Source organism: Pseudomonas sp. 8O, assembly GCF_902506495.1.
Lineage (GTDB): Bacteria > Pseudomonadota > Gammaproteobacteria > Pseudomonadales > Pseudomonadaceae > Aquipseudomonas > Aquipseudomonas chaetocerotis.
The window spans coordinates 557,390-610,351 of the sequence record NZ_LR733267.1 but is presented as its reverse complement, the minus strand read 5'-3'; the positions used below and the strand labels follow the sequence as shown (position 1 = coordinate 610,351).

The window sequence follows — 52,962 nt, the reverse complement described above, 5'->3', positions numbered from 1 at the left end:
GCGGGTTGATGGAGGTTGCGTGAACCCGCACCAGTACTTGTCCTGCCTGCGGTGCGGGTTTGGCCACTTCGCTCAGTTCGAACGCGTTCGGGCCGCCAAAGGATTTGAGTACTTGCGCTTTCATTGTAAATCCTCGTATCTATGAGGCTTGAGAGTGCTCAAGCCGAGCATGTTTCTTTCAGCATGCGATTCACAAAGAGGTCGCAGGCAGCGCTCTTGCTTGTTCCTCTGGCCGCCGGGTAGAAAAGAGTATTGCCAGCGGCAGTCATTTGCCTTGGACCAAACGATGGTTCTGGAATCAGGGTGTTGTGATAAGTTCAGATGCGCAGACGTGCGGCAAGGCTGAGCGTACTGGCGAGACTTCAGGAACACACTTACGGAGTTCTTCAGGCCTTGCACGTCGGCAGATGTCGTGTCGCCTGCGGAGCATCAGTGACTATGGTGTTCACGGGCATATTCCTTATTCAGGCTGGTTACTTACTCGATAGCTTGAAGTGATTCCGGCAGGACCTGGCCACCATCGATAATCAGGCTTTGCCCCGTGATGTAGCCGGCTTCGCGGCTGGCAAAGAACATGACAGCGCTGGCAACGTCTTCGGGAGTGCCCAGGCGCTTGGCCGGAATCGAAGCGGCTACGCCGGCCTGGTACTCGGCATCCACATCCAGGAAGCCTTCGGTGATGATGTTGCCGGGGAGTACCGCATTGACGGTGATGCCGTCCTTGGCCAATTCGATCGCCGCAGTGCGCATGAAACCCAACTGCGCTGCCTTGCTCGCGCCGTAATGAACCCAACCGGGTGAACCGGTGACGGGGCCCGTAATCGATGAGGTGAGGATCACTCGACCGTATTCGGCCCGTCGCAGGAGGGGAAGGGCGGCTTGCACGCACAGGAATGTGCCCTTGGCATTGGTTGCCAGCACCCGATCCCAATCGGCTTCGCCCAGGTTTTCCAGGGTCGAGATGGGGAAGATGCCAGCATTGCAGCACAGCACGTCGAGCCCGCCGTGCATCTCATCCAGAGTACGCATCAATGCCTTGACGGAAGCGGAGTCAGCCACATCGGCGGCCACCCCTTGTACGTGCAGCCCATCAGCGCGCATACCGGCTGCGACGGCTTCGACCTTTTCAGCGCTGCGGGCGGTGATCAACACGCGCGCGCCCTGAAGCGCAAACTGCCTGGCAATGCCAAGGCCTATGCCACTGCTGGCACCGGTGACCAGGACACTCTTGCCACTTAATGACGAGAACATCTGCACAGCTCCTGTCCAATTGGGTTGACTGGCATCGTCAGTCAAACCGTGGATATCCGCTTGACCGCTTGGCACATTTTTGTGCTCAGCGATCAAAACCCAGGAAAAAACAGGGTCTATGCTTTGCAGTTCAGTCATCGACTGGCCTTCAAGTATCAGCGTTGGCCGCTCCACTTGGCCTTCTTGAACTTGTCACTCATTCGAGGAAAACCGATAGAAAGAGACCGGCGGTCGCTGAAAATTCAGGTTGTATCGAATGTTGATAAGCTGGATGGCATTCACCTTCAGGATGAGTGTCAAAAAGCAGCATGAAGCTTGCATGGATGTTTTGCTTGTCAAAACCGACTTTAACGGTCCCATCAGCACTTGTCTGAGAGGTTGCCATGCAACTTGCCACTACGCGACGACTCGCCGATCAGCTTCAATCCATTGGAGTCCTCAGTTCGGCTGCAACGGGCTTGGCTGAATTCATCCAGCAGAAAGGTGGCGATGCAGACCGAATCTTCGGTCATGCGGGGTTCGACCCGGAACACTTGCAGCATCCAACTTTGAGCCTTGATCTCAAGCAGTATTGCGCCGTTTTCGAAGAGGCCGCTCGCCAGACCCAGGATGACAATTTTGGTTTGCGCTACGGTAATCAGTTCAAGCCCGACAGCCTGGGTATGCTCGGCTATGTTGGCATCTGTTCGGAAACCCTGGGAGACGCACTGCGTAACGTGGTGAAGGTGTTTCCTGTCCATCAGCAAGGCAGTCTGCTGCGGCTTGAGGTGGAGGGCGAATGGTGCCGGCTCGATTACCAGGTCCAGTACGGTGCGATCTTTCGCAAGCGTCAGGACGCTGAATTGTCCATGGGCATGTTCACCAACCTGATGCGTCACGCCCTCGGCCAGAAATGGGCCCCTGAGCGGGTTCATTTCGAGCATCCTCAGCCGGAGGCCTGGCACGAGCACTGTAAGGCCTTCGATGCTCCCGTCTTCTTTGGCCAGCCTTGCAATTCGCTGATGTTCAGGAAGAGTGCGCTGGAGAAAGCCATGCCCGACCGGGATGGTCGCCTGCTGGCCATCGTCATGGAAAGCATGGAACTGTTGGCGCGCCAATGGGGCGAACAGCAGGGGGGGCATGGCATCATCAACGATGTGCAGGCGCAGATCCGAATTCAGCTGGCCGAGGGTGAACCTAGCCTCGAGCAAGTGGCGGACCTGCTGAACATTACAAGTTGGAGCTTGCAGCGACGGCTTGGCGAGAAAGGGTTGACCTTTTCCGCTCTGGTCGAAAAGGTGCGCCAGGAACTGGCCCAGTATTACCTGACCCGGACGAGCTTACCCATCTCCGAGCTCGCACTTCTGCTTGGTTATTCAGAGACCAGTGCTTTTTCGCGCGCTTTCCGGCGTTGGCACGGGGCGAGTCCGAAACAGTGGCGCAAGTCTGACGCGTAATTCGGTCGGCATCTCAGGACCCGATGCCGCCGCCAAAGCGCTATTTCTTGAACGTGTCCGAATTTCGTTCATGGCGCATCATCGTAGTGCGACCTGGGCGAACCCATCGTTCAAATATCGCCGGCATAGATCAACGCTTTGTTTTGCCCAGTTCGCACCCAGGTTGCGTACTTGCTGGGTGTCAGCATGGGTTCCGGTCCAGGCCAGAAGCTGGATGCGCCGCTGGATGATGAAGGTCGGGATCATGGCAATGTCGTACGTCGTCAAACGATTAACCGCCGCATAACCGGCCAGCCAATGTTCGATCCAGTCATTCAATCGATCATGATGCTCGTAGAAGCTCAGGGCTGAAGCCAGGTCATGCATGTACCAGCCAAAACCGCAGTCATCGAAGTCGATAACGTGCGTGTGTTCATGATCGACCAGCAGATTGGCCAAGCGCAGATCGGCATGAATCAAACCGTAACGCTTGGCGTCCTGACCGTAGCTCGCCAGCTCGCTCTCCACGCGCTGTAACACCTCCTCGATCAAACCAAACGCGCTGCTGTCCAGATTGACCGCATCTCGCCAGTTGCCCCAGTGCCCCTCGGGGCCGACCATGCTTTGGTGATTCCAGACAATCCGGCGAAAGTCGGCAGGACGCTGCCATTGCTGGCTGTGCTGATGCAACTTTGCGGTAATGGCGCCCAGCCGCATGAAGGCACTGACGTCGACATCTGCAGTGGGCTCGGCCCCGTTGACCCAGTTGAACAGCACCAGATTGAGTTCCTTGCCAACACCTGTCTCAGCACTCTGCACATAGTGCCCATCCAGGCCAATGATGGGCCGCGGAACTCGAATGCCTGATGCCTGCAGAGCGCTTAGCCAGTCCAGTTCGCTCTCGATATCGGACCGCTGGTGATAGCCATGCTTGTGCACGCGCAGGGCATAACGATGCCCGCTCGGTGTGTCGATACGATACGTAGCGTTCTCTGAGTGACACAGCAGTGTTACTTGCCCTTGCACATGGGGTGGGTAGCAAAGCGCGAGCGTGCGAATCGCCACATCTTGCAGGGTCTGAAGGCCGATCTCTTCTTCTTTTGCAGTGCTCATGTGCCAGCTCCAGCGTGTTCTGAGGAAAGTCAGCATCAGGATGGAGAGACTGTCGCGGGTGTGCTTGACCCTGGGAGGGGTGAATCTGACTGCAGAGGACAATTACTAGATCCAAGGCGAGAAGTTGACCGCAGCGCAGATAACGAATCTGCCAAGGTCAAGTCACGAGAAGAAACCAGCGGCACTATTTTCATCACGCATCTGATACCTGGATGCCGCTTCCGGTACTTCTTTGCACGTCTAGTGAGGCCGTTCACCATGTTGAAAACCAACGCTTTTTCGCAGGAAAGCAGTAACTCACTCTCGCCGCGTACCCGCGAGATGATCGAGCGTCGGCGGCGTTTGCTAGGCCCTGGCTATCAATTGTTCTATCAGAACCCGCTGCACCTGGTGCGTGGTGAAGGTGTCTGGGTCCACGATGTCGATGGGCAGCGCTACCTGGACGTCTACAACAACGTACCCTCGGTCGGACATTGCCATCCGCATGTTGTCGAGGCGCTGTGTCGTCAGGCGCGCCTACTCAATACGCACACTCGTTACCTGGACGACAACATCCTGGATTTCGCGGAGAAACTGCTGGGCACCATGCCCGCCGAGTTGAGCCAGGCAACGTTCACCTGCACGGGCAGCGAGGCCAACGACCTGGCCGTGCGTATCGCCCGTGGATATACCGGCGGCACGGGTGTGATCGTGACCCGCTACGCCTATCACGGGCTTACCGCCAGCATTGCCGAGTTGTCCTCTTCGCAGTTTTCGCAGATCGCGGCGAGCCCTTGTGTGCGCACGGTTGCGGCGCCGATACATAGCCCGGAAAACCCCGATGAAGTCGGCCGACGTTTCGCTGCCGATGTGCGTGCTGCGCTGGCTGATATGCGCAGTCACGGTATCAAGCCGGCGGCACTGCTGCTGGACTCGTTCTTCACCAGCGATGGTGCCTTCTTCGAACCGTCCGGTTTCTTGCGCGAAGCCGTCGAGGCCGTTCGAGAGGCCGGCGGCCTGTACATCGCCGATGAAGTCCAGCCGGGCTATGGGCGTTCGGGACGTCATATGTGGGGCTTCCAGTGCCATGGTCTGGTACCGGATATCGTCACCCTGGGCAAGCCGATGGGTAATGGCCACCCAGCCGCCGGCATCACGGTCAAGCCGCAGATATTGGAGCGTTTCGCCAACGAGTCCGGTTATTTCAACACCTTTGCAGGCAATCCGGTTTCGTCCGCTGTCGGCTTGGCGGTACTGGAGGTGATCGAGCGGGAAAACCTCATTGCCAATGCCCACGAGTCCGGCACGTTCATGCTCGATGGTCTCAAGCACCTGGCTGCTCGCCACCCGGTCATCGGTGATGTGCGCGGCATGGGGCTGTACCTGGGCGTCGACTTCACCACCCCGGAAGGTGCGCCCGATGTAGCGACTGCTGCACAAGTGGTCAATGGCCTGCGAGAGGAGCACGTGCTGATCGGCGCTGCTGGCCCACATGCCAATACTCTCAAGATTCGCCCACCGCTGGTATTCCAGCGTGAGCATGCAGAGATCTTCCTGAACAGCCTGGAGCGCGTGCTCGAGCGACTTTGACCGGCGCGGTGGTACTGCGCCCGACAATCACAACAACAATGTCACGGAGAACACCATGATCTACGCGAAACCCGGAACACCCGATGCGGTGATCAAGCTCAAGCCGCAATATGGCAACTATATCGGTGGAGCGTTCGTGGCCCCGGTCAAAGGTCTGTATTTCAGCAATACCAGCCCGGTCGATGGCTCGTTGATTGGTGAATTCCCACGCTCGGGCAGTGACGATATCGGGTTGGCCCTGGACGCCGCCCATGCCGCCGCCGATGCCTGGGGCAAGACCTCGGTCCAGGAGCGTTCGCACATCCTGCTGAAAATCGCCGACCGCATCGAGGCCAACCTCGAACTGCTGGCCGTGGCTGAGACCTGGGATAACGGCAAGGCCGTACGCGAAACCTTGAATGCCGACGTGCCCCTGGCCGCCGACCACTTTCGCTACTACGCCGGGTGCATCCGCGCCCAGGAAGGCAGCGTCGCCGAAATCGATGAACACACCGCGGCCTATCACTTTCACGAGCCCCTTGGCGTGGTCGGGCAGATCATTCCGTGGAACTTTCCGTTGTTGATGGCCGCCTGGAAACTCGCTCCCGCCCTGGCCGCAGGTAACTGCGTGATCTTGAAGCCTGCCGAGCAGACGCCGTTGTCGATTACCGTGCTGATGGAGCTGATCGGCGACCTGCTGCCGCCGGGCGTGCTCAATGTGGTGCAAGGCTATGGCCGCGAAGCCGGTGAGGCCCTGGCCACCAGCAAGCGTATCGCCAAGATCGCCTTCACCGGTTCGACCCCGGTGGGTTCACACATTCTCAAGTGCGCCGCCGAGAACATCATCCCCTCGACTGTGGAGCTAGGCGGCAAGAGCCCGAACATCTTCTTCGAAGACATCATGAACGCCGAGCCTGCCTTTATCGAAAAGGCCGCCGAAGGCTTGGTGCTGGCGTTCTTCAACCAGGGCGAGGTGTGCACCAGCCCGTCGCGCGCACTGGTGCAGGAGTCGATCTACCCGCAGTTCATGGAAGTTGTGCTGAAAAAGGTGCAGCAGATCAAGCGCGGCGACCCGCTGGACACCGAGACCATGGTCGGCGCCCAGGCCTCTCAGCAGCAGTTCGAGAAGATCCTCTCGTACATGGACATTGCCCAGGAGGAGGGCGCTGAGCTGCTGAGCGGTGGCAAGGTGGAGAAGCTCGAAGGCTCCTTGGCCACCGGTTACTACATCCAGCCGACCCTGCTCAAGGGCCACAACAAGATGCGCGTGTTCCAGGAGGAGATCTTCGGCCCGGTAGTGAGCGTCACCACCTTCAAGGATGAGGCCGAGGCTCTGGCCATCGCCAATGACACCGAGTTCGGCCTGGGCGCCGGGGTGTGGACCCGAGATATCAACCGTGCCTACCGAATGGGTCGCGGCATCAAGGCTGGCCGCGTATGGACCAACTGCTACCACCTGTACCCGGCACATGCCGCATTTGGCGGCTACAAGAAGTCCGGGGTAGGGCGCGAGACCCACAAGATGATGCTCGATCACTACCAGCAGACCAAGAACTTGCTGATCAGCTACGACATCAACCCGTTGGGGTTCTTCTGAGTACTGCCATAGCCACTCCCCAATTTGCCTCACGCCGCCTTGCAGGTGCATGGCGGCCGTCATGAAGAGGACCCAACTTATGTCCATTCAACAAGAACAAACAATCAGCCTCGCGCACGGTGTCGAAACTGAAAATGTCGATGCGCAATATTTCCAGAGTCGACAGTTGAAACAGGGTGCAGCGGGATGGGTGCTGCTTATCGGCCTGGGTGTTGCCTACGTGATATCGGGTGATTTTGCCGGCTGGAACTTCGGCCTGGCCCAAGGTGGGTGGGGCGGCATGTTCCTCGCCACCTTGCTGATGGCTGCCATGTACCTGTGCATGTGCTTCTCCATGGCCGAGTTGTCTTCGATGATTCCCACCGCAGGTGGCGGTTACGGCTTCGTCCGCACGGCTTTCGGGCCCTGGGGCGGCTTTTTCGCCGGCGCTGCGATCCTTATGGAGTACGCCATAGCGCCGGCCGCTATCGCGGTTTTCATAGGCGCCTACTGTGAGTCACTGTTCGGCGTTGGTGGCTGGCCGATCTACCTGGCGTTCTACACGGTGTTCATCGGTATCCATGTGCTCGGTGCGGGAGAGGCCCTGAAGGTGATGTTCGTCATTACGGCAGTGGCGGCTATCGCACTTGGCCTGTTCATCGTGGCTATGGTTCCGCACGTCGAGGTCGCCAACCTGTTCGATATCCCGGCGAGCGAAGCCAAGGGCGCCAGCAGCTTCCTGCCATTTGGCTATGTCGGCATCTGGGCTGCGATTCCTTACGCGATGTGGCTATTCCTGGCCGTGGAAGGTGTCGCTTTAGCCGCAGAGGAAACCAAGAACCCTACACGCGACCTGCCACGTGGCTTGATCGGCTCGATGCTGGTGCTGCTGATCTTCGCTGCGTTGATTCTGTTTGTTGGCCCGGGAGCGGCCGGTGCCCAGGCGCTGATGGATTCCGGTAATCCGCTGGTGGCGGCCCTGGAGGCAGTGTATGGGGGGTCGACCTGGATGAGCCAGTTCGTCAACCTGGTTGGCCTGGCCGGACTGATCGCCAGTTTCTTCTCGGTGATTTATGCCTACTCGCGGCAGATCTTTGCCCTGTCACGAGCGGGCTACCTGCCACGCAAGCTGTCGGTCACCAATCGCAACAAGGCGCCGGTTCACGCGCTGGTGGTACCGGGTGTCATCGGCTTCGGTCTATCGCTGACGGGGCAGGGTGACCTGCTGATCCTGGTCGTGGTCTTCGGCGCGACGTTGTCCTACGTGCTGATGATGGCGGCGCATATCTCCCTGCGTATCCGTCGCCCGGACATGCAGCGTCCGTATCGCACGCCAGGCGGCATCGTCACGTCGTCATTCGCCTTGATCCTGGCGGCGATCGCCCTGGTCGCCGGCTTTCTGGTCGATCCGAAAGTGATGATGGGTACTGCGGCAATCTACGGGCTCTTCATTGCCTACTTTGCGCTGTACAGCCGTCACCACCTGGTGTCTGGCACGCCAGAGGAAGAGTTCGCGGCTATCCAGAAAGCCGAAGAAACGCCTCATTAGCCGCAAGGCGAGGCCTTTCAACACCTGAATCAGAGCTAACAATCAGCCACTGAAGGCTACCTGCGCGGCGACCTGGCGGGTGGCCTTTCTACAGGAAAACCTCATGTCGATTTTCGAAACTGGCCTGACGCCCTTGGCGGTTAACCACGTAGCGCTCTCACCGCTGAGCTTCATCGAGCGCACCGCGGCTGTTTACGGACAATATCCTGCGGTCATCCACGGCGCTGTCCGACGTAACTGGCAAGACACCTACGAGCGTTGCCGGCGTCTTGCCAGTGCGCTCAGCCGCCGGGGTATCGGTAAGGGCGATACGGTTGCGGTGATGCTGCCCAACATCCCGGCGATGCTCGAAGTGCACTTCGGCGTGCCGATGATTGGCGCGGTGCTCAACACGCTGAATGTACGCCTCGATGCGCCAGCGATTGCCTTCATGCTTGAACACGGCGAGGCGAAGGTGTTGATCACTGACCGCGAGTTCCACACCGTGATCCGTGAGGCCCTGAGTTTGCTGGCGCATCCGCCATTGGTGGTCGATGTCGACGACCCCGAATACGGCGAAGGCCAGGCGGTCAGCGACCTGGACTACGAAGCGTTGCTGGCGGAGGGCGACCCGCAATTCGCCTGGCTGTGGCCGGAGGACGAATGGCAGGCCATCTCACTCAACTACACCTCCGGCACCACCGGCAACCCCAAAGGCGTGGTCTATCACCACCGTGGCGCCTACCTCAACGCGTTGGGCAACCAGATGACCTGGGCGATGGGTAACCATCCGGTGTACCTGTGGACGTTGCCGATGTTCCACTGCAATGGCTGGTGCTATCCCTGGACCGTCACCGCGCTGGCGGGTACCCACGTTTTCCTGCGCCGGGTCGAGCCGCAGAAGGTGCTTAGCCTGATTCGCGAGCACCGTGTCAGCCACCTGTGCGGCGCGCCAATCGTACTCAATGCGCTGGTCAATTTGCCGGATACAGACAAGGCGCTCATCGAGCATCCGGTCGATGCCATGGTGGCCGGAGCAGCACCGCCGGCGAAGGTCATTGGCGCGGTTGAGGAGATGGGCATCAAGGTCACCCATGTGTACGGGCTTACCGAAGTCTATGGGCCGGTGACGGTGTGCGCGTGGCATGGTGAATGGGATGAGAAACCGCTCGACGAGCGTGCCAGGATCAAATCACGTCAAGGGGTGCGTTATCCGACACTGGAGGGGCTGATGGTGGCTGATCCGCAAACCTTGCAACCTGTGCCGAACGACGGGATTACCCTTGGCGAAATCTTCATGCGCGGCAACACAGTGATGAAGGGCTATCTGAAAAATCCTGATGCGACCCGCGAAGCTTTTGCTGGAGGTTGGTTTCACACCGGCGACTTGGCTGTACGACACCCGGACGGCTACATCGAAATCAAGGACCGACTGAAGGACATCATCATTTCCGGCGGCGAAAATATATCCACCATCGAGATCGAGGGCGTCCTCTATCGCCATCCGGCAGTGCTGGAAGCTGCCGTAGTAGCCCGACCGGACGAGAAATGGGGGGAAGTACCTTGTGCGTTCATCACCCTTAAAGAGGGGTATAGGGCCACTCGAGAGGAGGACATCGTTGGATTTTGTCGCGAGCAGCTGGCCAGTTACAAATTGCCTAAAACCGTGGTGTTCCGTGAGCTACCGAAGACCTCGACGGGCAAAATACAGAAGTACTTGCTGCGCGACTGGGCCAGGGCGCTCTGACAAAAAACGCGGCCATGGGCGCTTGTCGTACGTACGCTGGGGGGCTTGGTACAACCCTGCGTACAGCGAGCCCTGTTGAAAGCTGTGGGTATGGGCGTGATCAAGACGAGCGAGGCATTCGCCTCATGAGTCTGAGTGGCTGCTAATCACTCAGGCGCCCCCGGAAGCGTTTCGCTCACATGCTCCGGTATTGTTTTTGGTCACCTGTCAGCGTTTCGGGCCCGGATGTTTGTGTTCTTGCTGTTCACGAGCTACTTCGTTGCGCAGGGATTACGAAGGCCACTCGGCGTTGTCCTGCGCCTTTCGCCGCAAATATTGGCAAAAGCCCACATCGTCCTGGCCGCGGCAAGATACCAACCGATATACACAGGATGAACGAGCACGCCCACAGGTCCGCTTCATCCAACCATCAACCCATTCGGTGGTAATGGAAGTGCCGTCTTGTAACGTACCTGCTTCAGCGCAAAGCTCGAGCGAATGTTCGCGACGCCGGGAATTTTGGTCAGATGATTAAGGATGAAGCGTTCCAATGACTGAATGTCAGGCACTAGCACGCGTAGCAAGTAATCGGCGTCCCCTGTCATCAAATAGCATTCCATCACCTCCGGCCGCTCGGCAATCGCGCTTTCAAAACGCGCCAGCGCATCGACCACCTGTTTCTCCAAGCTGACATGGATGAACACGTTGACATGCAGTCCCAGCAGCTCCGGGGCCAGTAGCGTGACCTGCTGACGAATCAGTCCCAGTTCCTCCATAGCCTTGACCCGATTGAAGCAGGGGGTAGACGAAAGGTTGACCGCCCGCGCCAGTTCGGCATTGGTTATGCGCGCATTCTCCTGCAGACGATTGAGAATCCCGATGTCAGTCCGATCCAGCTTTCGCATGAAATTTATTCTCCTTAATCAAATTTTTAAAGAATATTTGACTGGATTTTTGGTTTATTGCAAGTCAATTAGGAAAGTTCCTCCGCCTTGGGCGCATTAGGCTGTTCTGCATCCACTAATTGCTTCAGGAGGCCGCCGTGACGACCTGCCCGCAACACCTGAGTACCAAGGCGCGAAACGCTCCAGTACCCGCTCACACTTTGCTGACGCCTCGAGTCAAGGGTATGGTGCTGCTGCTCTTGGCGATCCTGGTATGGGGCATCAACTGGCCGGTCATGAAGGCGGGACTGGGTCACGTCACACCCGTTTGGTTCTCTGCCAGCCGCTTCGCGCTTGGCGCCTTGTGCCTGTTCCTTCTGCAGTTGGCGACCGGCACTCTGTACCGACCCCGTCGGCGCGATTTGCCACTCTTGCTTAGTGTCGGTCTGTTACAAATGCTTGCCTTCACGCTGCTCGGCGCGTTAGCCATGACGGACCTCCCAGCGGGGCGCTCGGCTGTGCTCGCCTACACGACTCCGCTGTGGGTGACACCATTGGCTGTGCTTGTCTTTCGTGAGCGTCTTGCTCCTCGTCAGCTCCTTGGTGCTGGCCTTGGCATGTTCGGTGTAGGTGTCTTGTTCAATCCACTGGCGCTTGACTGGAACAATGCGAGCCTGGTGCGTGCCAACTTGATGTTGCTGATTGCATCAGCCTGCTGGGCGCTGTGTATCCTGCACCTGCGTTACGCCAAAGTACGCGCTACGGCTTATGAGCTTGCCCCTTGGCAGATGCTCGTTGCCACGATTCCTCTGCTAGTGCTCGCACGAATCGTCGAAGGACCATTCACAGGCGATGGCTCAATGACGTTTTGGCAGATCGTTTTGTTCGTCGGCCCGCTGGCTACTGCTTTCTGCTTCTGCGCAGTCAACGCCGCGAGCATGTGGCTACCGGCTACCAGCATGTCACTGGCCATGTTGGGCGTGCCGCTGGTGGGTTTGATTAGCTCAGTACTCTGGTTTGGAGAGACCTTGAGCACCAGTCTCATTGCAGGGGTGCTTGCGATCTCTGCAGGTATTCTCCTTGCCGTTTTGAAAACACGAGCCAGCGGAACATCGTGAACACACTGCAAATCGAGCGGCAAGATCACACTTTGCCCTTACTGATACAAAAGAATTCCTGAATGTCAGTGCTAGAGTGCTGTTAAGGCATCAATGATTCCGCGTTTTATACCAATGGCCACTGCATGCGTGCGGTTTCTAGCGCCTAGTTTGCGCATGATTAATTTTATGTGTCCTTTAACCGTCTCTTCGGTGATGTGTAGCCGTGAAGATATTTCGCGGTTTGAATAGCCAAGGGCAGTGGCTTGTAATATGGCTATCTCTCGATTCGTTAAACATTCTTGATCGATGTACTCGATCAGTTGGCCGGCTATCTCTGCAGGCATGTAGCGTTTGCCTGCCGCTAAATGACGGATTGCCTCTACTAATTCTTTTCGAAGCCCGTTTTTTAATATGTAGCCCTGCGCGCCAGATTTAATTGCAATTAAGGTCCTGGCGTCGCCGCTGTACGTGGTGAGAACTGCGATGCGTGCTTCTGGATATTCGCTGCGTATGGCTTGAATGCTCTCGATACCATTCATTCGCGGCATCTGTAGATCCATCAGGACGACATCGGGACGTAGTCGGCGGTAACACTCTATAGCTTCCACTCCATCTTTGGCTTCGGCCGCCAGTTGGATGTCACTATGATTTGATATTAATGCAGCGATGCCCTCTCGTAATAGTGGATGGTCGTCTACGGCTAGAACGCGAACGGGGTGTAAAGATGTCATCAGTGTTATCTATTCGTGGTAACGAGTGAGTCTTGAATTTCTCTTGCGAGGGTAAGCCAGTTTTGCTGGGAGCGTAAATTTGACTTCGCTTCCTTCGTTTGGAGTGCTGCGAATGATAAGTGTGCCACCAATTTTTGATGCGCGTTCGTACATGCCAATCAGTCCCCATCGATCGTTGGGGAAGGCAGCTTGCATTTTCTCGATGAGAATGCCTCGTCCATCGTCAATTACACTCAGTCTGAATGCTCGCTCAACATACTCTAACTCTACCTGGATTGAGTGCGCGTGGGCGTGTTGAAAGGCGTTTCTGATAGCCTCGCGCGCTATTTGATATATTTCGTCATACGCAACTGGATGCAGATTGCGTGGGGAGCCGTTGACTAGAACATTGTAGGAAATCCCGTTGTGGCTCAAGACGTGTTCTAAATCTTTCAGTGCCTGGGGTAAATCCTCGCAAGAGTAGAGTGGAGTGCGTAAGTTACTGACTCTGTCGCGACCTTCGCTAATGACTTGGTCGATACGGTCCATTGCAGAGTCCAGCTTTGCCTTGGCTGTTAGCTCTGCGGGTAGGCTGTCCACTGCGGCCTGCACATGCAGCATCAAACCTTGTACACCTTGGAGCAACGTGTCGTGAAGGTCACGGGCAATACGCTCACGCTCAAGGTGACGTTCTTCCAGGCGTGCGCGTAACCGATCTGCGGTCAGTTGTAAATTCATGCGATAGATCAGGCGGAGCGCGATAATCACAAGGCACCCTACGAATAGGATGAATAATGGATGGTGGTAAAATTTTGCAGCAATAGTAAAGCCTAACTCAGACACCCACTCCCTGGTCGAGCTATTTGGATTATGGATGCGGACTTTGAATAGGTACTCACCTTCAGAGAGATTATTATAGGTTACTTTGCGTGCTCCCTCTGCCGCATGCCACTGATGATCATGACCTTCTAGGGTATAAGAGATCCGGGAGTCTTCGGAGGCTAATAGATTCAATGCACTGAATTGAATAGTAAGGGCTTGAATGTTTTCTGGAAGCTTTAGCTTTTGCTCTGGAGGTATCTTCCTGCCGTCCACATCAAGTGATTCGATATATACCTTTGGTGGTGTAGGCGTCTTCAATGTGAACGTGGAGCGCAGTCGGTCGAGTCCTGTCTGCGTGCCAACCCATATGCTGCCCGCGTCGTCTTCAAGTAACGGTCCTGAAAATTCGGAACTAAGCCCGTCAAGCGAAGAAATTTTTTCCAGATGGTTAAAACCTTCAGGGCTGAATTCGTTGGGTTTTGTCACATGAAATAAACCGCCGCCAGCAGTACTTAACCATAGGCAGCCATGCTGGTCGAACAATATAGTGGTCGCTTCTTCGCTGATGGCTACATGAGTAGTCTGCAGTTCTGGCTGGCCGGTCTTGATCTTCAGCAGGCTCTTGCTTCCACGCTCAATCAGCCATAGTGCGCCGTCACTTGCCTGCGCCATCTGGCGTATATATTGGCTGCGGACGCCTGTATCCTCCATCCTGCTTTCGCCAGGGGTGAGGACGTAGAGACGCTGCTCATCGGCGACCCAAAGGCGGTCAACGCTGTCGACGAATACACTGTAGGCGCTTTTGCCCAGGAAGCCTTCCGCACTACCCTGTTGCTGCCAACGTTTCCCATCAAATCGCATCAGACCGTGATTGGCAGCGGCCCACACGCTGCCGTCAGGCGTTTGGGCCAAGGCGTTGATAGGGCCTCGACCAAGGTCGATGCTGCTTGGTTCTTCGTCCATGGATGTTATCAGATGAATAACCCCGTTCCGAAGTCCTACCCAGAGACCGAAGTCGCTCGCCAGCATGCTAGAGATTACGCTCAGTTCATGACTGTCTGGCATACGGTAGTTCTTAAAGTCCAAGCCATCGAAGCGATAGAGTCCGTCTTGAGTTGCTAACCACAGGTACCCGTCGCGTGTTTTGGTTAAAGCGCTGATCTGCCTGGTTATGTTGTTATTGAGAGTCCAGCGGCTGTGTTCTATTTGCGCAAGGTCGTTTTCATCCGCTAGGCTTGATGTACTGTAGGCTAGGCAGTACAACGTCCACATGGTCACGTGTGTGATAATGAGATAGGACATCAATAGCTTAGAAGCTTTCAATCTGATACTGCACTCAATCAGGTGTTGGTTGCTAGTTGTATAGCCGAGTTAGAGGGTCAGGCAGGACAACAGATTTATTAAATGATCAGCTATTAGGCAGGTCAATCAGTTGAAGAGTCAGTATTGCCAAGCCAGCCAGCGAATAACCGCGTAGCCATTGGCATGAGTCGATATACCACTAGCAGGACGATACTCAGTGTGATCAGCACGTTGCTAGCCAGATAGCCTCCTAGCCAAGGAGCGAATTGAAATATGGGCTGCCAGAGTAGTGGTAGGAATAGGCTCAGTGGGAGGATCACGAGAAAGGTGACGCAGGCCTGTTTCCATCTTGGCGGCGGTGCGTCTGCGGTCTCTGGAGCGAACCAGAATTCTTTATTCTGGTTTATTTCTATCTGATCGCTGGCATACAGCAACGGTTCGACTTCGGCGATCAATAGGCGCCGCTGTTCCGAATTTACCCAGTTCTTCAATTGCTCCAGATGGGCGAAGCGCAGCACGCATGTAAACAGCGATATTTTGGCCTGATGGCTACGGACCACATCTACACCCAGGTGCCCGGGGCATTGGCTTGCTGTTGCGATGATTCTGCGCAACCAGGACTCGTAGCGTGGAACACGGCATGTGCGAACTTGGTGACGTACAACAAGCGTTACTGTTTCAGGCTGCGCTTTGCTCATCCTAGAGACTCTATTCGAAGCGTTAGTCTTGCCGACCCAGCGACGCGCACCGATGCGCGCCACTGGTCGAATTGAGGGCCGATCGGCCGTCATGGGTTCAGATAGGCGCTGCGACTGGAGCCAAGGTTGGACCGTTCGTCTTCAGTGCGTCGCGGACTTTATTGCTTTGGTATGAAAGTGCTCTGATCAATCCAGATGAGCACGCAATAGGCTTCCTGCCTGTTGCAAAGCCGACTGCACTGCCGGGACTTCGGACACCACATTGAGCAGGCCGTAGTCGTGGATCATGCCGTTGTAGCGTACGGCAGTCACCGGCACACCGGCGGCGTTCAGGCGGCGAGCGTAGGCTTCGCCTTCGTCACGCAGCACGTCCATTTCGGCGGTCTGCACCAGTGCTGGCGGCAGGCCTTTGAGCTGTTCCAGGCTGGCACGCAGTGGTGAGGCATGGATCTCGTTACGCTGCTTCGGGTCGGTGGTGTAGTTGTCCCAGAACCATTCCATCATGCCGCGGGTCAGGAAGTGGCCTTCGGCGAACTGGTTGTAGGAACCGTTGTTGAAATTGGCGTCGGTCACCGGCCACAGCAACACCTGGGCGCGCAGTTTCGGCGTACCGGCTTCCTTGGCCTTGATGGCCACCACGGCGGCCATGTTACCGCCGACGCTATTACCGGCTACGGCCAGACGCGAGCCGTCGACACCGATCTGGCTGCCGTTATCGGCGACCCACTTCGTGGCGGCATAGGCCTGGTTGATGGCGGTCGGGTACTTGGCTTCCGGCGACGGCGTGTAGTCGACGTAAATCGCGGCTGCGCCAGAACCTACTACCAAGTCACGGATCAGGCGTTCGTGGGTCGGATAATCGCCCAGCACCCAGCCACCGCCGTGGAAGAACATGAAGCCCGGCAGAATGCCGCGAGCACCTTCGGGGCGCACCACCTTGAGGGTGAGCGACTGGCCATTCACCTGGATCACCTTGGTGTCCGCGACGATGCCGGACAGGTCCACCTTGACACTGGCCTGAGCACCCACCAGTACGGCGCGGGCGTCTTTCGGCGAGAGGGTTTCCAGCGGCTGACCGCCACCGGCTGCCAGGGCATCGAGGAAAACCTGGGTATTGCGTTCCACGCCGGGGCTGCCGGCAGCAACGGCAGCGTTAAGGGACAGGGTGAATATGGCCATAGGTAAGGTATGCCAGATGTTCATCTTATGCGCTCCGTAGTTGTGCGATGTGTCAATGAAGGTGGAGGCGGACGGCTAAACAAGTAAAGTTAGAGTTACATCAATATTGCCCCGGGTAGCATTGGAATAGGGGCAAACGATGTGCGCGCGCTCTATCAGGTTCTGGGCACTCTCGCGATTCATACCCGGCAAGCTGATGCGTAACTCGACTTCGATACCAAAGCCATTGGGTATTGCGCCGATACCCACTACACCTTCAATTGACGTGTCCGCTGGCATGTTCAGCTTGTCGCGGCTGGCAACAAACTTCATGGCACCAATGAAGCAAGCTGAATATCCTGCTGCGAATAATTGTTCCGGGTTAGTGCCGTGGCCGCCAGCACCTCCGAGTTCCTTTGGGGTGGTCAGGGCGACGTCAAGCACTCCGTCGGAGGATATTGCACGGCCGTCGCGTCCGCCGGTAGCTTCTGCATAGGCACGATAGGCGATGGTTTCAATAAGCATAGATGGACTCCATTTATATATTAATGTCAGGTGTCGCTTTAGATGGGTGCTAAGGTGTTAGCGGTGTTGTGACCAAGGACTGTTATTGCTGAGTTGTCTGAATAACAAAGGTTGTGCGCATTGTGATTCTTGGATGGCAGTAAGGTGATGTAGGTTTGTTGTAGGTAGCGCTGCATATCATTAGTTAAAGTTCGATTGAGCTGATTTCACTGTCCTCATGGCAACCTTCTCTGGGTTAGATGCCACCACGACATGGGAGGCGCCTTGATATGTGGGTGCGTTCGATTTCGTGCCTTCAGCTGTGCTTGCAAGCTCATACGAAGAGTTTTGCGGATCTAAGGCCTTCTGGCTTGGATGATTTTGCGAATTTGGTACTAGGCTGTGGCTTTTTTTGAGTCTGGCAGATTGAGGGCGCTTAGCTTGCTATGTGCGCTCCGGTTTCGTCAGTCTCACCTACCTGATCGAAGTAGTGGGCCATACGCCAATACTTCAGCGTTGAGGTTTTCAGTCGTAAGGTTATAAGGCTGTTATTAGTGGCTATCTTTTTTGAGCTAGAGTCTGGTTTGGGTGCTTGCGCTGCTGATGCCGGCTGTTGAATTGTGTGTGCTAAAACTAATGTTACTCCAGAAAAAAATAATTAAAGCTGCGCTGGCAATTTTTTTGAGCGAGTCTAATGTGTTTTTTATTGTCCGTTGCTTTGAGGTTCTTCTGGGTGGGGTGAGAGGTGTTAAAGCCAGGGCTTGAACAATAATGAAGGTCAAGGTTAGCTGCGCCAAGTTTGAGATTTGATAGTTGTCAGGTGAGTCGATAAATTGTGTTAGTAATGATGAAAAAAATAGAATCGTTCTTGTGTTGCGTATCTCTGAGGTAAAGGATCTTGTCCAGAGGGTTGTGAACTGACCATAGGCGATAGTCTGTTTGTTATTTTTATGGATCCTGGTTTTTGCTGTGATTTCCCTTATGCTGAACCATGTCAGGTATGAGGCGCCGGTTATTTTTAATATTGTGAGGGTGTTAGGATATGTCGATATAATGGAATGAATTATTAAAATGGCAGTGCTTGCAAGTGTGGTGATTGCGGCTAAGCTTCCTGTGTGTATCAATATTTCCAAGCTTGGGCTGCATGTGATTGATCTTTTTGTTAAGAATACTGTGGGCGATTTGATTGGTCTGATTTGGGTTGCGGCAATGATTATTAAGAGCAAGTAATCTGTTAGTGGCATGGCAAAATATTGAAGGTTTCATATCTGTACGCACACGTACACTACGTGCTAAGTGGTCTGGTGGGTAGGGCCATTTAAGGCGTTTAGCTGTGGGCCATTAGGGGGCGCTCATTGGGTCTGATTCTTCCGATGCCATTGGATGCTCTGGATTCAACAAACAAGCGCGTGCAGACCACTCGATGCGTGATTGCAATTCTGAATGAGCTACGGCGCTGCCAGTCCTCTGCGAATGCTTCAGCAGAGCGATGAAGGATCATGCGCGGTACTTCGCCAAGGGATCTTGAATCGTGATAGCTAGGTGACTACCTAGTTCTGCAGGGAGGGGCTCTGATAGACCGAACAAGTCACCGGGAGCATGGGTGTTGATTTCAGGCCTGCAGCCTATTCTGATGGCAATCATCTACGCTGCTTTAATTTAGGAGTAAATAATGTACTTGCGCCGTTATGTGTTGCTGATCGGGTTGTCGATTTGCTCTCATGCCTCTATTGCAGCTAAGGTTTCAGATCTCCCTATGCGGCTAGTGCTCGGTTATTTGCCTCCTATTAACTGTGAAGACACGGTGGAAGGTGCTCGTTGCGTAAATAATAAGGTTGCTGAAATGCTTCAGTACCTTTCTGGGATCAATATAAAGGTGCATCTGGTTCCCTATGCTAGGGCGGTGCGGGTGTTGGAGGGTGGTCAAGCCGACATCGGGCTGATGTTGGAGAATGATAATATGCCAAGCAGCGTGGTGCCTGTCGCAAAAGTGTATGAGATAGTGTTATCGGTTTATACTCGGGGAAATAGTGATAATTTAACCCATGATCGGCTCAGGGTTGGTGTGTTGCGTGGCCAAGGTGATAACATCATCGGGCGCTTAGCGGGGGCGCGTCATGTTGAAGTATCTGATTATCGACAGGGCGTAGAAATGTTGGCTTTGGGGCGGTTGGATGCCGTGCTGGGGCCGGATGAGACTTTAATGTTTTTATTTGGCCAGTATCAAATGAATCATATGCTCAATCCGCAACCTTTGGTGCAATTCAATCAAGAGGTTTGGTTGTACTGCCGTCGCGACTCGTGCGACGCTCAGCAGTTGCGACAGCTACAAAAGGCGATTGATAATATTCAACCTGAGATGCCAGGCATAATACAGGTGGCGCCGGCGGCATATTATGAATGACTGGATAGCGCAGGTGATTGGTGCTGTCGATGATTTATCTATCATGTAGCTGTTAGTGAGTTTGTTGTGATTAGCGGTGTGCGTTGTGTGTGGTATGAGAAAGTGAATATTGCTTATTGATTGAGTATTTCCCTTCCTGCTGGGTGGTCCGTTAGGCAGGACCATTTAAAGCGTTTTAGTGTGGGTTATTATGGGAAAAGGCAAGAAGTCATCTGGTCTGGATCTTCCGATGCCATTGGAGGCTCTAGGCTTAACGAAGCAGGAGCGCGCATACCGCTCGATACGAGATGCAATTCTGAATGGGCTCCTGCAATCAGGTGATCGCCTACCTTCTTCGCGTGTTCTAGCCGAACGATGGAAAATCGCGCGCGGTACTGTGGAAAGCGTTTTTGATAGGTTGCAACTTGAGGGCTACCTGGTTCGCAGAATTGGCTCCGGGAGCCGCGTTAGCGCACTTATGCCGAACAGCTACTTGAATCTCGGTGACGGTGATGTGGACGAAAGTAGCTCGGTTGAAGACTTGAAGGTATCTCCGGTACAGGAACAAGATTATCGGGCAAGGATAGGTATTCCTTTTGTTGCTCGGTTGGCGAATCCGATGCTCATTAGACCTGCTGAGTGGGCTACGCAACTACATCGTGCGATGTCTGCAATACAGCCAGAACAAATGTGTAACATAGAGTCGCAAGGTACATTTGATCTGCGTAATCAGATCGCTATATACCTTCGAAAACATCGTGGAATTGATTGTTGCGCTGAGCATATACTTATAACCAATGGTATTCGTCATAGTATTGATTTGGTTTCTCGCTGTGTGATCAATGTAAATGATTCTGTGTGTGTGGAAGATCCTGGCTACCCCGCAGTACATCGAATTTTTGAGAAGGCTGGTGCTAATGTCGTATATGCTCCTATTGATGTTGAGGGTATTAATCTGCGGGGCGTAACCATTCCAGCCAACTGTCGGCTTGCGTATGTAACGCCCGCTCATCAGTCTCCTCTTGGTGTAATAATGTCAGCTACGCGTCGTTTGGAGTTGCTTGATTGGGCGCGGCGTCAGGATGCATGGATTATTGAGGATGACTATGATAGTGAGTTTAACTATCAAAGTGCTCCGCTACCTGCGCTGAAATCTATTGATACTATGGGGCGCGTAATCTATTGCGGAAGCTTTAATCAGGCATTGTTCTCGAACTTGCGAATAGGCTATATGATCGCTCCGCCAGATCTACATAAAAATATACTAAGTCTATGGCGCACGATAGGGCGTAGCGTGGGCGTTTCGGAGCAGCTCGGTCTTGCTGAGTTTATGCGTGGGCCTGCTTTTTTGAGACACATTCGTCGTGCTCGTAAAGAATATCAAGCTCTACGTGATGTTGTTATCGATACGTTGTCGATAGAGGCAGCAGGGTTTTATCGAATCTCCGGTGAGCACGCTGGATTTCACTTTGTGCTCTGGCCATCATCCAGTATTGATCTGGAGGGCTTGATGAAATCAGCCTCCGAGCTAGGGCTACTTCTTCAACCTCTTGAAAAATCCTGTCGGAACATTGTTTTGCCGCCAGCATTTATTTTGGGGTATGCGGCATTGAATCGAGTGCAGGCTAATAATGCTGCTCATCAACTCGCCAAAGCGCTGGTTTCTAACGGTTAGCTTTGTTTTTAAGGATTTAAAAATATGAGCAAACTGCCTGGATTTATACTTCTGTAAAAGTGGTCCATCTTGTAAGTGTTTCTGAAATTACTCTTCGCTTGGACCACTAAAGTCGTTTGTATAGTGTTCTACTGAACCCGGACACCCCTTTAGGGCGAGAATACTCGCCATAGAGAGAGGTGTATGATGGACAAAAACCGTCGTACGTTCACGCCCGAGTTCAAACGGGAGGCAGCCAGTCTGGTGCTCGACCAGGGCTATAGCCATATCGAAGCAGCCCGTTCGCTCGGTTGGGTTGAATCGGCCCTGCGCCGATGGGTTAGCCAGCTCCAGGAGGAGCGAAACGGTATTACCCCGGCGAGCAAAGCGCTGACGCCCGAGCAGCAAAAGATCCAGAAGCTGGAAGCCAGGATCAATCGGCTGGAACGGAAAAAATCGATCCTAAAAAAGGCCACCGCGCCCTTGATGGCCGAGGAGCACGAGCTTTCGCGTTGATTGATCAATTTCGCGCTGAAGAGCCGGTTGATCTGTTGTGCTCGGTATTTGAAGTCCCCCGTTCCTGCTACTACGCGCACTGCCGTAAGCGCCGATCTCCGGACGTTAAGCGGCTGCTTTTGCGCAGTCGAGTGAACGAGCTATTTACCCAAAGCCGCAGCGCTGCGGGTAGCCGAAGCATCATGTTCATGATGCGCGAAGACGGGATCGAAATTGGACGATTCAAGATACGCAAGCTGATGAGCGAGATGAAATTGATCAGTAAGCAGCCCGGCTCGCATGCCTACAAAAAGGCAACGGTGGAGAGACCAGATATCCCGAACGCGCTGGATCGGGCGTTCACCGTGTCGGCGCCGAATGAGGTCTGGTGCGGCGACATCACGTATGTCTGGGTTCAAGGTCGTTGGCGCTATGTGGTGGCGGTGATCGATATGTTTGCTCGCCGCGTAGTGGGTTGGGCATTTTCATCAAAGCCTGATGCCGAGCAGGTGATCAAGGCGTTGGACGTGGCCTACGAGCAGCGCGGCCGCCCCCAGAATGTGCTGTTCCACAGTGATCAGGGTAGCCAGTACGTTAGCAGAAGCTTCCGCCAGCGGCTGTGGCGCTATCGGTTCAAGCAGAGCATGAGCCGCTGCGGAAACTGCCACGCCAATGCGCCAATGGAACGGTTGTTTCGCAGCTTGAAAACGGAATGGCTACCTAGTGTGGGTTACATGAGCGCTGCGCTCGCACAGCAAGATATCGGACGGTTTCTAATGCAACGGTACAACTGGCAACGGCCACATCAGTTCAATGGCGGGCTCCCGCCTGCCGTGGCGGAAGAAAAACTTAACGCAGTGTCCGGGATTAGTTGACCACTGCAGTTAGATGTCATTGCCCGGTTCCCGATGGTTCGGTGAAGATCAGCAATTTTTCAGACATCGAAAGCGATCTTCTCCAGCAGGCCTAACGCTTCGACACCTTTTCGACACCCCAAAGAAAAACCCCTGACTTTCTCTAGGAAAATCAGGGGTTTATTTGGTGGAGCCGGGGGGATTTGAACCCCCGTCCGCCAGTTCTCCACTGTCGGTACTACATGCTTAGCCGTGTCTATTGAGTTAACCCTCAGCCGCCCGACGGGCAGGGTGCATTGGGCGAGTTGTGTAAGTTTTAGCCACTTCGTCCACAACGTACTACGCGGCGATCCTGTTCTGCATGACAATCACTTCAGGTTTACAGGCATCCCCTAGTGATCGCTGGAGCCGAAGCTACCAGAAGGACTAGTCGCGCCGCTTACGCAGCGAGAGCGTAGCCCTCGTAGTTTTCGTCATTGGCAACTATAGAAAGTTGCAACAGTTGATTTACGACTTCTGTTACCAAGTCGGCATGCACCTCGAGCTTCGCTACCGGCGTCGAATCCTAATCGGCCCCAAAACTTTTCGGTCAGTGTTCAGACACGAAGTTTACGGCAAAGGTTCCTCAACGTCGACTGCGGATTCGATCTCGGGAAGCTATGATGGCGCCTCGCATCTGCCCGCGTACTCTGCAAAGGAGCTGTAATGCCGAGTTCTAGCCGCTACCCTCTACGTCAGTGGATCTGGCGAGCGTTCGTGCAAAGCGCGCTGATCCCGCTGATTCTGGTGGAGTCGGTGCTGATCGCGGTGTATCTGCTGAGCAATCAGGCGATTCGTGACGCGCAGATCGAGCATCTGCAGGAAACGGCCGTGAAGGATCTGGCCAGTGCCGCGTTGCGCGAAGCGCAGATCATCGACGGGCGGCTGCGCTCTATCGAGTCGCTGGTGCAGGTGTACCGCGACGGCGCTCACAAAGCGTTGCTCGATACCCGTTTCCAGGCCGATGAGCTTGAGCGCCAACGCCATGCGGTCACTGACAGTGGCGTGTTCTATACCCGCAGCGATGACGGGCGCGCAGCATCTTTCTATGCCAACAGCACGCCACTTGCTCAGCAGGATCACGCCAAGGTCATGCGTCTGTCGCAACTCGATCCGCTGATGCGTTCGATTAAGCAGGCCAGTCCACTGGTAGCGGCGCTGTATTTCAATACCTGGGATAGCTACAACCGCATCTATCCCTGGTTCGATACGCCCGCGCAGTATCCCCATGACATGGTGATACCGGATTACAATTTTTATTACCTCGCCGACGCCAAGCACAACCCCGAGCGCAAGGTGATGTGGACCGAGGTTTACCTCGACCCGGCAGGCCTTGGCTGGATGATGTCGGCCATCGCTCCGGTGTATCGCGATGATTTTCTCGAGGGTGTGGTCGGTCTGGACGTGACCGTGAGCCAGGTACTGGGCGAGATCGCTGAGCTCAGCGTGCCCTGGCGGGGCTACGCGATGCTGGTCAGCCATGACCACAACATCATGGCGCTGCCGAAGGCCGGGGAGCTGGATTTCGGCCTGCGGGAATTGACCCAGTACTCCTACGAGGAGGCTGTGCGCCGTGAGGTACTCAAGCCCGAGGACTTCAACCTGGCCAAGCGTGAGGGCATGGAGCCATTGCTGCAGGCGATGAACGCGGGCAATGGCAACGTGCAGGAGGTGCTGCTCGGCGGGCGCAAGCAACTGGTGGCCTGGAGCGAAATACCGCAAACCGGCTGGCGCTTGCTGCTGGTGGTGGACGAGGAGCAGATTTTCCAGGAAACCAACCAGTTGGCCGAGCGTTACATGCAGATCGGCTACCTGCTGATCGCCGGTCTGGCGGCGTTCTATCTGCTGTTTTTCGCCCTGATGTGGCTACGTTCGCGCAAGCTGAGCACGCAGCTGGCCGAGCCCATCGATGGCATCGTCGACATGGCAACCAGCCTGGGGCAGGGCAAATATTTGCCAGCAGTGCCGGACAGTCATATCGCCGAGGTCAGTCGCCTGGCCGATGCCGTGCAGCAGGCCGGCAAGCAGCTCAAGGCCAGCGAGCATGAGCGGCAGGAGGCGCAAAGCATTCTGCAACTGGTGCTGGAGAGCACAACTGAAAGCCTCTGGCAGATCGACACTACTGATCTGACCATCGATCTCAGCGAGCGCTTCGTTCGGCGATTTGGCCTGGGTGCGAATCACTTGACGCTGAGCGAGTTCAACCAGCGCGTACACCCCGATGATCTGGAACGTCTGCGTCACCTGCGCAAGCTATTCGCTGACAGTGGCGAGGAGTACTTCGACGCAGAGTACCGCTATCTCGATTGTCGCGGCGATTACCTCTGGCTGCTCAGCCGTGGCAAGGTCCTCGCGCGTGACGCGAGCGGCTGGCCGCTGCGCATTGCCGGCACACACGTCGATATCACTCGGCTCAAGCAGGTGCAGGAAGAACTGCGCCACGCCAGCCTTGAGGCGCACGCGGCCAGCCAGGCCAAGAGTCGCTTTCTGTCGAGCATGAGCCACGAACTACGCACACCGCTCAACGCCATCCATGGTTTCGCCCAGTTGATCGAGATGGAAGCGCAGGACAAGCAGGACGCCAGGCTGGAGACCGATTACGCGCGCGAAATCGTCACCGCCAGTCGCCATCTCACGTCATTGGTCGACGATATTCTCGACTTGTCGAGTATCGAGAGTCGGCGCCAGCAGTTGCAATTCCAGGCTATCGAAATCGGCTCGCTGCTCAGCGGTTGTGCGGAGCTGGTACAGCCCGAAGCGCAGCAGAAACAGCTGCAACTGCAGGTGATGGAGGCGGCCAACCCGCCCTTGTTCGTGCAGGGCGACCCGCGTCGGGTACGACAGATTCTGCTCAACCTGCTGTCCAATGCGATCAAGTACAACAGCCCGCGCGGCATGATCCGCATGGGCTACGAGGTGCGTGCCGACTGTGTGCGCTTGTGGGTGGACGACACTGGGCCGGGTCTTTCCAGCGAGCAGCAGGCGCAGCTGTTCCAGCCGTTTCAGCGTCTGGGCCGGGAGAGCTCGAATATTCCCGGCACCGGCATCGGGTTGGTGCTTTGCCGCGAGCTGGCCACGCTGATGGAAGGCGAAATTGGTGTGCGTAGCGAGCCCGGTGTAGGTAGTCGTTTCTGGCTCGACATACCCAGTGCAGCCAGCCCCGATGTGTTGGGCGACGAGACTGCCGAGGTGCCGGCGCAGGCCGTGCAAAATCTGGTGCACGTGCTGTGCGTGGAGGACCACCCGGCCTGCATGAAGATCCTGCAGGCATCGTTGCGTGAGTTTGCCGAGGTCAGGGGCGTGAGTTCATGCCAGCGGGCGCTGGCCGAATTGCAGGAAAGTGAGCCGGCATTGGTGTTGCTGGATATCGATCTGCCTGACGGCAATGGGCTGGATGTTCTCGACGCCATGCGCGCTGAGCCGCGTTTGCGTGATGTGCCGGTGATGGTGATCAGCGCGGTGGCCGACGTACGTTTGTTCGAGGATGCCAAGACGCGCGGCGCTTCGGCCTGCCTGAGCAAGCCGGTGGATCTGCAGGAAGTGCGCCAGGTCGCGCTGGGCTTGCTGTATAGCGGTTATTGAGCGAGCCCAGCGTGATTCATTCGCTGGCGGCCAGCAGGTCGAGGGCTTCGCCCAGCACCTTGACCGACTCGGCATGATCGCCGGCCTTGTGCAGGGCTTCGCCTTCGGCGCGCAGCTCCTGCACCTTGGCCAGTACCTCGGGGTCGGCAGGCGGATCGCTTTGCAGCAATGCATCGATCTTGGCCATGTCCTGCGGGCAGTGCATGGCCCACAGTGGCAGGCTGATCAGGGCAGCGGCGAGAAACATGAGTGTGCGGCGCATGATGACTCTCCTGAAACGGGTGGCGGGAGTTTCAGTATAGAAGCCTGTCGTCAGTGCGTTGGCTCGATCAGTAGTGATACCAGCGCAGCTCCAGCTTCACTTCATTGACCGGGCTGGCCAGTTGGCTGAACTCGCGCTGCGCGCTCAGGCGCAGGCCGAGATTGCGTGACACTTCCCACTGCTGGTTGAGCGACAGACGCCGGCGCACTTCGCCGTTATGAAAGTAGTCGCCGGCCATTTCCAGAGTCAGGTTGCCCAGCGGGTTGCGCCACAGCATCCCGCCATTGAAGCCCAGGGCAGGGGCGATCACGGCAGCGAAATCCTCGTTGTATTCCAGGCGTGCGGTACCAAGGGCGAAGCCGAGCACGTCATCGTGTAGCTGCCAGGTGGCGCCAGCGCCGCCGCTGATATGGCCGACCAGCGGGCTATCGCCATCTTCGCCGAGCACCCGCTCCAGACCGCCGCCAACCTGCCAGGAAAGCGGCTGCAGCAGGGCGTTGCGCGGTGTCAGCGAGCGGATGTTGGCCAGGTCCAGGCGCTGCAGCTGCCAGTGGTTGTTCTCGTACTGACGCAGCTTGAGCTGGAGAATCTCGATCTGTGCGCCGAGGGGGAAGCCATCGAGGTTGTCGTTCAGGTCGTGGTAGGCCATGCGCAGGCCGTACTCGGCGAAGGCTCGATCGTCGCGGCTGCCGCCAGCCAGTTGCCAGGTGCGCGATTGATGGCCTTCCTCGGGCAGCGGTGGGCGGTCAACTTCCAGGGGCGGCGGCGGGTTGCGATTGATCGCGCCGAGCAACTGGAAGCTGCGCTGAGCGTTGCTGCTGCGCTCTTCATCGTTGGCGTGGTAGCGCACCAGGCGGAAGGCGGCGTCCTGGATCAGCGCGCGACGTTCTGCCGGCAGGGCGAGGAAGTCGTTGTCATCGAGTTGCGCCGGGTCTTGGCTCAGGCGCAGTACCCAGCCCTGTTCGTCGCTATCGAGCGGTTCGGCACGCGCCAGCAGCTCACGCTCACGCGAAGGGCGATAGTCGATGCGCTCAATCAGCCCGGCATCCTTGACCGCCCGCACGGTGTCGGTGGGAATGGCGGTGAGCGGGAAGTACTCGGTCAGTTCGATGCCGGGGCGGGCGATTTCCAGCAGCTCGAGCAGGCGGTAGGAGCAGTTCTCGTCGAAGAAGAAGTAGTCGAAACGGATCTGCTTGAGCTCCCAGACGTGCTCGACCATGCGCGCAGTTTCTTCCGGCGTCAGGTTCAGCCGGTATTCCCAGAGGTCACGGTTTTCCAGGCGATTGTATTCGCTGAGCTTCTCGCGATATGGCACCAGGGCGAACAGACCGGGGTAGCCGCCCATCAGCCCGCGCCAGGCGTAGAGGATGCTGTTGTCGTTACCTTCGATGAAGGCACCGAAGTTCAGTGCGTAGCTCAGCAGTGCGGTGTTGTGGCTGTCGATATCGGGCTGGTCGATGCGCAGCAGGGTATGGCCGAACATCGACGACGGGCTGTTCAGGTAGGCCGCCGGGAACACCAGCAATGTGCTGTGCGGATTGACGTCGGCGAACCAGTTTCGGTATTCGGCGCAGTCCGGGCTGGGTAGGTCATCGAGTTGCAATTGCGCCTTGAGCCAACGGGTACGCGCCGGGTAGACGCATTGCGGGTGGCGGTCGCCGAGTTCGACGGGTTGGTACAGGGCCTTCAGGGTCGCCTGCAGTTCGGCCGCTGGGTCGCTGTCGCCATCTTCTGCGAGAAAGAAATCGTCGTCGTCGACATAGCTGCGCCAGCCGCCGAGCTTGCCGGTCTCGTAGTGACCGAGGGCGATCCAGTAGGAGTCGTTGGCCAGTTGTTCGAGCGTGGCAGCATGCAGGGGAAGACTGAGGCTCAGGGCAAGGACGGTGAATATCCGTTTCAAGATCGCTGTTCTTCTGGTCATGGCGATGGCCGAGCTTTGGCCAGGCTGTCGATTGGTGTCAAGGCAGTCGAACAAGACATTTAGCGCAAGTGCTGACCGGCGTCAGTCACGGGTTTCGCGCGGGGTATCACACTGAGCGCTCTTCAACGCAAGGAGATTGCTCATGGCTCACCGTGATGTGCTGGACGCTCTGCTGCTTGACTACACGACCCGTGCCGAGGCGATTCGCCGCGATCTGGCGCGCATCCATTCGGCGGATTTCGCCGAGCAGGCGCAGCAGCGGCAGAATGACGAAGTGCTCGAAGCGCTGCTGGCTGAGGCCGAACAGGGAGTGCTACTGGTGCGCCAGGCGCAGCAGCGCCTGGCCGAGGGGCGCTATGGCGAGTGCCTGTGTTGTGGCGAGCCGATCGAAGCGGCGCGTCTGGCAGCCCTGCCAGTTGCCGAATACTGCCTGGGGTGTGCGCAGTTCAACTGAGCGGCTGCTCCACCTCTTGCAGCAGGCGCCGGGCGGCTGAGTCGGCGGCATCTATGTAAGGCTGCAGGACGCTGGCCGCACCGGCGCGAGTGAAGGCCTCCAGATCACCTTCGCGGAAGGCGCTGAGGGTGACGTTGCCGCGAAAACCGGCGCTGCGTGCGGCGCGCAGGAGCAGTGCATTGACCTCGCGCTGCGGAATGGTGCTGACCAGTGCACGCGCCTGTTGCAAGGGCAGATGGGCGATGAAGTCGGCATCTTCGGCATCGCCATAGCACACCGCCAGGCCTGCCCGGCGGGCGCTTGCCAGGGCCTGCGGGTCGAAGTCCACGCCCAGCACGCGCAGCCCTGCATCCTGCAGGCGATGGGCCAGTTGGCGACCATAGCGCCCCAGGCCATACACGATGACTTCCGGTCGGGTGTGATCCGGAGCGTTGTCCTCGGCGTTTTCGCGGTGGGCTACGCGCCGTTCGAATATCCCTAGCCAGGGAGAAAGGCGCTCGAACAACGGCTGCGCGTACAAGATCATATAGGTGGACAGGGTGATGGTGATGATCCCCACCAGGGTGGTCAGCCCCAGCGCTGCGCTGCCCACATGGCCGAGGCTGATGCCCATGGCGACGAAGATGATCGAGAATTCGCTTATCTGCGCCACTGTAAGTCCGGCCATGAAGCCAGTGCGTTTGCGATAGCCCATTGCGCCCATGATGGCCATGACGATCAGCGGGTTGCCGATCAGCACGAACAGCGACAGCAACACGGCGCTGCCGATCTGTTGGTGCAGGTAGGAGAAGTCCAGCTGAATGCCCAGATGCAGGAAGAAGAACAGCAGAAGGAAATCGCGCAGGCTGGTCAGCCGACTGGCGATGGCTTCACGCAGTGGCGTCGACGCCAGGCAGAAGCCCGCGATGAACGCGCCCAGCTCCTTGGACAGACCCAGCGCCTCGGCGCCGCCAGCCAGCAGCGTGCCCCAGGCGATTGCCACCAGCATCAGCAATTCCGGCGAGCGGGCCATGGGCGCCAGCAGGCGCGGCAGGACGAAGCGCACCAGCAGGTAGAGCAGCACAAGGCTGGCCAGCAGCGCGCCGACCAAGGCCAGTGGCGGCAAGCCAATCTTTTCGCTGCCGGCTGGTTGATACAGGCTGATGACCAGCATGGCCAGCACCACGGCGATGTCCTGCACGATGAGAAAGCCCATGGCGATGCGCCCGTGCAGCGAGTCGATCTCGCCTTTGTCCGACAGCAGCTTGACGATGATGATGGTGCTGGAAAATGTCAGCGCCACGGCCACGTAGCCAGCACTCGCCCAGTCCAGTCCCAGCAGGCGGCACAGAACCAGGCCTGCGATGATGGTGAAGCTCAGTTGCCCCAAGCCGGTGGCCAGGGCGACGGCGCCCAGCGTGCGCACCAGATGCATGTCCAGCTTGAGGCCGACGACGAACAACAGCACCGTGATGCCGATTTCCGACAGCAGGCTGATCGAGCTGTGATCACCAGCCAGATTCATCGCGGCTGGGCCGGCGATGATACCGACCAGGATGTAGGCGATGATCAGTGGCTGGCGCAGCCGTACGGCGAGCATGCCCAGCAGGGCAGACAGGCTGAGCAGGGCGGCGATTTCCTGAAAGGCACTCATAGGCAAGGCTCTCGATTGTGTTGCTACCCGTCGTGGCCACAGGCTTTGCAGAGGAACCCGTGAAAGCTTATTGCAGACCCGATTTAGCGTATTGCCATGAATCAAGCCTTGATCCCTTTCGCGCCACAGGCCCAGAATCACCCCATGTTTTGCGGAAACTTCCGCCCGCTATAAGGATCGCCAATGTCCAAGCGTAGCCTCGATGCTTTGCGCCTTGCCCCCGACTCACTGACCCGCCCCTTCGCCCCCGAGCAGTTCAACTTCAGCAGTACCGATGATCTCGAACCTTTCCGCGGCGTACTGGGTCAGGCCCGCGCGGTCGAGGCCCTGCAGTTCGGCGTGGCCATGCCGCGTCCAGGCTACAACGTGTTCGTCATGGGTGAGCCCGGTACTGGACGCTTCTCCTTCGTGCAGCGCTACCTCAAGGCTGAAGCCAAGCGCATGGAAACGCCGGCCGACCGGGTCTACGTCAACCATTTCGATGAGCCGCGCGAACCACGTGCACTGGAGCTGCCATCCGGCACCGCGAGTGCTTTCATCGCCGATATCAACCAGTTGATCGACAATCTGTTGGCCACCTTCCCGGCGGTATTCGAAACGCCGACCTACCAGCAGAAGAAGAGCGCCATCGATCGCAGCTTCAACAAGCGCTACGACCAGGCGCTGGACATTATCGAGAAGCTGTCGCTGGAGAAGGGCGTGGCCCTGTACCGCGACAGCACCAATATCGCCTTTACCCCAATGGCCGAGGGCAAGGCGCTGGACGAAGCCGAGTTCGCTCAGTTGCCGGAGGCCGAGCGCGAGCGCTTCCACGCTGATATCGCCGCGCTGGAGGAGCGCCTGAACGAAGAGCTGGCCAGCCTGCCGCAGTGGAAGCGTGAGTCGAGCAACCTGCTGCGTCAACTCAATGAAGAGACCATCACCGTTGCCCTGCAACCCCTGCTGGCCCCATTGTCGGAGAAGTACGCGGAAAACGCAGGTGTCTGCGCCTATCTGCAGGCCATGCAGGTCAACCTGCTGAAAACCGCCGTCGAGCAACTGGTGGAGGTCGACAAGGCCGATCCGCAACTGCGCAAACTGCTGGAGGAAATGTACTGCCCGAGCCTGGTGGTCGGTCATCACGCCAACGGCGGTGCACCAGTGGTGTTCGAGTCGCACCCGACCTACGACAACCTGTTCGGCCGCATCGAATACAGCTCCGATCAGGGCGCGCTGTATACCAGTTACCGCCAGCTGCGCCCCGGGGCGTTGCACCGCGCCAACGGCGGTTACCTGGTGGTCGAGGCGGAGAAACTGCTCAGTGAGCCTTTCGTCTGGGAAGCGCTCAAGCGCGCTCTGCATTCGCGCCAATTGAAGATGGAATCACCGCTGGGGGATCTCGGCCGTATTGCGACCGTCACACTCAACCCGCAGGTCATTGCGCTGCAGCTGAAAGTCATCATCATTGGCTCGCGTCAGCTCTACTACGCGCTGCAGGATGCCGATCCGGACTTTCAGGAGATGTTTCGCGTACTGGTCGACTTCGACGAAGACATTCCGCTCGCCGAAGAAAGCCTGGAGCAATTCGCGCAACTGATGAAAACGCGCACCTCGGAAGAGGGCATGGCGCCCTTGACCGGCGCTGCGGTGGCGCGCCTGGCTACCCACAGCGCGCGTCTGGCCGAGCACCAGGGGCGTCTGTCAGCGCGCATCGGCGACCTGTTCCAGCTGGTCAGCGAGGCCGACTTCATTCGCCAGCTCGCCGGGGAAAGCATCACCGACGTAGGTCATATCGAGCGCGCGCTCAAGGCCAAGGCCACGCGCACCGGGCGCGTTTCGGCGCGGATCATCGACGACATGCTGGCCGGCATCATCCTCATCGACACTTGCGGCGCCGCCGTCGGCAAGTGCAACGGCCTGACCGTGCTGGAAGTGGGCGACTCGGCCTTCGGTGTGCCGGCGCGGATTTCCGCCACCGTCTATCCGGGCGGCAGCGGCATCGTCGACATCGAACGTGAAGTCAGCCTTGGCCAGCCGATCCACTCCAAGGGCGTGATGATCCTCACTGGCTTTCTCGGCAGCCGCTATGCCCAGGAATTCCCGCTGGAGATTTCCGCCAGTATTGCCCTGGAACAGTCCTACGGTTACGTCGACGGCGATAGCGCCTCGCTCGGCGAGGTCTGCACGCTGATCTCGGCGCTGTCGCGCACCCCGCTCAAGCAGTGCTTCGCCATCACCGGTTCGATCAACCAGTTCGGCGAGGTACAGGCCGTCGGCGGTGTCAACGAGAAGATCGAAGGCTTCTTCCGTCTCTGTGAGGCACGGGGCCTGACCGGCGAGCAGGGGGTGATCATTCCGCACTCCAACGTCGCCAACCTGATGCTCGATGACCGTGTGCTGCAGGCGGTGCGTGCGGGGCAGTTCAACGTCTATGCCGTGCGCCATGTCGATGAGGCGCTGAGCCTGCTGGTCGGCGAGGCGGCTGGCCACCCGGACGAAAAGGGGCGCTTCCCCAAAGGCAGCGTCAACGCCCGTGTGGTCGAACGTTTGCGCGATATCGCCGAGATCGGGCTGGAGGAAGAGATCAAACCGGCTGACGCGGACAAGGCGAAAGCGGAAGCTGAGGCGGCCGCGGCGAAACCGGCCAAGGCACCACGCCGCAAGAAAAGCGACGGCGAAAGCGCGTCGAGCTGATCATATCTTGCACGATTGTCCCGGATTGCCCGGGACAGGCGCGCAGGCGTTCTTGCTCACGTCTCATGCACAGAGTTATCCACAGATTGCGTGGATAACTTTGGCCTTCACAGTTCGGCCACTCGGGGTGTAGGCTGGAACCTGGATTCCGCGAGGGTCGCCGCCATGCCGCGTAGCCTCTGCCTCACCCGCCAATGCCTGGGCCTGGTCACCCGCATCGAGTGCGCGATCAAGCCACTGGCAGGAGACAACGGACGTTGGACACTGCTTTGCGCTGCCGGTATGTCAGGCGCACAGCCCTCGGCTATCAAGGCGCAGGGCCCGTTCTATGGACCTTCTGTCGCTGAGGACGCGCTTACGGCGATTGCCGAGAGCCTGGCCCTGCAAGGCTACATAGAATGCTGCGAACCGCCGATCTGGTGTCTGCATCTGCAGGCCGAACTACGTCGTGTCAACGGCGAACGCCACAACCCCTCCGGGCCATTCCAGCGTCACCCCGAAACCGATGGACAAAGCTGAAACGCCTGAAGCAAGGCGCTTTCGGGCAATCCTGACATTACTGCTGGGCTGGGGTTATCCACAGTACCAGGGGCACCTTCTGTTGGTGCAGTGCGATGGGTATACTCGCCGCGATTTTCCATCCTTCAGTGAGCTCTCCATGGAACGCTTCATCGAAAACGCCATGTACGCATCGCGCTGGTTGCTGGCGCCGATCTACTTCGGTCTTTCTCTTGCCGTGCTGGCATTGTCGGTCAAGTTCTTTCAGGAGCTTTATCACATCCTGCCGCAGATCTTTTCGCTCACCGAAGCCGACGTGATCCTGAAGCTCCTGTCGCTGATCGACATGGCGCTGGTCGGTGGGCTGCTGGTCATGGTGATGCTGTCCGGCTACGAGAACTTCGTTTCACGCCTGGACATTCACGAAGGTACCGAGAAGCTCAGCTGGCTCGGCAAGATGGACTCCAGCTCGCTGAAGATGAAAGTGGCGGCGTCCATCGTGGCCATTTCGTCCATCCACTTGCTCAAGGTGTTCATGGATGCGAAGAACTACGATCTTAAGTACCTGCAATGGTACGTGATCATTCACCTGACGTTCGTTGGCTCGGCCTTCGCCATGGGCTATCTGGACAAGGTCACCAAGCACGACTGACCTGGACTAATCTGAAGCCGCTTCACAACCGCCCGTCCGAACGCGACGGGCGTTTTGCTTTTTGGGCTTGAGCTTTTTCTTTGTTGTACAAGAATTAGTTTTGTATAAGTTCTTGTACAATTGAAGGTAGGAGGCAAGACCGATGAATCTGCATGATCTGTCCGCTCACGCTCAAGCCGGGCGCGTCGAAGAACTCAATCTGATCTCACTGGAAGGTGGCATTTATCTCCTCGAAGCGAGGATGGAGGGCCGCGCTCACCCGATTCTTACCGACAGGGGCAGCACGCTGAACCTGCGTTCGGTTGAGCATGCGCGTGACGTTCTGCAGGAAATGCCGGCGCTACCTTTCTTTCTGGTGCACAGCTCGGTACATGACGAGATGTGCGGCATGCCATCGGCCGACAATAGCCTGCGCGTGCCCATCGCCTTTCGTTCCGGCTGGTGACGGCAGCTTTCGCACCGGCCGCGACGTTGCAGGGTAAAGCCCTGGCGGTCGTGGAGGTGAAGACCACTGGGGCTCATCCGGCACGTGATGCCATCTGGGAGCTGGCGATCATCCAGGTCGATGCTGAGGGCTGTGTCGTGGAGCGCCTGCACTGGTTGTTCGAGCCCGGTGTCGCGTTGCCTGCGCAGTTGCTCAACCTGAGTGGTCTGCATCCACTGGAATTACGCGGCCAGCCGCGTATCGAGAGCGAGGCGCATGCGATAGCCGCTGCCATTCGCGGCCGCGTGCTGGTAGGCCACAACCTTCGATTCAGTCTGGCGTTCTTGCGCCGTGTGCTGCCTGACTGGAACGTGCAGCGTCCGCAGCAGCTCTGCACCCTGCGCCTGTCCAGATCGGCCCTGCCGGAGCTGGCGGGTGCCGGGTTCGATGCACTTTGCGCGCATTTTTGCATTACGCGTTTCTTCCGCGATCGCGCCGTGCCGGATGCGGAGGCCGTTCTGGCGCTGGCTCGGCATTTGCTGCAGCAGGTCGCGCCGGCGACGCTGGGGCATCAGTTGCGAAGCGCAGCGCGGCCTCCGTTGCTGGCCGCAGAGCGTTTCGCCCAGTTACCGGAACGTCCAGGGGTTTATTACTTCCTGGGCGACGGCGGTGCGCAACTGTATGTGGGCAAGAGTCGCAACCTGCGCCGCCGGGTGATGTCGCACTTTCAGAACGATCACCGTGACCGCCGCAGTCTGCAGATGGTGCAGCAGATCCGCGATGTGCAGGTGGCTGTCACGGCCGGTGAGCTGGGGGCTCTGTTGTTCGAGTCTGCCGAGATCAAGCGTCTGCAACCCCTGTACAACCGTCGGCTGCGCAAGCAGCGCGAGCTGTTGACCTGGGCGCTGGCGGGCGAGCCTGGCGATCTGCGCATCGAACTGCTCCAGCACCAGGCTTTGACGCCAGGGCTCAGGCAGGCCGGGTTGTTCCGCTCGCGACATCACGCGCGTCAGTGGCTGCTTGAGCAGGCGCGGCAGCGACGCTTGTGCCTGCGTGTACTCGGTCTGGAGGAGGGCGACGGTGCCTGCTTCGCCTATCAGCTTGGGCGCTGTGCTGGCGCCTGCTGTGGCGGGGAGTCGCGCCAGGTGCACGATGCGCGGCTGCTCGCCAGCGCCGAGCGCCTGCGAACCCAGGCCTGGCCATGGGCCGGGCCGGTCGCCCTGGTCGAGCGCGATGACCAGCACGGTCTTACCCAGTGGCACGTGCTCGATCAATGGCGCCATCTCGGTACGGTCGATGGCCTCGAGCATGCCCGGCCATTACTGACCAAGCGCCTGGGCGGCTTCAACCTCGACACCTATCACATCCTGCTCGGCCACCTGCGCCGCCACCCGAACATGGAGATCGTGCTGCTGTGAGTGTTCGTCGTCTGATTCTCATTCTGGGCGACCAGCTCACCCACGGCCTTGGTGCGTTGGGCGACATCGACCCGGACCATGATCACGTGCTGCTGGCCGAGGTGATGGAAGAGGCCAGCCATGTGCCGCATCATCCGAAGAAGATCGCGCTGATCTTCAGCGCCATGCGTCATTTCGCCGAAGCCTTGCGTGAGCAGGGCCTGCAGGTGCACTACGTGACCCTGGATGATCCGGACAACAGTGGTTCGCTGCCCGGCGAGCTGCTGCGCTGGACGCAACGGCTCGATCCGGCCGAGGTGCATTTGACCGAGTGCGGCGACTGGCGCCTGGAACAGGCATTGCGTCACTGCGGCGTGCCGATTCACTGGCATCAGGACAATCGTTTTCTTTGTACTCGCGAAGCCTTCGCTGCCTGGGCAAAGGGGCGCAAGCAACTGCGCATGGAGTTCTTCTACCGTGAGATGCGCCGTGACAGTGGGCTGTTGCTCAACCCCGACGGCACACCGGAGGGCGGTGCCTGGAACTTCGACGCCGACAACCGCAAGTCGTTGCCAAAAGGCGTGCATCCGCCTTTGCCGTTGCGCGTCGAGCCGGACGCCATCACGCGTGACGTGCTGGCGTTGGTCGGGCAGCGTTTCTCCAGTCATTACGGCAGCCTTGAGGGTTTCGATTACCCGGTAACGGCCGAGCAGGCCGAGCGCCTCTGGCAGCATTTTCTCGACAACGGCCTGGCCGACTTCGGCGACTATCAGGACGCCATGGCCGATGGCGAACCCTTTCTCTTTCACTCGCGCATCAGCGCCGCATTGAATATCGGCCTGCTCGATTTGCGGCGGCTCTGCGCCGAGGTCGAGGCGGCCTATCGCGCTGGCGACGTACCGCTGAACGCCGCCGAAGGTTTCATCCGCCAACTGATCGGCTGGCGCGAGTACGTGCGCGGCATTTACTGGCTGCGCATGCCGGAGTACGCCGAAGGCAATCGCTTCGGCAATTCACGCGTACTGCCAGCGTTCTACTGGACCGGCAAGACGCGGATGAACTGCATGCGTCAGGCCATCGGCCAGACTCTGGAGCATGCCTATGCGCACCATATCCAGCGGCTGATGGTCACCGGTAATTTCGCCTTGCTCGCGGGCATCGCACCCAAGGATATCTGCGACTGGTACCTCGCTGTGTACATGGATGCCTTTGATTGGGTCGAGCTACCCAACACCCTGGGCATGGTGATGCATGCCGACGGTGGCTACTTAGGTTCCAAGCCGTATTGCGCCAGCGGCCAGTACATCAAGCGCATGTCCAATCATTGCCAGGGCTGCAGCTACAAGGTGAGCGAGAGCACCGGTGAGTCGGCCTGCCCGTTCAACGCGCTGTATTGGCATTTTCTGATGCGCCACCGCGAGCCCCTGGAGCGCAACCCGCGTATCGGCATGGTCTACCGCAACCTGGCGCGCATGACCGAGGCCAAGCAGCAGGCGCTGTGGGATTGGGGCGAGCGCCTGTTGGCGAAACTCGATGCTGGAGAAATGCTGTGAAGAAGAGTGAGCTGCCGGTGAAGACCTGTGTGGTCTGCGGCCTGCCGTTCAGCTGGCGCAAGAAGTGGGCGCGCTGCTGGGAAGAGGTGCGCTACTGCTCCGAGCGCTGCCGGCGTGGGCGCAGCTCTGTTTGTCGCCGCTGAAGCGCCTCCCACGACATGTTTGTGTCGGCTCTGGCATCCGGCTTCGCTCTACCTCCTGCATCCATGCAGTCCTGGCTGCGATGGGCAAGGCATGGGGTCGTGACGTCGCGCCAGGCTTCTGTGCTAGTCTGGCCGGCCTTTTTGCAGCCCCTAGCGGAGCCTTTCATGTCCGAATTCAACTTCAGCCCCGATCTGTCCTCCGATGAAGGTCGTGTCAGCTACGGCATCGGTCGTCAACTCGGTGGTCAGTTGCGTGACAACCCGCCGCCCGGCGTTGACCTGACGGCCATCCTCGCCGGTCTGACCGACGCTTTCAGCGGCCAGGCCAGTCGTGTTTCCGAAGCCGAGCTGGGCGCCAGTTTCAAGGTCATCCGCGAAATCATGCAGGCCGAAGCTGCCGCCAAGGCCGAAGCCGCTGCTGGCGAAGGCCGTGCCTACCTGGTCGAGAATGCCAAGCGCGAAGGCGTGACCGTATTGGCCTCCGGCCTGCAGTACGAAGTGCTGGTCGCAGGCGAGGGTGCCAAGCCGTCGGCTGAGGATCAGGTGCGTACCCACTACCACGGCACCCTGATCGACGGCACCGTGTTCGACAGCTCCTACGAGCGTGGCCAGCCGGCTGAATTCCCGGTTGGTGGCGTGATTCCGGGTTGGGTCGAGGCGCTGCAACTGATGGGCACCGGCAGCAAATGGCGCCTGTACGTACCGAGCGAGCTGGCCTACGGCGCCCAGGGCGTCGGCAGCATCCCGCCGCACAGTGTGCTGGTGTTTGATGTAGAGCTGCTCGACATCCTGTAAGCGATCGCAGTAGCGGTGCGCACGTCCTGGGCGGCCCCGCTACACCCTACGAAACGGGGCGCTCTGGCTGACAGGGCGCCCCGTTTGCGTTTCTCTGGGTAGGGTGCGCCGCGCGCGCCAATTGTTTAAGTATCGTAGGGTGGACAACGCTGTTTTTGTCCACCATTCGCGACGACGGTGGACGGGTGAAGCGTCGTCCACCCTACGCTGCTGCGAGACAGGGTAGGGTGCACCGCGCGCACCGGAAATAGGGTGATGACTTGGCCGCCGCGACTCTGTTCACGGACGCAGGGCTCGTGCATAGCAGTAGAGAAACAGGCTGCGCACCAGCTCTTTGAGCACGATGGGCTCGCTGGAGCTGAGCTCGTGCAGGTCCAGGTCGCCCTGGTCGCGCAGTTCGTCGAGGGCTTCTTCTTCCAGCATGGCGCAGACTTCCCCGGTTTCGCGGTTGAGGATGCGCAGATAGGGATGCGGGCGGTCCAGCCAGGCATCGATCAGGTAGGTCATGGCAGGTCTCCTTGGCCGTCATTACGTAACTGAGAATAATTCCTATTACATAAATAGCAAGGATTAATTGCGACCTTTTGTCGTTTGCCTGTTTTCAGTGGGTGAGGCGGACATGCCGGTGGCTTGTCCGCCCTGCGTACCGTCCCCGCAAGCGAGTTGGAGGGCTTGCGCCCGCTCTGCCGCGCAGGCTGTAGAAGATGCAGGGTGAGCCATGCGCTGCGTGTTCATGCCGGTTCGCTGGTCGGCTCAGGAGCCCAGGCGGCGAGTCACTTCGCCCAGTTGCCCGGACATGTCGTGCAGGTTGCGGCTGGCCTTCTGCGTGCGCTCGACGTTGTCCTGGTTGGCACTGGCGATGGCGGTCAGCTCGGTGAGGTTGCGCGAGATGTCCTCGGCTACCGAGGTTTGCTCTTCGGCTGCCGTGGCAATCTGCTGGTTCATGTCGCGGATGGCCTCCACTGCCTCGGTGATGCGCTGCAGCATGGCGCCAGCCTCGGTGACCTGGGTCACGCCCTGTTCGCTGCGCTGCTGGCCGCTCTCGATGGCGCGTACAGCGTTCAGTGCGCCGTTCTGCACGGTATCGATGATCTGGTTGATCTCGGCGGTGGACTCGGCGGTGCGCTGGGCCAGGGTGCGCACCTCGTCGGCGACCACGGCGAAACCACGGCCCTGTTCGCCGGCACGGGCGGCTTCGATGGCGGCGTTGAGGGCCAGTAGGTTGGTCTGCTCGGCGATGCCGCGGATCACCTCCAGCACCTTGCCGATGCGCCCGCTGTCGCTTTCCAGGCGACGGATCACCTCGGCGGTGTTGGCGATCTCGCCGCGAATGTCGGTGATAGTGGCGATGGTCGATTGCATCACCGTGCTGCCCTGACGGGCCGAATCGTCGGCATCGTTGGCCGCGTGCGCGGCATCAGCGGCATGGCGCGCGACTTCCTGGGCGGTGGCGGACATCTCGTGCATGGCAGTGGCGACCTGATCGGTGCGCTCGAACTGCTCGCTGACGCCCTCGGTCATGCGTGAGGCGATGGCGTTCAACTCGCTGCTGGCGCTGTCGAGGTTCTGCGTACTGTGGTGCAGGCGCTCGCTGGTGCTGGCGAGAAAGTCGCGCAGGGTATTCGCTGCGCGGGCCAGCAGGCCAAGCTCATCCTTACGGGTGCTTTCCACGCGTTGGCCGAAGCGGCCTTGGCTGAGCTGATCGACATGGCCGATCAGATGGCGGATGGGGATGATCAGATTGCGATTGACCAGCCACAGGCTGAACACGGCGATGACCATGGCCGCGGCCAGCATCACGAGGGTGCCGCTGAGAATGGTGCGCGCGGCGCTGGCATTGATCTGCTCGGCCTGGCTCAGGCTGTTCTGGCGCAACTGCTCGACCAGCGCGGTCATCTGCTCGCTGGCGGCGCGGTCGATGCCCTTGACGGCTTCATCGCCGGCCCTGGCATCGGCACCGGCGGCCACGAAGGCGTCGCGGCCCTTGCGATAATTGCCGCCGAGCGCCTGATGTTCGCTGCGCAGGCGCTCGACCTGCGTCTTCAACGCCGGGTCGGCAGCGGCGACCTGGGTCAACTGACCGAGAATGTCCTGCACCTTGCGTTCCTGCGCTTCGAACTGGCCCCAGTAGCGTTGCAGGTTGGCGCTGTCTTGGCCGCGCAACAGGACGTTCTTCCATTCCTGCACCTGGATCTTGAATTCGACATTGGCCGCGTCGATCAGGCGCGAAGATTCCAGCGGTCCGTCGAGCAGGCCACGGTAGGACTGAATGCCGCTGGAGAGGAAGCTGAAGCAGGCCAGTGCGGTGATCAGGATCAGCGCCAGACTGCCGCCGAGCAGGGCGAGAATCTGCGCGCGCAGGGATTTTTGCAGGAACATGATGGGATGCCTCGGAGGTCAGGCGGAGCGGGACATATTCAGCGTAGACGGCGAATGTTGCAGATTTGTGAAACGTCTAGACGTGTCCGGCAAATGGCCATGAGCAGGCCAGGCCTTGGCGGGTGATCCTGATGCTTGAATGATTGCGCAATCATCTTAATCTGGCTCGGGTTGTCCATTTTCGGCGGCCCATCGGGGCGTCGAGTTTCATCACGAGGAAGATGTCATGACCGATAACGCCGCCCCACGCGCCGACGACGACCGTATTACCTGGCTCAGCCTGCGCTCGGTAGCGCTGCCGCTGGCCAACCCGATCAGCGATGCCAAGGTGCTGACCGGACGGCAGAAGCCGATGACCGAGATCGCCATTCTGATCGCCGAGATCGAAACCCGCGACGGTCACCGTGGCCTGGGCTTCAGCTATTCCAAGCGCGCCGGTGGTCCCGGCCAGTTCGCCCACGCACTGGAGGTGGCGCCTAACCTGATTGGCGAGAACCCCAGTGATATCGCCAAACTCTGGGACAAGCTGTGCTGGGCTGGCGCTTCGGTCGGTCGCAGCGGCTTGGCGACCCAGGCCATCGGTGCTTTCGACGTCGCCTTGTGGGATCTCAAGGCGCGCCGCAGTGGCCTTTCGCTGGCACGTTTGCTCGGCAGCCATCGCGATTCGGTACGTTGCTACAACACCTCCGGCGGCTTTCTGCACACACCGCTCGATCAGTTGCTGAAGAACACTGACATTTCCCGAGAAAAGGGCATTGGCGGTATCAAACTCAAGGTCGGCCAGCCCGACTGGGCGCTGGATATCCACCGCGTCAGCACGGTGCGCGAGCACCTGGGTGAAAGCTTTCCGCTGATGGTCGACGCCAACCAGCAATGGGACCGCCCGACCGCGCGGCGCATGTGCCGACGCCTTGAACCCTTCGACCTGATCTGGATCGAGGAGCCGCTGGACTGCTACGACGCCGAAGGCCATGCCGAGCTGGTGCGCCTGTTCGATACGCCGATCGCCACTGGCGAAATGCTCACCAGCCCGGCCGAGCACTGGGAGTTCATCCGCCAGCGCGGCGCCGACTTCCTTATGCCCGATGCGCCGCGCGTCGGCGGGATTACCCCCTACCTGCGCGTGCAGACGCTGGCCGAGCAGGCCGGCATGACCCTGGCGCCGCACTTCGCCATGGAGCTGCACGTGCACCTGGCCGCGAGCCATACCCGCGAGCCCTGGGTCGAGCATTTCGAGTGGTTGGAGCCGCTGTTCAACGAGCGCCTGGACATTCGCGACGGGCGCATGTTGGTGCCGACTCGTCCAGGTCTTGGCCTGAGCCTGAGCGAGCAGGTTGCCGGCTGGACGGTGCAGCAGGCTGAGGTCGGCAAACGCGCTTGAACGTCAGTTCTGCGGATAGATGTCGCGAGCGGCCTGGCGCACGGCAGCGATCATCGACGGCAAGGCAGGGTTGTCGTTGTCGTCGCGCCATACCAGATGCAACTCCCCGCATACGCCTGCCGGTAGCGGCAGGTCGCGGAAACGCACCTGCTCGAAGCGGATGGCACTGGCGCTGCGTGGCACCAGTGCCAGCCCCATGCCGGCATTGACCAGCGACAGGATGGTCAGGGTCGAGCCCAGCGCCTGAACGAATTCAGGCTGGATGCCGCTTGCGCGAAACAGGCCGGTGTGCAGTTCGTTGAAGGGCTGCCAGGCGGTATGCGCGTAAAGAATGAAGGGCTGACCATGGAGCATATCCAGAGTCGGCCTTGCGTGTTGTGCCAGCGGATGCCCGGTGGGCGCGGCCAGCACGAAGGGTTCGCGCAGCAGGCATTCGCTGATCAGCCCGGGTTGCTGCAAGGGCGCGCGCACGATGGCCAGGTCCACGCGCCTGGCGCGCAGTGCCTGCACCTGTTCGAAGGTGCTCATTTCCAGCAAGGCGATATCCACGCCCGGGCGTTCACGCTTGGCCTCGGTTATCGCGCGTGGCAACACGTCATACACCGCGCTGGCGACGAAGCTGATATTGAGCGCACCACTTTCGCCGATGGCGGCCAGCCGGGCGCTCTGCGCGGCGCGGTGGGCCTGATCGAGCAGCGCCTGGGCTTCGACGAAGAAGGCACGACCAGCCGCCGTCAAGGCAACCGAGCGGGTGCTGCGGGTGAACAGGCTCACGCCAAGCTGATGTTCGAGCAACTGGATCTGCCGGCTCAGCGGCGGCTGGGTCATGTTCAGGCGTTCGGCGGCGCGACGGAAATTCAGCTCGGCGGCCAGGGTGGTGAAACAGCGCAGCTGAGCCAGGTCGAACATTGATTCATTCCGGGTATCAATCTAGTGGTTGATTAGATTAGACCTGGATCAATGAGCGCGTCCATTATCTTGCTCAAGCCGCTGCAGTGGCGTTGTAGAGGGCTGGAGACGAAAGAGGCGGGAGTCGGAAATGAACCGCCCCCTGAGCAGAGGGGGCGGCAAGGTGGGTGTCAGGTGCGCAGGATTTCGTTTATCGCGCTGGGTTTGGGACGCAGCGCGCTGAACACCTGCCAGATTACGAACGCCAGGGCCAGGCCGAGGAAGGTGCCGGCAATCGGATTGGTGAAGAACTCGGCGAAGCTGCCATCCGACAGCATCAGACCACGGCGCAGGTTGGTTTCCGCCATCGGCCCGAGGATAAAGCCGATGATGAACGGCGCCGCTGGCATCCCGGCCTTGACGAAGGCATAGCCGAGCAGACCGAACAGCAGGATCGACCAGACGTCGAACAGGCGGCTGGACAGGCCGAAGGCACCAACCACGCAGAGCACCAGAATGATCGGCAGCAGAATGTGCTTGGGCACGTCGAGCAGCTTGATGAACAGGCGCAAGCCGTAGAACTCCATGAACAGCATCATGCAGGTGGCAACGATCAGCGCGGCGAAGATGGTGTACACCAGCGGCCCCTGGCTGATGAACAGCAGCGGGCCCGGTTGGATGCCGTGGATCAGGAAGCCGCCGAGCATGATCGCGGTGACGGTGTCGCCTGGAATGCCCAGGGTCATCAGCGGCATCATTGCACCACCGATACCGGCGTTGTTGGCCGTTTCACTGGCGACCACGCCGCCGATATTGCCCTTGCCGTAGGTGTGACCGTCTTTCGCGCGTTTCTTGGCGATGATGTAGGACACCAGGTTCGAGGTACCGGCGCCGATGCCCGGCAGAATGCCGATGCCCAGGCCGATCAGGCCGGAGCGCCCAGCGTTCGGCAGTTGCTCGCGGAACTCCTTGAGCGAGAAGCCGAAGCCCTTGATGTTCTTCATGCTCACCGATCTGGCCTTGCCTTGCACGGCATGACGGCCGCTTTCGGCGAGCTTGATGATCTCGGCCACGGCGAACATGCCGATCATCACTGTCAGCATCGAGAAGCCGCCGTTGAGCTCGCTGACACCGAAGGTGAAGCGGCGTACGGCCTCTACCGGCGCAATGCCGACGGTGGACACGGCGATACCCAGCGCACCGGCGAACAGGCCCTTGACCATGGAGCCGGCCGAGAGAGTGGCGATCAGGGTCAGGGAGAACACCGCAATGGCGAAGTATTCATGCGGGCCGAAGCTCAGGGCCACCTTGGCCAACTGCGGGGCGATGAACATCAGCGCGACGATGCTGAAGATGGTGCCGAGGAAGGAAAACACGATGCCGACGCCCAGCGCCTTGACGCCGTGGCCCTGTTCCATCAGCGGGCCGCCATCGAACACGGTCGCGATCGATGACGGCGTTCCTGGAATCTTCAGCAGAATCGCCGAAATCAGCCCGCCCGAGGTGGCACCGATGAACAGCGCGACCAGCAGGGAAAGACCAGCCTGTGGGCCCATGGTGAAGGTCAGCGGCAGGCACAGTGCTACAGCCATGGTCGCGGACAGGCCGGGTACCGCGCCGAAGACGATGCCCATGGCTACGCCGACGGCCATCAGCATCATGATGTTGAGTGAAAAAACGGCACCGAAGCCTTGCTGCAGTAATTCGAGCATGGTCGATCCTCAGATGAAGTTGTTCAGCAGGCCAGCGGGCAGCAACAGATCGAAGGCCTCGCGGAACAGCAGGAAGATGATCGCAGAGCAGGCAACGGCAATCAGCAGATAGGTCAGGTGTCTGGCTTTCTGCTTTACCGGCGTCAGCACGAGGAACTGCAGATAGAGGTAAACCACGGTCATGATCGGGAAGCCCACAGGGCCGAGCAGGGCCATGTAGCCGAGGATCAGGCCGAGGGTCTTGAGGACGGTCCTGGGTTCTATGACTTCAGTCGGTTGCTCTTCAGCTTCTGCCGGCACCGGGCTTGCGGGTTCGGCGGCAACCTTGGGTTTGGCAAAGGCGCTGACCAGTTGCATCACGCCCAGCAGAGACAGGAATCCGGCCAGCAGTTTCGGCACAGTGGCCGCATCGACACCGTCATGTCCAGGCAACTGTTGCGCCATGACCAGGTAGGCAAGGCTGGCGCCGAGCATGGCGATGCCAATGATCAGTTCTTTTTTGTTGAGGGTGTTCATCATGTACCTCGATGTTCTGAGGTGCAGCCCCGGCCCGAATCGATCGGGTCGGGGCTGCGTTATGGCTTACTTGGCCTTGCGCAGCTCATCCTTGAACTGCATGAAGTCTTCACGGGTCTTGGCCAGAATCTGCTTGGCCTCTTCGGTGCCGTAGAACGAGACCGGTTGCTTGAACTTCTTCAGGTCTTCGGCGTAACCAGGTTGCTCGGTGATCTGCTTCATGATGTCAGACATCTTCTTCACGATCGCCGGGTCGGTGCCTTTCGGGAAAGCCACGACGTAGGGCTTGTCCATGGTGATGTCGAGGCCTTGCTCCTTGAGAGTCGGAACCTCGCCGAGCATGGCGTTGCGCTCCTCGTTGGGCTGACCCAGTGCGACCATCTGCCCGCCCTGTACATAGTCCTGTACGGAGCCATAGGTGATGGCGCCCATGTCCAGACGACCACCGAGCATGCCGACCACACGGTCGGACACGGTGCCGCCGTCGACCATCTTCAGTTTGGCGCCGGTGAGTTTTTCCAGCATCAGGCCCTGCAGGTGGGAGAAGCTGCCCATCTCGGTGCCGTAGGTGATGCTGCCGGGGTTGGCTTTCGATTTTTCCACCAGGTCCTGCATGCTGCTCACGCCGGACTGCTTGGAGGCAACGAATACGGTGCTCTTGTCGACGCCAGCGATGCAGGAAACATCGAAGGTCTCGAAGCTGTCTTCGGTCAGGCCGGCCACTTCGTTGACGATCAGCTGGCCCGGGTGGGTGAAGAGAATGGTGTTGCCATCCGCCGCTGCGCCCTTGACCTGTTCGGCTGCCAGGGTGCCACCACCGCCAGCGACGTTGGTCACCACCATGGTCTTGCCGGTGATCTCGTTGAAGTACTTGGCCATCATGCGGGCGTTGAAGTCGGTGTCGCCGCCGGGGTTGGCGATCACCACCACCTGGATTGGGCGAGTCGGCCACTTGACCTCATCGGCGAAGGTGGCGGCGTGGGTGACCAGGGCGCCGACACCGACCAGGGCAGAAAGGAGAGAAGCGCGGAATGTTTTTTTCATTGGAATACTCCGGTTTGGGATGAAAGCCGCGCGAGTCAGTCGCGGCCGAGGCTGGGACGTTTCGGGTCGTACTGCCAACCCGGAACCAGGTACTGCATGGCCATGGCGTCGTCACGCGCGCCGTTGGCCACCTTCTTGTAAAGCTCATGAGCGGCCATGATCCGCTCCATGTCCGGCTCGATGCCGAGGCCGGGCTTGCTGGGAACCTCTACCTGACCACCGATGATCTGCAGCGGTTCGCGGGTCAGGCGCTCTTCGCCTTCCTGCCAGATCCAGTGCGTGTCGATGGCGGTGACGCGGCCCGGCACGGCTGCGGCGGCATGAGTGAACATGGCCAGGGAAATGTCGAAATGGTTGTTGGAGTGCGAGCCCCAGGTCAGGCCGAATTCCTCACATACCTGACCGAGGCGTACAGCGCCCTGCATGGTCCAGAAGTGCGGGTCGGCCAGCGGGATGTCCACCGCCTCGAGGCGCAGTGAGTGACCCATTTGCCGCCAGTCGGTGGCGACCATGTTGGTGGCGGTAGGAATGCCGGTGGCACGCTTGAACTCGGCCATCACCTCGCGGCCGGAATAGCCGTTCTCCGGGCCGCAAGGGTCTTCGGCGTAGGCCAGCACATGGTTCTGGCCCTGGCACAGGGCGATGGCTTCATCCAGCGACCAGGCGCCGTTGGGGTCGAGGGTGACGCGGGCATCAGGGAAGCGCGCCTTGATCGCGCGGATCGCGTCCATTTCCTCGGCGCCACGCATCACGCCGCCCTTGAGCTTGAAGTCGTTGAAGCCATAGCGCGCATGGGCGGCTTCGGCCAGGCGGGCGATGGCCTGCGGTGTCATCGCGGCCTGATGGCGCAGGTGATACCAGTCGTCATGCGAACCTTGGCCGGCGAGGTAGGGCAGGTCGCTGCGCTGACGTTCACCGATATAGAAGAGGTAGGCGAGCATCGGCACATGGTCGCGTTGCTGGCCGCTGCCAAGCAGTTCGCAGGCCGGCACGTCCAGATGTTGGCCGAGCAGGTCGAGCAGGGCGGCTTCTACTGCGGTAATCACGTTGTCCAGGCGCAGGTTGATCTCGTGCGGCTGCTTGAGCACACGTGCCTCGGATTCAGATGTGACCTGATGCTGGGTGGTCTGTGGCCCTTTGGCCGGCCCGGCGATGGCCTGGCGCAGGCTATTGAGGATGCGGTTGTAGCGACCGACCGGTTGGCCGATCACCAGCTCGCGGCAGCGTTCCAGTGCCTGACGGATGCCTTCGCCACCGGGGACCTCGCCACAGCCGATGTGCCCGGCAGTGTCCTTGAGCAGCACCAGATTGCGGGTGAAGTAGGGGGCGTGGGCGCCACACAGGTTGAGCAACATGCTGTCATGGCCGGCAACCGGGATGACTTGCATCTCGACGATCTGAGGTGTGCTGTTGCGGGGGGCTTCGTACATCTTGGCAGGGGCTCCGGACTTGGTGCGGCCCTCGGCCGCAATGGCGAAGGTACGGTTCAGTCGTGCACCGGGATCAGCAGGCGATCCGCGCTGCAGCAAGCTTGAGCATGGGCAAGGATGGCAACGAAGCCAGTGCAGGCTGCGCCGTACTGACGGGGGCTGGCAGCGATGTAACGATGCGCACGTTGGCAGCAGGTGGCGGCAGTGAAGGTCTGTGACATGACCTGGCCTCGTTTTGTTTTTATTGGAATGTCATAGGTTGTCGTATGACTTGGTGAAATTAGTACCAGTCTGTTCCTGACCTGTCAACGCTGCTCATGAGCAATGATGATTGCGCTGCCATTTTCGTTGGCGTGATCATGGAGCCTGCTCTAGTCTGAGCTTGGCGCTTGTGTAGCGGTTTTCTGGCGAGGCGGGCGAGGGGAGGGAAATCTTCGACGAACGGACGATATAAAAACTGGTGTTTTTTTTGTTGTTGTACGATAACGTATCTCTACAGCTGCGGCTGACGCTATTCCTCACAACTCGCTTTACTAGGGTGTTCGCATAATGAATCCACAAGAACTTAAGTCCATCCTCTCTTCTGGTCTGCTGTCTTTCCCGGTGACCGACTTCGATGCCGCCGGTGATTTCAACCAGACCGGCTACGTGCGCCGCCTCGAGTGGCTGGCGCCTTACGGTGCTTCCGCCCTGTTCGCTGCCGGTGGTACTGGCGAGTTCTTCTCCCTGGCGCCGGACGAATACAGCGCCGTGATCAAGACAGCCGTTGATACCTGCGAAAAGTCCGTGCCTATCCTGGCTGGCGTTGGCGGCCCGACTCGCGTTGCCATCCAGATGGCGCAGGAAGCCGAGCGTCTGGGCGCCAAGGGCTTGCTGCTGCTGCCGCACTACCTGACCGAAGCCTCTCAGGACGGCGTCGCCGCTCACGTCGAGCAGGTCTGCAAGTCGGTGAAGATCGGTGTGGTGATCTACAACCGTAACGTCTGCCGCCTCAATGCCAATCTGCTGGAGCAACTGGCCGAGCGCTGCCCGAACCTGATCGGCTACAAGGACGGCCTGGGCGACATCGAGCTGATGGTGTCGATCCGTCGCCGCCTGGGTGAGCGCCTGACCTACCTCGGCGGCCTGCCGACCGCTGAAGTCTATGCCGCGGCTTACCGAGCGCTGGGTGTCCCGGTCTATTCCTCGGCTGTGTTCAACTTCATCCCGAAAACCGCCATGGACTTCTACCGCGCCATTGCCGCAGAAGATCACGCCACCGTTGGCAAGCTGATCGACGATTTCTTCCTGCCGTACCTGGATATCCGCAATCGCAAGGCCGGCTATGCCGTGAGCATCGTCAAGGCCGGTGCCAAGATCGTCGGTTACGACGCTGGTCCGGTCCGTGCGCCGCTGACCGATCTGCTGCCGGACGAGTATGAGGCCCTGGCCAAGCTGATCGAAGCGCAAGGCGCACAGTAATACCGCAGGTGGCCGCTCGCCTCGGCAAGCGGCCCAGTCGCGCTCCGGCAGGCCGGGCGCGACCGCGCTGAACCATTGTCGAACCCGCATAAGAACAACAGGGTAACGCTCATGACTTCACAGATTCCTGCCGCTGTCGGCACTCCGCTGATCACCGAGCTGCAAGTCGTACCGGTAGCCGGTCAAGACAGCATGCTGCTCAACCTGAGCGGAGCCCACGGCCCGTATTTCACTCGCAACATCCTCATTCTCAAGGACAGCGCCGGCCATGTCGGTGTCGGCGAAGTCCCCGGCGGCGAGGGCATTCGCAAGACCCTCGAAGACGCACGCTCCATGCTCGTCGGCCAGCCGGTCGGCAACTACAACGCATTGCTCAATCAGGTGCGCCGCGCCTTCGCTGATCGCGATTCCGGCGGTCGCGGCCTGCAGACCTTCGACCTGCGCATCACCATCCACGCCGTCACCGCGCTGGAGTCGGCGCTGCTCGACCTGCTCGGCCAGCACCTCGGCGTGCCAGTCGCCGCTCTGCTTGGCGAAGGCCAGCAGCGTGATGCGGTGGAGATGCTCGGTTATCTGTTCTTCGTCGGTGACAAGGACAAGACCGACCTCGCTTACCGCGACGAGCGCGATGCCGATGACACCTGGGAGCGTGTACGCAATCAGACCGCGCTGACCCCGGAAAGCATCGTTCAACAGGCCGATGCCGCGCATGCGCGCTATGGCTTCAACGACTTCAAGCTAAAGGGCGGCGTGCTGCATGGCGAAGCCGAAGTCGAGGCGATTCGTGCCCTGGCCGCGCGCTTCCCCGAGGCTCGTGTGACGCTGGACCCCAATGGCGGCTGGTCGCTGGATCAGGCCATCGCCCTGTGCCGTGACCTGCACGGCGTGCTGGCTTATGCCGAAGACCCTTGCGGTGCCGAGAACGGTTATTCCGGCCGCGAGGTGATGGCCGAATTCCGCCGCGCCACCGGTCTGCCCACAGCGACCAACATGATCGCCACTGACTGGCGGCAGATGGGCCACACCATCTCCCTGCAATCGGTGGACATTCCGCTGGCCGACCCGCACTTCTGGACCATGGCCGGTTCCGTGCGTGTGGCGCAGATGTGCAACGACTGGGGCTTGACCTGGGGCTCACACTCGAACAACCACTTCGACATCTCGCTGGCCATGTTCACCCACGTCGCCGCTGCTGCACCGGGCCGCGTCACTGCCATCGATACCCACTGGATCTGGCAGGATGGCCAGTACCTGACGCGCAACCCGCTGCGTATCGAAGGTGGTCTGGTGCAAGTGCCGAAAACGCCGGGCCTCGGCGTCGAGCTGGACTGGGACGCACTGGCCAAGGCGCATGAGCTGTATCAGGCCAAGGGCCTGGGCGCACGTGATGACGCGGTGGCCATGCAGTACCTGATTCCGGGCTGGACCTTCAATAACAAGAAGCCCTGCCTGGTGCGTTGAGCTGAGTCTGGTGCCGCTCCGTGGCTTTGTAGGGTGGGCTTCAGCCCACCGTGACTACAATCGGTGGGCTAAAGCCCACCCTACGGGTTGATGACCGTGGCTGACGCGGAGCGCCGCCCGGCCCACTCTACGGTCTGACGTGGCCCACCTTACCGGCTCAGCCTTTCCTTCTGTCTCACGAGCCTTGCCGATGCCAGATGCCAAACCGGGTCGTGTGCGCTACAGCATCCTGCTGATGCTGTTTCTGGTCACCACCATCACCTTCGCCGATCGCTCCAGCCTCTCCGTCGCCGGTTCTGCGATGCAGGCCGGCCTGGGCATCGACGCGGTGACGCTCGGCTACATCTTCTCGGCCTTCGGCTGGGCCTACGTCATCGGGCAGATTCCCGGCGGTTGGCTGTTCGACCGCTTCGGCACCAAACCCGTCTATACCCTGGCGCTGTTCATCTGGTCGGCGCTGACTCTGCTGCAGGGTTTCGTCGGCTGGCTGCCGACCACCTGGGCGGTGACCTCGATGTTTTTGCTGCGGCTGCTGGTGGGTTTCGCCAGCGCGCCGTGCTTTCCCGGCAACGCCCGGATCATCGCCTCCTGGTTTCCCACTGCCGAGCGCGCCACCGCCACGGCCATCTCCAGCTCGGCGCAGTATGCTGCCACCGCGCTGTTCGCCCCATTGATGGGCTGGGTGGTGCAAACCATGGGTTGGCAAGCGGTATTCATCGTGCTCGGTTGCCTCGGCCTGGCGTTGTCACTGCTGTGGTTGAAGCAGCTGTACGGGCCACGCCAGCATCCAGGTATCGAGGCGGCCGAGTTGGCCTACCTGGAACGAGGCGGGGCGCTGATCGATCTGGAAGGGCCGCGCGGCAGTGCCGGCAGCTCGCAGTGGCGATACCTCGGCCTGCTGCTTCGGCAGCGCACGATGATTGGCATCTATCTCGGCCAATACTGCAACAACGCCATTACCTACTTCTTTCTGACCTGGTTTCCGGTCTATCTGGTGCAGGCGCGCGGCATGAGTATTCTCGGTGCCGGTTTTGCCGCTGCATTGCCGGCTATCAGTGGCTGTGTCGGCGGCGTGCTTGGCGGGCTGTTGTCCGACGGCATGCTGCGTCGCGGCCATTCGCTGACCCTGGCGCGCAAGCTGCCGATGGTGCTCGGCCTGCTGCTGTCGAGCAGCCTGATGCTGTGCATCTTCGCCGACAGCGACACTGCGGTGGTGGCGCTGATGGCCCTGGCGTTCTTCGGCAAGGGCCTCGGCTCGCTGGGTTGGACGTTGGTGGCCGACACCTCGCCACGGCAGATCCTCGGCCTGTCCGGTGGGTTGTTCAACACCTTCGGCAACCTGGCGGCGATTACCACACCCATCGTCATCGGCTACCTGGTCAGCCATACCGGTTCTTTCGATGGGGCATTGGCCTATGTCGGCCTCAATGCCCTGCTGGCGGTCGTCAGCTTCGGCCTGATCGTCGGCCAAATTCACAGGGTCGAGCTGGACGCCACGTCTGGCTCGACATCCTGAATGCACAACAGGAGCACGTGTCATGCAGTTGATTCCCCATCAGGATTCGCCCCGTTACATCCGCCTGCACCCGACCGACAACGTCGGTGTAGTGGTCAATGACCAGGGCGTCGCCGCTGGCGGCCAGTTCGACGATGGCCTCAAGGCCGCCGAAGGCATCCCGCAAAGCCACAAGGTGGCGCTGGTGGACATCGCCGAGGGCGGCGAGGTGGTGCGTTATGGCGAGGTCATCGGCTATGCGCTGAAACCCATCGCCGCTGGTAGCTGGGTCACCGAGCAGGTGCTGCGCATGCCCGAGCCACCTGTACTGGACAACCTGCCCAAGGCGACGATCAAGACCTCGCCCGGCGAGCCGCTGCAGGGCTACAGCTTCGAGGGCTTCCGCAACCCGGATGGCACGGTCGGCACGCGCAATATCCTCGGTGTG

46 protein-coding genes, 1 other RNA gene and 2 pseudogenes (1 of these 49 running past the window's edge) are annotated in these 52,962 nt (G+C 59.2%); 26 read left to right on the top strand and 23 right to left on the bottom strand.

Features of this window, described 5'->3' with window-relative positions:
* The 3 genes and pseudogenes from GV002_RS24420 to GV002_RS24125 form a co-directional block, all read right to left on the bottom strand.
* Positions 1-124 (bottom strand): annotated as a pseudogene (locus tag GV002_RS24420) (NADPH:quinone oxidoreductase); the annotation flags it as partial.
* Between the two features lie 353 nt (positions 125-477).
* Complete coding sequence (fabG, locus tag GV002_RS24130; RefSeq protein WP_256667187.1) at positions 478-1,389, bottom strand: 3-oxoacyl-ACP reductase FabG; 912 nt, start codon at positions 1,387-1,389, stop codon at positions 478-480.
* Between the two features lie 58 nt (positions 1,390-1,447).
* Positions 1,448-1,636: a hypothetical protein gene (locus GV002_RS24125; protein ID WP_160020769.1), complete on the bottom strand. Its 189-nt coding sequence runs from the start codon at positions 1,634-1,636 to the stop codon at positions 1,448-1,450.
* Here GV002_RS24125 and GV002_RS24120 point away from each other — a divergent pair.
* Entirely contained in the window at positions 1,635-2,687 is a 1,053-nt protein-coding gene (locus GV002_RS24120; RefSeq protein ID WP_160020768.1) for an AraC family transcriptional regulator, read from the top strand. The genes GV002_RS24125 and GV002_RS24120 overlap by 2 nt on opposite strands.
* Positions 2,688-2,765: 78 nt before the next feature.
* On the opposite strand, the gene GV002_RS24115 is transcribed toward GV002_RS24120, so the two are convergent.
* Positions 2,766-3,779 carry a phosphotransferase enzyme family protein gene (locus GV002_RS24115; protein WP_160020767.1) on the bottom strand — a complete coding sequence of 338 codons (1,014 nt, stop codon included), beginning with the start codon at positions 3,777-3,779 and terminating at the stop codon, positions 2,766-2,768.
* A 258-nt stretch (positions 3,780-4,037) separates the two neighbouring features.
* On the opposite strand from GV002_RS24115, the gene GV002_RS24110 reads away from it, so the two are divergent.
* The 4 genes from GV002_RS24110 to GV002_RS24095 all read left to right on the top strand — a co-directional run bounded on the left by GV002_RS24110 (position 4,038) and on the right by GV002_RS24095 (position 10,178).
* Positions 4,038-5,348 carry an aspartate aminotransferase family protein gene (locus tag GV002_RS24110; protein ID WP_160020766.1) on the top strand — a complete coding sequence of 437 codons (1,311 nt, stop codon included), beginning with the start codon at positions 4,038-4,040 and terminating at the stop codon, positions 5,346-5,348.
* A 55-nt stretch (positions 5,349-5,403) separates the two neighbouring features.
* Positions 5,404-6,924, top strand: a complete 1,521-nt coding sequence (locus tag GV002_RS24105) for an aldehyde dehydrogenase family protein (RefSeq protein WP_160020765.1) — start codon at positions 5,404-5,406, stop codon at positions 6,922-6,924.
* A 79-nt stretch (positions 6,925-7,003) separates the two neighbouring features.
* Positions 7,004-8,452 carry an ethanolamine permease gene (eat, locus tag GV002_RS24100; RefSeq protein ID WP_160020764.1) on the top strand — a complete coding sequence of 483 codons (1,449 nt, stop codon included), beginning with the start codon at positions 7,004-7,006 and terminating at the stop codon, positions 8,450-8,452.
* A 103-nt stretch (positions 8,453-8,555) separates the two neighbouring features.
* A complete protein-coding gene (locus GV002_RS24095; protein WP_160020763.1) occupies positions 8,556-10,178 on the top strand; it encodes an acyl-CoA synthetase in 1,623 nt (540 codons plus the stop codon).
* A 398-nt stretch (positions 10,179-10,576) separates the two neighbouring features.
* Here the strand turns inward: GV002_RS24095 and bkdR are convergent, their stop codons facing one another.
* Positions 10,577-11,062: a Bkd operon transcriptional regulator BkdR gene (gene bkdR / locus GV002_RS24090; protein WP_160020762.1), complete on the bottom strand. Its 486-nt coding sequence runs from the start codon at positions 11,060-11,062 to the stop codon at positions 10,577-10,579.
* Positions 11,063-11,286: 224 nt separating this feature from the next.
* Here bkdR and GV002_RS24085 point away from each other — a divergent pair, with 224 nt between their 5' ends.
* Positions 11,287-12,159 carry a DMT family transporter gene (locus tag GV002_RS24085; RefSeq protein WP_178094808.1) on the top strand — a complete coding sequence of 291 codons (873 nt, stop codon included), beginning with the start codon at positions 11,287-11,289 and terminating at the stop codon, positions 12,157-12,159.
* 71 nt (positions 12,160-12,230) lie between these two features.
* Here GV002_RS24085 and GV002_RS24080 read toward each other — a convergent pair whose 3' ends face one another.
* The 6 genes from GV002_RS24080 to GV002_RS24720 form a co-directional block, all read right to left on the bottom strand.
* A complete protein-coding gene (locus GV002_RS24080; RefSeq protein ID WP_160020760.1) occupies positions 12,231-12,872 on the bottom strand; it encodes a response regulator in 642 nt (213 codons plus the stop codon).
* Between the two features lie 9 nt (positions 12,873-12,881).
* On the bottom strand, positions 12,882-14,996 hold the full coding sequence (locus GV002_RS24075) for a sensor histidine kinase (protein WP_160020759.1): 2,115 nt from the start codon (positions 14,994-14,996) through the stop codon (positions 12,882-12,884).
* Between the two features lie 101 nt (positions 14,997-15,097).
* Positions 15,098-15,673, bottom strand: a complete 576-nt coding sequence (locus GV002_RS24070) for an antibiotic biosynthesis monooxygenase (RefSeq protein ID WP_178094806.1) — start codon at positions 15,671-15,673, stop codon at positions 15,098-15,100.
* A gap of 186 nt (positions 15,674-15,859) precedes the next feature.
* Entirely contained in the window at positions 15,860-16,876 is a 1,017-nt protein-coding gene (locus GV002_RS24065; protein ID WP_160020757.1) for an alpha/beta hydrolase, read from the bottom strand.
* Between the two features lie 51 nt (positions 16,877-16,927).
* Positions 16,928-17,356 carry an organic hydroperoxide resistance protein gene (locus tag GV002_RS24060; protein WP_160020756.1) on the bottom strand — a complete coding sequence of 143 codons (429 nt, stop codon included), beginning with the start codon at positions 17,354-17,356 and terminating at the stop codon, positions 16,928-16,930.
* Between the two features lie 551 nt (positions 17,357-17,907).
* Positions 17,908-18,459 (bottom strand): LysE family transporter, encoded by a 552-nt coding sequence (locus tag GV002_RS24720; RefSeq protein ID WP_372241854.1) that lies wholly within the window; start codon positions 18,457-18,459, stop codon positions 17,908-17,910.
* Here GV002_RS24720 and GV002_RS24415 point away from each other — a divergent pair.
* From GV002_RS24415 to GV002_RS24040, 5 genes and pseudogenes are all read left to right on the top strand, one after another.
* Complete coding sequence (locus GV002_RS24415; RefSeq protein ID WP_226945567.1) at positions 18,407-18,565, top strand: hypothetical protein; 159 nt, start codon at positions 18,407-18,409, stop codon at positions 18,563-18,565. The two genes, GV002_RS24720 and GV002_RS24415, sit on opposite strands and share 53 nt — an antisense overlap.
* A 442-nt stretch (positions 18,566-19,007) precedes the next feature.
* Entirely contained in the window at positions 19,008-19,739 is a 732-nt protein-coding gene (locus GV002_RS24050) for a substrate-binding periplasmic protein (protein ID WP_160020754.1), read from the top strand.
* 190 nt (positions 19,740-19,929) lie between these two features.
* A pseudogene (locus GV002_RS24715) lies at positions 19,930-20,175 on the top strand (GntR family transcriptional regulator); the annotation flags it as partial.
* A gap of 36 nt (positions 20,176-20,211) precedes the next feature.
* Positions 20,212-21,393 (top strand): PLP-dependent aminotransferase family protein, encoded by a 1,182-nt coding sequence (locus tag GV002_RS24045; protein ID WP_256667186.1) that lies wholly within the window; start codon positions 20,212-20,214, stop codon positions 21,391-21,393.
* A gap of 186 nt (positions 21,394-21,579) precedes the next feature.
* Positions 21,580-22,742, top strand: a protein-coding gene (locus tag GV002_RS24040) for an IS3 family transposase (protein WP_160020788.1) whose coding sequence is annotated in 2 segments (ribosomal slippage) — positions 21,580-21,835 and positions 21,835-22,742 — 1,164 coding nt in all. Because the reading frame shifts where the segments join, the coding sequence is not laid out codon by codon here.
* A gap of 164 nt (positions 22,743-22,906) precedes the next feature.
* On the opposite strand, the gene ssrA is transcribed toward GV002_RS24040, so the two are convergent.
* Positions 22,907-23,298: a transfer-messenger RNA gene (gene ssrA, locus GV002_RS24035) on the bottom strand.
* A gap of 128 nt (positions 23,299-23,426) precedes the next feature.
* On the opposite strand from ssrA, the gene GV002_RS24030 reads away from it, so the two are divergent.
* Entirely contained in the window at positions 23,427-26,342 is a 2,916-nt protein-coding gene (locus tag GV002_RS24030; protein ID WP_160020752.1) for an ATP-binding protein, read from the top strand.
* 16 nt (positions 26,343-26,358) lie between these two features.
* Here the strand turns inward: GV002_RS24030 and GV002_RS24025 are convergent, their stop codons facing one another.
* Entirely contained in the window at positions 26,359-26,604 is a 246-nt protein-coding gene (locus GV002_RS24025) for a hypothetical protein (protein WP_160020751.1), read from the bottom strand.
* Positions 26,605-26,671: 67 nt separating this feature from the next.
* The gene (locus GV002_RS24020) at positions 26,672-28,507 is read right to left on the bottom strand and encodes a DUF4105 domain-containing protein (protein ID WP_372241853.1); all 1,836 of its coding nucleotides are present in this window, start codon (positions 28,505-28,507) and stop codon (positions 26,672-26,674) included.
* A 160-nt stretch (positions 28,508-28,667) separates the two neighbouring features.
* On the opposite strand from GV002_RS24020, the gene GV002_RS24015 reads away from it, so the two are divergent.
* Positions 28,668-28,979, top strand: a complete 312-nt coding sequence (locus GV002_RS24015; protein WP_160020749.1) for a TraR/DksA family transcriptional regulator — start codon at positions 28,668-28,670, stop codon at positions 28,977-28,979.
* Here GV002_RS24015 and GV002_RS24010 read toward each other — a convergent pair.
* Positions 28,972-30,612: a cation:proton antiporter gene (locus GV002_RS24010; RefSeq protein ID WP_160020748.1), complete on the bottom strand. Its 1,641-nt coding sequence runs from the start codon at positions 30,610-30,612 to the stop codon at positions 28,972-28,974. The two genes, GV002_RS24015 and GV002_RS24010, sit on opposite strands and share 8 nt — an antisense overlap.
* 183 nt (positions 30,613-30,795) lie before the next feature.
* Between GV002_RS24010 and GV002_RS24005 the strand changes: the two genes are divergently transcribed.
* The 8 genes from GV002_RS24005 to GV002_RS23970 all read left to right on the top strand — a co-directional run bounded on the left by GV002_RS24005 (position 30,796) and on the right by GV002_RS23970 (position 38,747).
* Positions 30,796-33,285: a Lon protease family protein gene (locus tag GV002_RS24005; RefSeq protein WP_160020747.1), complete on the top strand. Its 2,490-nt coding sequence runs from the start codon at positions 30,796-30,798 to the stop codon at positions 33,283-33,285.
* Between the two features lie 165 nt (positions 33,286-33,450).
* Entirely contained in the window at positions 33,451-33,804 is a 354-nt protein-coding gene (locus GV002_RS24000) for a hypothetical protein (RefSeq protein ID WP_160020746.1), read from the top strand.
* 139 nt (positions 33,805-33,943) lie between these two features.
* The gene (locus GV002_RS23995) at positions 33,944-34,435 is read left to right on the top strand and encodes a TIGR00645 family protein (RefSeq protein ID WP_160020745.1); all 492 of its coding nucleotides are present in this window, start codon (positions 33,944-33,946) and stop codon (positions 34,433-34,435) included.
* A gap of 142 nt (positions 34,436-34,577) precedes the next feature.
* Entirely contained in the window at positions 34,578-34,880 is a 303-nt protein-coding gene (locus GV002_RS23990; protein ID WP_160020744.1) for a DUF6482 family protein, read from the top strand.
* Entirely contained in the window at positions 34,877-36,277 is a 1,401-nt protein-coding gene (locus GV002_RS23985; protein WP_160020743.1) for a 3'-5' exonuclease family protein, read from the top strand. The genes GV002_RS23990 and GV002_RS23985 overlap by 4 nt, the downstream gene beginning before the upstream one ends.
* Positions 36,274-37,809, top strand: coding sequence for a cryptochrome/photolyase family protein (locus tag GV002_RS23980; protein ID WP_160020742.1), 1,536 nt, complete (start codon positions 36,274-36,276; stop codon positions 37,807-37,809). The genes GV002_RS23985 and GV002_RS23980 overlap by 4 nt, the downstream gene beginning before the upstream one ends.
* Positions 37,806-37,952, top strand: coding sequence for a DUF2256 domain-containing protein (locus GV002_RS23975; protein ID WP_160020741.1), 147 nt, complete (start codon positions 37,806-37,808; stop codon positions 37,950-37,952). The genes GV002_RS23980 and GV002_RS23975 overlap by 4 nt, the downstream gene beginning before the upstream one ends.
* Before the next feature lie 165 nt (positions 37,953-38,117).
* Positions 38,118-38,747, top strand: coding sequence for an FKBP-type peptidyl-prolyl cis-trans isomerase (locus tag GV002_RS23970; RefSeq protein ID WP_160020740.1), 630 nt, complete (start codon positions 38,118-38,120; stop codon positions 38,745-38,747).
* 279 nt (positions 38,748-39,026) lie between these two features.
* Here the strand turns inward: GV002_RS23970 and GV002_RS23965 are convergent, their stop codons facing one another.
* Entirely contained in the window at positions 39,027-39,254 is a 228-nt protein-coding gene (locus GV002_RS23965) for a hypothetical protein (RefSeq protein ID WP_074675630.1), read from the bottom strand.
* Between the two features lie 246 nt (positions 39,255-39,500).
* On the bottom strand, positions 39,501-41,126 hold the full coding sequence (locus tag GV002_RS23960; RefSeq protein ID WP_160020739.1) for a methyl-accepting chemotaxis protein: 1,626 nt from the start codon (positions 41,124-41,126) through the stop codon (positions 39,501-39,503).
* A gap of 226 nt (positions 41,127-41,352) precedes the next feature.
* Here GV002_RS23960 and GV002_RS23955 point away from each other — a divergent pair, with 226 nt between their 5' ends.
* Entirely contained in the window at positions 41,353-42,507 is a 1,155-nt protein-coding gene (locus GV002_RS23955; protein ID WP_160020738.1) for an L-talarate/galactarate dehydratase, read from the top strand.
* A 3-nt stretch (positions 42,508-42,510) separates the two neighbouring features.
* On the opposite strand, the gene GV002_RS23950 is transcribed toward GV002_RS23955, so the two are convergent.
* The 6 genes from GV002_RS23950 to GV002_RS24200 all read right to left on the bottom strand — a co-directional run bounded on the left by GV002_RS23950 (position 42,511) and on the right by GV002_RS24200 (position 48,318).
* Positions 42,511-43,416 (bottom strand): LysR family transcriptional regulator, encoded by a 906-nt coding sequence (locus GV002_RS23950; RefSeq protein WP_160020737.1) that lies wholly within the window; start codon positions 43,414-43,416, stop codon positions 42,511-42,513.
* A gap of 170 nt (positions 43,417-43,586) precedes the next feature.
* Positions 43,587-45,107, bottom strand: a complete 1,521-nt coding sequence (locus GV002_RS23945) for a tripartite tricarboxylate transporter permease (protein WP_160020736.1) — start codon at positions 45,105-45,107, stop codon at positions 43,587-43,589.
* Between the two features lie 9 nt (positions 45,108-45,116).
* Positions 45,117-45,623, bottom strand: coding sequence for a tripartite tricarboxylate transporter TctB family protein (locus GV002_RS23940; protein WP_160020735.1), 507 nt, complete (start codon positions 45,621-45,623; stop codon positions 45,117-45,119).
* Positions 45,624-45,689: 66 nt separating this feature from the next.
* Positions 45,690-46,667 (bottom strand): tripartite tricarboxylate transporter substrate binding protein, encoded by a 978-nt coding sequence (locus GV002_RS23935; protein ID WP_160020734.1) that lies wholly within the window; start codon positions 46,665-46,667, stop codon positions 45,690-45,692.
* Between the two features lie 35 nt (positions 46,668-46,702).
* Entirely contained in the window at positions 46,703-48,097 is a 1,395-nt protein-coding gene (locus GV002_RS23930) for an enolase C-terminal domain-like protein (protein ID WP_160020733.1), read from the bottom strand.
* Positions 48,098-48,153: 56 nt separating this feature from the next.
* A complete protein-coding gene (locus tag GV002_RS24200; protein WP_178094804.1) occupies positions 48,154-48,318 on the bottom strand; it encodes a hypothetical protein in 165 nt (54 codons plus the stop codon).
* A 328-nt stretch (positions 48,319-48,646) separates the two neighbouring features.
* Between GV002_RS24200 and kdgD the strand changes: the two genes are divergently transcribed.
* The 4 genes from kdgD to garD all read left to right on the top strand — a co-directional run.
* Entirely contained in the window at positions 48,647-49,558 is a 912-nt protein-coding gene (gene kdgD / locus GV002_RS23925; protein ID WP_160020732.1) for a 5-dehydro-4-deoxyglucarate dehydratase, read from the top strand.
* A 111-nt stretch (positions 49,559-49,669) separates the two neighbouring features.
* Positions 49,670-51,019, top strand: coding sequence for a glucarate dehydratase (gene gudD / locus GV002_RS23920; RefSeq protein WP_160020731.1), 1,350 nt, complete (start codon positions 49,670-49,672; stop codon positions 51,017-51,019).
* A gap of 190 nt (positions 51,020-51,209) precedes the next feature.
* The gene (locus GV002_RS23915; protein WP_160020730.1) at positions 51,210-52,535 is read left to right on the top strand and encodes an MFS transporter; all 1,326 of its coding nucleotides are present in this window, start codon (positions 51,210-51,212) and stop codon (positions 52,533-52,535) included.
* Positions 52,536-52,557: 22 nt separating this feature from the next.
* Positions 52,558-52,962, top strand: the start of a protein-coding gene (gene garD, locus GV002_RS23910; protein WP_160020729.1) for a galactarate dehydratase. Its footprint extends 1,152 nt past the window's final position; only the first 405 of its 1,557 coding nucleotides appear in the window; its start codon is at positions 52,558-52,560; its stop codon lies off the right edge, out of view.

Bases quoted from the DNA above. Each gene is read 5' to 3' on its own strand.
- GV002_RS24015 (WP_160020749.1), top strand. From the start codon at position 28,668: ATGGCTCACCGTGATGTGCTGGACGCTCTGCTGCTTGACTACACGACC.
- GV002_RS24200 (WP_178094804.1), bottom strand. From the start codon at position 48,318: ATGTCACAGACCTTCACTGCCGCCACCTGCTGCCAACGTGCGCATCGT.
- kdgD (WP_160020732.1), top strand. From the start codon at position 48,647: ATGAATCCACAAGAACTTAAGTCCATCCTCTCTTCTGGTCTGCTGTCT.
- GV002_RS24050 (WP_160020754.1), top strand. From the start codon at position 19,008: ATGTACTTGCGCCGTTATGTGTTGCTGATCGGGTTGTCGATTTGCTCT.
- GV002_RS23990 (WP_160020744.1), top strand. From the start codon at position 34,578: ATGAATCTGCATGATCTGTCCGCTCACGCTCAAGCCGGGCGCGTCGAA.
- gudD (WP_160020731.1), top strand. From the start codon at position 49,670: ATGACTTCACAGATTCCTGCCGCTGTCGGCACTCCGCTGATCACCGAG.
- GV002_RS23970 (WP_160020740.1), top strand. From the start codon at position 38,118: ATGTCCGAATTCAACTTCAGCCCCGATCTGTCCTCCGATGAAGGTCGT.
- GV002_RS23995 (WP_160020745.1), top strand. From the start codon at position 33,944: ATGGAACGCTTCATCGAAAACGCCATGTACGCATCGCGCTGGTTGCTG.
- GV002_RS24095 (WP_160020763.1), top strand. From the start codon at position 8,556: ATGTCGATTTTCGAAACTGGCCTGACGCCCTTGGCGGTTAACCACGTA.
- GV002_RS24115 (WP_160020767.1), bottom strand. From the start codon at position 3,779: ATGAGCACTGCAAAAGAAGAAGAGATCGGCCTTCAGACCCTGCAAGAT.
- bkdR (WP_160020762.1), bottom strand. From the start codon at position 11,062: ATGCGAAAGCTGGATCGGACTGACATCGGGATTCTCAATCGTCTGCAG.
- GV002_RS23940 (WP_160020735.1), bottom strand. From the start codon at position 45,623: ATGAACACCCTCAACAAAAAAGAACTGATCATTGGCATCGCCATGCTC.
- GV002_RS24070 (WP_178094806.1), bottom strand. From the start codon at position 15,673: ATGAGCAAAGCGCAGCCTGAAACAGTAACGCTTGTTGTACGTCACCAA.
- GV002_RS23950 (WP_160020737.1), bottom strand. From the start codon at position 43,416: ATGTTCGACCTGGCTCAGCTGCGCTGTTTCACCACCCTGGCCGCCGAG.
- GV002_RS24025 (WP_160020751.1), bottom strand. From the start codon at position 26,604: ATGCGCCGCACACTCATGTTTCTCGCCGCTGCCCTGATCAGCCTGCCA.
- GV002_RS23960 (WP_160020739.1), bottom strand. From the start codon at position 41,126: ATGTTCCTGCAAAAATCCCTGCGCGCGCAGATTCTCGCCCTGCTCGGC.
- GV002_RS23945 (WP_160020736.1), bottom strand. From the start codon at position 45,107: ATGCTCGAATTACTGCAGCAAGGCTTCGGTGCCGTTTTTTCACTCAAC.
- GV002_RS23965 (WP_074675630.1), bottom strand. From the start codon at position 39,254: ATGACCTACCTGATCGATGCCTGGCTGGACCGCCCGCATCCCTATCTG.
- GV002_RS24060 (WP_160020756.1), bottom strand. From the start codon at position 17,356: ATGCTTATTGAAACCATCGCCTATCGTGCCTATGCAGAAGCTACCGGC.
- GV002_RS24000 (WP_160020746.1), top strand. From the start codon at position 33,451: ATGCCGCGTAGCCTCTGCCTCACCCGCCAATGCCTGGGCCTGGTCACC.
- GV002_RS24110 (WP_160020766.1), top strand. From the start codon at position 4,038: ATGTTGAAAACCAACGCTTTTTCGCAGGAAAGCAGTAACTCACTCTCG.
- GV002_RS23935 (WP_160020734.1), bottom strand. From the start codon at position 46,667: ATGAAAAAAACATTCCGCGCTTCTCTCCTTTCTGCCCTGGTCGGTGTC.
- GV002_RS24085 (WP_178094808.1), top strand. From the start codon at position 11,287: ATGGTGCTGCTGCTCTTGGCGATCCTGGTATGGGGCATCAACTGGCCG.
- GV002_RS23930 (WP_160020733.1), bottom strand. From the start codon at position 48,097: ATGTACGAAGCCCCCCGCAACAGCACACCTCAGATCGTCGAGATGCAA.
- GV002_RS23915 (WP_160020730.1), top strand. From the start codon at position 51,210: ATGCCAGATGCCAAACCGGGTCGTGTGCGCTACAGCATCCTGCTGATG.
- GV002_RS24030 (WP_160020752.1), top strand. From the start codon at position 23,427: ATGCCGAGTTCTAGCCGCTACCCTCTACGTCAGTGGATCTGGCGAGCG.
- GV002_RS24005 (WP_160020747.1), top strand. From the start codon at position 30,796: ATGTCCAAGCGTAGCCTCGATGCTTTGCGCCTTGCCCCCGACTCACTG.
- GV002_RS24080 (WP_160020760.1), bottom strand. From the start codon at position 12,872: ATGACATCTTTACACCCCGTTCGCGTTCTAGCCGTAGACGACCATCCA.
- GV002_RS24105 (WP_160020765.1), top strand. From the start codon at position 5,404: ATGATCTACGCGAAACCCGGAACACCCGATGCGGTGATCAAGCTCAAG.
- GV002_RS24065 (WP_160020757.1), bottom strand. From the start codon at position 16,876: ATGAACATCTGGCATACCTTACCTATGGCCATATTCACCCTGTCCCTT.
- GV002_RS24415 (WP_226945567.1), top strand. From the start codon at position 18,407: ATGGCAGTGCTTGCAAGTGTGGTGATTGCGGCTAAGCTTCCTGTGTGT.
- GV002_RS24120 (WP_160020768.1), top strand. From the start codon at position 1,635: ATGCAACTTGCCACTACGCGACGACTCGCCGATCAGCTTCAATCCATT.
- GV002_RS24010 (WP_160020748.1), bottom strand. From the start codon at position 30,612: ATGAGTGCCTTTCAGGAAATCGCCGCCCTGCTCAGCCTGTCTGCCCTG.
- eat (WP_160020764.1), top strand. From the start codon at position 7,004: ATGTCCATTCAACAAGAACAAACAATCAGCCTCGCGCACGGTGTCGAA.
- GV002_RS23955 (WP_160020738.1), top strand. From the start codon at position 41,353: ATGACCGATAACGCCGCCCCACGCGCCGACGACGACCGTATTACCTGG.
- GV002_RS24125 (WP_160020769.1), bottom strand. From the start codon at position 1,636: ATGGCAACCTCTCAGACAAGTGCTGATGGGACCGTTAAAGTCGGTTTT.
- fabG (WP_256667187.1), bottom strand. From the start codon at position 1,389: ATGACTGAACTGCAAAGCATAGACCCTGTTTTTTCCTGGGTTTTGATC.